45 protein-coding genes and 3 pseudogenes are annotated in these 53822 nt (G+C 65.0%); 24 read left to right on the top strand and 24 right to left on the bottom strand.

Annotated features, from left to right (window positions below):
• The 3 genes from ACCC94_RS05335 to ACCC94_RS05325 form a co-directional block, all read left to right on the top strand.
• The coding region (locus tag ACCC94_RS05335; protein WP_413348349.1) for an isopenicillin N synthase family dioxygenase at positions 1-652 on the top strand (652 nt) is incomplete at its 5' end.
• 33 nt (positions 653-685) lie between these two features.
• A complete protein-coding gene (locus ACCC94_RS05330) occupies positions 686-1495 on the top strand; it encodes an ABC transporter substrate-binding protein (RefSeq protein ID WP_413348348.1) in 810 nt (269 codons plus the stop codon).
• A gap of 65 nt (positions 1496-1560) precedes the next feature.
• A complete protein-coding gene (locus ACCC94_RS05325) occupies positions 1561-3117 on the top strand; it encodes an amino acid ABC transporter permease/ATP-binding protein (RefSeq protein WP_413348347.1) in 1557 nt (518 codons plus the stop codon).
• Between the two features lie 69 nt (positions 3118-3186).
• Here ACCC94_RS05325 and ACCC94_RS05320 read toward each other — a convergent pair whose 3' ends face one another.
• Complete coding sequence (locus ACCC94_RS05320) at positions 3187-4155, bottom strand: GlxA family transcriptional regulator (protein WP_413348346.1); 969 nt, start codon at positions 4153-4155, stop codon at positions 3187-3189.
• Between the two features lie 106 nt (positions 4156-4261).
• Here ACCC94_RS05320 and ACCC94_RS05315 point away from each other — a divergent pair, with 106 nt between their 5' ends.
• The 5 genes from ACCC94_RS05315 to ACCC94_RS05295 all read left to right on the top strand — a co-directional run bounded on the left by ACCC94_RS05315 (position 4262) and on the right by ACCC94_RS05295 (position 8835).
• The gene (locus ACCC94_RS05315) at positions 4262-5056 is read left to right on the top strand and encodes an SDR family NAD(P)-dependent oxidoreductase (protein ID WP_413348345.1); all 795 of its coding nucleotides are present in this window, start codon (positions 4262-4264) and stop codon (positions 5054-5056) included.
• A gap of 178 nt (positions 5057-5234) precedes the next feature.
• Entirely contained in the window at positions 5235-5696 is a 462-nt protein-coding gene (alaE, locus tag ACCC94_RS05310; RefSeq protein WP_413348344.1) for an L-alanine exporter AlaE, read from the top strand.
• Between the two features lie 173 nt (positions 5697-5869).
• On the top strand, positions 5870-6874 hold the full coding sequence (locus ACCC94_RS05305; protein ID WP_413348343.1) for an acetoacetate decarboxylase (ADC): 1005 nt from the start codon (positions 5870-5872) through the stop codon (positions 6872-6874).
• A 93-nt stretch (positions 6875-6967) separates the two neighbouring features.
• Positions 6968-7657, top strand: a complete 690-nt coding sequence (locus tag ACCC94_RS05300; protein WP_413348351.1) for a type 1 glutamine amidotransferase domain-containing protein — start codon at positions 6968-6970, stop codon at positions 7655-7657.
• A gap of 347 nt (positions 7658-8004) precedes the next feature.
• Positions 8005-8835, top strand: coding sequence for an alpha/beta fold hydrolase (locus ACCC94_RS05295; RefSeq protein ID WP_413348342.1), 831 nt, complete (start codon positions 8005-8007; stop codon positions 8833-8835).
• Between the two features lie 96 nt (positions 8836-8931).
• On the opposite strand, the gene ACCC94_RS05290 is transcribed toward ACCC94_RS05295, so the two are convergent.
• Complete coding sequence (locus tag ACCC94_RS05290) at positions 8932-9177, bottom strand: hypothetical protein (protein ID WP_413348341.1); 246 nt, start codon at positions 9175-9177, stop codon at positions 8932-8934.
• A gap of 504 nt (positions 9178-9681) precedes the next feature.
• Here ACCC94_RS05290 and ACCC94_RS05285 point away from each other — a divergent pair.
• Positions 9682-9810: pseudogene (locus ACCC94_RS05285) on the top strand (ESPR domain-containing protein); the annotation flags it as partial.
• Positions 9811-9888: 78 nt separating this feature from the next.
• Positions 9889-17976, top strand: coding sequence for an autotransporter-associated beta strand repeat-containing protein (locus ACCC94_RS05280; RefSeq protein WP_413348350.1), 8088 nt, complete (start codon positions 9889-9891; stop codon positions 17974-17976).
• Between the two features lie 919 nt (positions 17977-18895).
• On the opposite strand, the gene ACCC94_RS05275 is transcribed toward ACCC94_RS05280, so the two are convergent.
• From ACCC94_RS05275 to ACCC94_RS05255, 5 genes are all read right to left on the bottom strand, one after another.
• A complete protein-coding gene (locus ACCC94_RS05275; RefSeq protein WP_413348340.1) occupies positions 18896-19894 on the bottom strand; it encodes a helix-turn-helix domain-containing protein in 999 nt (332 codons plus the stop codon).
• 97 nt (positions 19895-19991) lie between these two features.
• Positions 19992-20774, bottom strand: a complete 783-nt coding sequence (locus ACCC94_RS05270) for an SDR family NAD(P)-dependent oxidoreductase (protein ID WP_413348339.1) — start codon at positions 20772-20774, stop codon at positions 19992-19994.
• 139 nt (positions 20775-20913) lie between these two features.
• Positions 20914-24003: an efflux RND transporter permease subunit gene (locus ACCC94_RS05265; RefSeq protein ID WP_413348338.1), complete on the bottom strand. Its 3090-nt coding sequence runs from the start codon at positions 24001-24003 to the stop codon at positions 20914-20916.
• On the bottom strand, positions 24000-25121 hold the full coding sequence (locus ACCC94_RS05260) for an efflux RND transporter periplasmic adaptor subunit (protein WP_413348337.1): 1122 nt from the start codon (positions 25119-25121) through the stop codon (positions 24000-24002). The genes ACCC94_RS05265 and ACCC94_RS05260 overlap by 4 nt, the downstream gene beginning before the upstream one ends.
• Positions 25122-25193: 72 nt before the next feature.
• Positions 25194-25811, bottom strand: coding sequence for a TetR/AcrR family transcriptional regulator (locus ACCC94_RS05255; RefSeq protein WP_413348336.1), 618 nt, complete (start codon positions 25809-25811; stop codon positions 25194-25196).
• Positions 25812-26023: 212 nt separating this feature from the next.
• On the opposite strand from ACCC94_RS05255, the pseudogene ACCC94_RS05250 reads away from it, so the two are divergent.
• Positions 26024-26152, top strand: a pseudogene (locus tag ACCC94_RS05250) (NAD(P)/FAD-dependent oxidoreductase); the annotation flags it as partial.
• Positions 26153-26405: 253 nt separating this feature from the next.
• Here the strand turns inward: ACCC94_RS05250 and ACCC94_RS05245 are convergent.
• From ACCC94_RS05245 to ACCC94_RS05235, 3 genes and pseudogenes are all read right to left on the bottom strand, one after another.
• Positions 26406-27017, bottom strand: coding sequence for a TetR/AcrR family transcriptional regulator (locus ACCC94_RS05245; protein WP_413348335.1), 612 nt, complete (start codon positions 27015-27017; stop codon positions 26406-26408).
• A gap of 23 nt (positions 27018-27040) precedes the next feature.
• Positions 27041-27637 carry an NAD(P)H-dependent oxidoreductase gene (locus tag ACCC94_RS05240; protein WP_413348334.1) on the bottom strand — a complete coding sequence of 199 codons (597 nt, stop codon included), beginning with the start codon at positions 27635-27637 and terminating at the stop codon, positions 27041-27043.
• A 145-nt stretch (positions 27638-27782) separates the two neighbouring features.
• Positions 27783-29455: pseudogene (locus ACCC94_RS05235) on the bottom strand (arylsulfatase).
• Positions 29456-29776: 321 nt separating this feature from the next.
• On the opposite strand from ACCC94_RS05235, the gene ACCC94_RS05230 reads away from it, so the two are divergent.
• Complete coding sequence (locus ACCC94_RS05230) at positions 29777-30724, top strand: GNAT family N-acetyltransferase (protein ID WP_413348333.1); 948 nt, start codon at positions 29777-29779, stop codon at positions 30722-30724.
• A gap of 113 nt (positions 30725-30837) precedes the next feature.
• On the opposite strand, the gene ACCC94_RS05225 is transcribed toward ACCC94_RS05230, so the two are convergent.
• On the bottom strand, positions 30838-31203 hold the full coding sequence (locus ACCC94_RS05225) for a response regulator (RefSeq protein ID WP_413348332.1): 366 nt from the start codon (positions 31201-31203) through the stop codon (positions 30838-30840).
• A gap of 122 nt (positions 31204-31325) precedes the next feature.
• The gene (locus ACCC94_RS05220) at positions 31326-32228 is read right to left on the bottom strand and encodes a MerR family transcriptional regulator (RefSeq protein WP_413348331.1); all 903 of its coding nucleotides are present in this window, start codon (positions 32226-32228) and stop codon (positions 31326-31328) included.
• 120 nt (positions 32229-32348) lie between these two features.
• Here ACCC94_RS05220 and ACCC94_RS05215 point away from each other — a divergent pair, with 120 nt between their 5' ends.
• The 7 genes from ACCC94_RS05215 to ACCC94_RS05185 all read left to right on the top strand — a co-directional run bounded on the left by ACCC94_RS05215 (position 32349) and on the right by ACCC94_RS05185 (position 37879).
• Positions 32349-32804 (top strand): PAS domain-containing protein, encoded by a 456-nt coding sequence (locus ACCC94_RS05215; protein ID WP_413348330.1) that lies wholly within the window; start codon positions 32349-32351, stop codon positions 32802-32804.
• Positions 32805-32910: 106 nt separating this feature from the next.
• On the top strand, positions 32911-33333 hold the full coding sequence (locus tag ACCC94_RS05210) for a nuclear transport factor 2 family protein (protein ID WP_413348329.1): 423 nt from the start codon (positions 32911-32913) through the stop codon (positions 33331-33333).
• On the top strand, positions 33330-34085 hold the full coding sequence (locus ACCC94_RS05205; protein WP_413348328.1) for an SDR family NAD(P)-dependent oxidoreductase: 756 nt from the start codon (positions 33330-33332) through the stop codon (positions 34083-34085). The genes ACCC94_RS05210 and ACCC94_RS05205 overlap by 4 nt, the downstream gene beginning before the upstream one ends.
• Positions 34086-34088: 3 nt before the next feature.
• Positions 34089-35336 carry an NAD(P)/FAD-dependent oxidoreductase gene (locus tag ACCC94_RS05200; RefSeq protein WP_413348327.1) on the top strand — a complete coding sequence of 416 codons (1248 nt, stop codon included), beginning with the start codon at positions 34089-34091 and terminating at the stop codon, positions 35334-35336.
• Positions 35333-36148, top strand: a complete 816-nt coding sequence (locus ACCC94_RS05195; protein WP_413348326.1) for a DUF1365 domain-containing protein — start codon at positions 35333-35335, stop codon at positions 36146-36148. The genes ACCC94_RS05200 and ACCC94_RS05195 overlap by 4 nt, the downstream gene beginning before the upstream one ends.
• Complete coding sequence (locus ACCC94_RS05190; protein ID WP_413348325.1) at positions 36120-37388, top strand: class I SAM-dependent methyltransferase; 1269 nt, start codon at positions 36120-36122, stop codon at positions 37386-37388. Before ACCC94_RS05195 ends, ACCC94_RS05190 begins: the two co-directional genes overlap by 29 nt.
• A complete protein-coding gene (locus ACCC94_RS05185) occupies positions 37388-37879 on the top strand; it encodes a DUF2878 domain-containing protein (protein WP_413348324.1) in 492 nt (163 codons plus the stop codon). The genes ACCC94_RS05190 and ACCC94_RS05185 overlap by 1 nt, the downstream gene beginning before the upstream one ends.
• On the opposite strand, the gene ACCC94_RS05180 is transcribed toward ACCC94_RS05185, so the two are convergent.
• From ACCC94_RS05180 to ACCC94_RS05160, 5 genes are read right to left on the bottom strand one after another with little or no spacing between them, the layout of a single operon-like run.
• On the bottom strand, positions 37844-37999 hold the full coding sequence (locus tag ACCC94_RS05180) for a DUF2256 domain-containing protein (protein ID WP_413348323.1): 156 nt from the start codon (positions 37997-37999) through the stop codon (positions 37844-37846). The genes ACCC94_RS05185 and ACCC94_RS05180 overlap by 36 nt on opposite strands.
• Entirely contained in the window at positions 37996-39537 is a 1542-nt protein-coding gene (locus tag ACCC94_RS05175) for a cryptochrome/photolyase family protein (RefSeq protein ID WP_413348322.1), read from the bottom strand. Before ACCC94_RS05175 ends, ACCC94_RS05180 begins: the two co-directional genes overlap by 4 nt.
• Positions 39534-39839, bottom strand: a complete 306-nt coding sequence (locus ACCC94_RS05170; protein WP_413348321.1) for a DUF6482 family protein — start codon at positions 39837-39839, stop codon at positions 39534-39536. Before ACCC94_RS05170 ends, ACCC94_RS05175 begins: the two co-directional genes overlap by 4 nt.
• A gap of 47 nt (positions 39840-39886) precedes the next feature.
• Entirely contained in the window at positions 39887-40441 is a 555-nt protein-coding gene (locus ACCC94_RS05165; protein ID WP_413348320.1) for a DUF3833 domain-containing protein, read from the bottom strand.
• Positions 40438-40980 (bottom strand): chalcone isomerase family protein, encoded by a 543-nt coding sequence (locus ACCC94_RS05160; protein ID WP_413348319.1) that lies wholly within the window; start codon positions 40978-40980, stop codon positions 40438-40440. The genes ACCC94_RS05165 and ACCC94_RS05160 overlap by 4 nt, the downstream gene beginning before the upstream one ends.
• A 300-nt stretch (positions 40981-41280) precedes the next feature.
• Here ACCC94_RS05160 and ACCC94_RS05155 point away from each other — a divergent pair, with 300 nt between their 5' ends.
• Complete coding sequence (locus ACCC94_RS05155) at positions 41281-42345, top strand: catalase family peroxidase (protein ID WP_413348318.1); 1065 nt, start codon at positions 41281-41283, stop codon at positions 42343-42345.
• Positions 42342-42908, top strand: coding sequence for a cytochrome b (locus ACCC94_RS05150; RefSeq protein ID WP_413348317.1), 567 nt, complete (start codon positions 42342-42344; stop codon positions 42906-42908). Before ACCC94_RS05155 ends, ACCC94_RS05150 begins: the two co-directional genes overlap by 4 nt.
• 14 nt (positions 42909-42922) lie before the next feature.
• Here the strand turns inward: ACCC94_RS05150 and ACCC94_RS05145 are convergent, their stop codons facing one another.
• Positions 42923-43138, bottom strand: a complete 216-nt coding sequence (locus ACCC94_RS05145; protein ID WP_413348316.1) for a hypothetical protein — start codon at positions 43136-43138, stop codon at positions 42923-42925.
• A 193-nt stretch (positions 43139-43331) separates the two neighbouring features.
• Entirely contained in the window at positions 43332-44831 is a 1500-nt protein-coding gene (locus tag ACCC94_RS05140) for a diguanylate cyclase (RefSeq protein WP_413348315.1), read from the bottom strand.
• Between ACCC94_RS05140 and ACCC94_RS05135 the strand changes: the two genes are divergently transcribed.
• From ACCC94_RS05135 to ACCC94_RS05125, 3 genes are read left to right on the top strand one after another with little or no spacing between them, the layout of a single operon-like run.
• Complete coding sequence (locus ACCC94_RS05135; RefSeq protein WP_413348314.1) at positions 44788-45303, top strand: hypothetical protein; 516 nt, start codon at positions 44788-44790, stop codon at positions 45301-45303. The two genes, ACCC94_RS05140 and ACCC94_RS05135, sit on opposite strands and share 44 nt — an antisense overlap.
• Positions 45304-45323: 20 nt before the next feature.
• Positions 45324-46625 (top strand): MFS transporter, encoded by a 1302-nt coding sequence (locus ACCC94_RS05130; RefSeq protein WP_413348313.1) that lies wholly within the window; start codon positions 45324-45326, stop codon positions 46623-46625.
• A gap of 15 nt (positions 46626-46640) precedes the next feature.
• The gene (locus ACCC94_RS05125) at positions 46641-47417 is read left to right on the top strand and encodes a substrate-binding domain-containing protein (protein WP_413348312.1); all 777 of its coding nucleotides are present in this window, start codon (positions 46641-46643) and stop codon (positions 47415-47417) included.
• On the opposite strand, the gene ACCC94_RS05120 is transcribed toward ACCC94_RS05125, so the two are convergent.
• The 5 genes from ACCC94_RS05120 to ACCC94_RS05100 all read right to left on the bottom strand — a co-directional run.
• Positions 47403-48311, bottom strand: coding sequence for a LysR family transcriptional regulator (locus ACCC94_RS05120; RefSeq protein WP_413348311.1), 909 nt, complete (start codon positions 48309-48311; stop codon positions 47403-47405). The genes ACCC94_RS05125 and ACCC94_RS05120 overlap by 15 nt on opposite strands.
• 173 nt (positions 48312-48484) lie before the next feature.
• Positions 48485-49333 carry an ABC transporter permease gene (locus ACCC94_RS05115; RefSeq protein ID WP_413348310.1) on the bottom strand — a complete coding sequence of 283 codons (849 nt, stop codon included), beginning with the start codon at positions 49331-49333 and terminating at the stop codon, positions 48485-48487.
• Entirely contained in the window at positions 49330-50343 is a 1014-nt protein-coding gene (locus ACCC94_RS05110; protein WP_413348309.1) for an ABC transporter substrate-binding protein, read from the bottom strand. The genes ACCC94_RS05115 and ACCC94_RS05110 overlap by 4 nt, the downstream gene beginning before the upstream one ends.
• Before the next feature lie 55 nt (positions 50344-50398).
• Positions 50399-53032, bottom strand: coding sequence for a TonB-dependent receptor domain-containing protein (locus ACCC94_RS05105; RefSeq protein ID WP_413348308.1), 2634 nt, complete (start codon positions 53030-53032; stop codon positions 50399-50401).
• Between the two features lie 125 nt (positions 53033-53157).
• A partial coding sequence (locus ACCC94_RS05100) for a FecR domain-containing protein (RefSeq protein WP_413348307.1) occupies positions 53158-53822 on the bottom strand: 665 nt, incomplete at its 5' end.

Genomic DNA, 53822 nt, shown 5'->3' with positions numbered 1-53822 from the left:
CTGCTGGCCGCAGGTGCCCGGCTTCCAGCAGCAGGTGAGCGCCTACTACCAGGCGGTGTTCGCCCTCGGCCGCAAGCTGTTCGACGGCTTCGCCCTGGCGCTGGGCCTGGAGGAGGGCTACTTCGACCCGCTGGTGAGCCGGCCGCCGTCGAAACTGCGGCTGATCCATTACCCCTTCGATGGCGAAGCGCAGGATGCCCCGGGCATCGGCGCCCATACCGACTACGAGTGCTTCACCATCCTGCATGCCACGCAGCCGGGCTTGGAAGTGATGAACGAGGACGGCGAGTGGATCGACGCGCCGCCGGTGCCGGGAGCCTTCGTGGTGAACATCGGCGACATGCTGGAGGTGATGACCAACGGCGCCTTCGTCGCCACTGCGCACCGGGTCCGCACGGTGCGCGAGGAGCGCTACTCGTTCCCGCTGTTCTACGCCTGCGACTACCACACGCAGATCCGTCCGCTGCCGCAGTTCGACAACGGCGCCCAGGACTACGAAACCATCGCCATCGGCGAGCACATGTGGAGCCAGGCGCTGCAGACCTACAGCTACCTGCGCCGCAAGGTCGCCGACGGTGAGCTGGCACTGCCGGAGCGGGCGCGCAAGCCGTCCAGCTTCGGCCACCTGAAAAAACAGACGCAGCCTTCCTGAAGCCGCGCGCAACCCTAGACTGGAGCAATCACGATGCTGAAAACCACCCGCACTCTCCTGGCCGCCGCCGTTGTCGGCGCCGCCCTGCTGGGTACCCTGCAGACCGCCAGCGCCGCCCTGACCGCCACGCCGGGGCAGTTCAAGGTCGGCATGGAAATCACCTATCCGCCCTTCGAGTCCTACGACGGCGACAAGGTGGTAGGTTCCGACCCCGAGCTGGCCGAGCTGCTGGCCAAGCACCTGGACCTCAAGGCGAGCTTCGTCAACACCAAGTTCTCCGGGCTGATCCTGGGCCTGAACGCCGGCCACTTCGACGCAGTGATCTCCGGCATGTACGTCACTCCCGAGCGCACCGCCCAGGCCCTGGCGATCCCCTACGCGCAGACCGGCGCAGCCATCATGGTCCCGGCCGACAGCAGCGAGCGCCCGGCGAAGCCCGAAGACCTCTGCGGCAAGAAGATCGGCCTGGAGAAGGGCACCACCTGGGTGCCGAAGTTCGAGGAGCTGTCCAAGACCTACTGCGTCCCCAACGGCAAGGGCGCCATCAGCGTGAGCGAGTACCCGTCCGCGCCGGAAGTGACCCAGGCGCTGTTGTCGAAGAACGTCCAGGCCCAGGTGGAGATTTCCGGCGCCGCGCACATGATCGCCGAGCGCTCCAAGGGCCGCGTGGTCGTCAGCTCCAGCGAGCTGATCTACAAGCAGACCCTGGGCATGTACGTGAAGAAGGGCAATCAGGAGCTGTACGACGCACTCAAGACCGCCTTCCAGAAGACCAAGGACAGCGGCGAATTCGCTGCCCTGCTGAAGAAGTACGCTCTCGAAGAAGCCCCGGCGACCGAGTGATCCGCTTCAACGCAACATGAAAGACGGGGCCGGCCTCGCGCCTGGCCCCGTTCGCCGAGGTTCCCATGCAGTTCGACTGGTCCTACTTCTTCTCCCTTTTCTCCCTGCCGGATTTCTGGAAGGCCTGCGTCACGGTGATCGAGCTGAGCACCCTGACCTGGCTGATCGGCATGGTCCTGGGCTTCTTCCTCGCCTGCGCCAAGCTCTCCGGCTCGCGCTGGCTGCGTGCGCCGACGGCGCTGTACATCTGGTTCTTCCGCAGCGTGCCGCTGCTGGTGCTGGTGGTCTTCGTCTACAACCTGCCGCAGCTGTTCCCGGCCAGTGGCGTGCTGCTGTCCAATCCGTTCATCTCCGGCCTGCTGGCCCTGGTGCTGACCGAAGCGGCGTACATGGCCGAGATCCATCGCGGCGGCCTGATTTCCGTGGCCAAGGGCCAGAAGGAAGCCGGTCGCGCCCTGGCCATGGGCGGCATCGGCATCCAGCGCCTGATCGTCATTCCGCAGGCGTTCCGTATCTCGCTGCCGACGCTGATCAACGAGTACGTCACCGTGGTCAAGCTGACCTCGCTGGTCTCGGTGATCTCCCTCACCGAGCTGCTGCAGGTCGGCGAGCGCCTCTATGCGCAGAATTTCCTGGTGATGGAAACCCTCTCGGCGGTGGCCATCTACTACGTGCTGATCGTCACCCTGTTCGGCTGGGGCCTGCAGTACCTGGAGCACCGCCTGGACCTCAACGCCCGCAAGCCGGAAGCCCTGGCCGTTGATGCCCTGGAAAGCCTGCGCAAGACCCTCCCGGCAACCCCCGTGGCCAGCCGTGAAGCCGCCCCGGCGGGTGCGCCGCCGGCGCTGCGGCTCAAGGGCATCCGCAAGAGCTACGGCACCCACGAAGTACTCAAGGGCGTCGACCTGAGCGTGGGCAACGGCGAGGTGGTGTCGGTCATCGGCCCGTCCGGCTCCGGCAAGACCTCGCTGATTCGCACCGTCAACGGCCTGGAGGGCATCGACGGCGGCGCCACCGAACTGTTCGGCAAACCCTACATCGAGGCCGGCAAGCCGGACCCGGCGCGCCTGCGCGAGGGCGTGCAGCACATCGGCATGGTGTTCCAGAACTTCAACCTGTTCCCGCACCGCACCATTCTCGACAACGTCACCCTGGCGCCGCGCTTCCACGGTCTGACCGGGCGCGACATCTGCGAGCAGAAGGCCCTCGCGCTGCTGGACAAGGTCGGCCTGCTGGCCCATGCCAACAAGTACCCGCACCAGCTTTCCGGCGGCCAGCAGCAGCGCGTGGCCATTGCCCGCGCGCTGGCCATGGCGCCGGCGATCATGCTCTTCGACGAGCCGACCTCGGCGCTGGACCCGGAGCTGGTGGGCGATGTGCTCAACGTCATCCGCGACCTGGCGAAGGAGGGCATGACCATGGTGATCGTCACCCACGAGATGGACTTCGCCCTGTCGATTTCCGACCGGGTGATCTTCATGGAGCACGGTCAGGTGCAGGTCGACGCCGCACCGGCGAGCATCCGCAATGGCGACTGCGGCGAGCGGGTGATGCGTTTCATCGGTCTGGAGCGCCAAACCGGGCAGGACCAGGCGCAGCAGCGGGCGTTCCTCGCCGGCTGACGCCGAACGCCCTGGCGGAGGGAGCGCCGGAATGCCAGGTCGGGCCAGGGGCTTGCGCGAGGCAGGTGGTCAGCCTGGCTCGCTGTGTCTCGTCGACACCTGGCGGGCATCCCGGCGCACGGCCTGCGGAGGGACGCCGAAGCCTCGCAGGAAGGCTTCGCGCAGGTGGCGGCGATCGCGAAAGCCCGTTTCCCGCGCAACCACATCCAGAGAATGGCGGCTCTGCTCGATCATCAGGCGGGCGGCCTCCAGCCTCAGCCCTTCGATGGCCTTGGCAGGCGACTGCCCGGTTTCGGCGGTGAACACGCGGGTGAATTGCCGGGGACTGAGGTGCGCCACTTCGGCCAGTTGCTCGACGCCCAGGGGTTGCTTCAGGTGCTGGCGCGCGTAGTTCAGCGAACTCTGGATACGGTCGGACTTGGGGGCCAGATCGAGCATTTCGGAGTGCTGCGACTGCCCGCCGGAGCGGTGCTGGTGCATGACCAGCTTGCGCGCCACCGAGCGAGCCACGTCCGCTCCCAGATCCTTCTCCACCATGCCGACGGCGAGGTCCAGGCCAGCCGTCATCCCGGCCGAAGTCCAGAAGGGACCGTCGACGATGTAGATGCGATCTTCCTCGACCGTGACCTCCGGGTGGCGATTCTGCAGAGCCTGGGCGTAGGCCCAGTGGGTTGTGGCGCGGCGCCCGGCGAGCAGTCCGGCTTCGGCGAGGACGAAACCGCCGGTGCAGATGCCGACGGTGCGTCGTGCCTGGTCGCCAGCCTTGCGGACAAACTCGAGCACGGCGGGGGAGGTTGCGCACTCCACCGGGTTGTTCACCCCGACCACTATCCAGGTGTCAGCCAGACCCGGCGCCTGCAGGGGGCGGGTCTCGATCGCCAGCCCCATTGAAGAGCGGACGAGGCCCCCGGAAGGCGAGAAGTAGCCGATGCTGTAGGCGGGCTCGCCGACGACCAGATTGGCGAATTCGAAGACCGTCTGGGTTGCCAGGGAGAGCACCTGGAAGCCGTCGGTCACCAGATAGCCGATGCGATGCATGAGGGTTTCTCGTATGTCCTGAATCACTACCTTATACGTCATTTGAGATATGGCCAAGTCGCTGCATCCTGAACTCCAGTTCCCCCCACCCCCCTGGAGCATCGACATGACTCAATCCCGTCCCGGTACTGCACTGATCACTGGCGCTTCGTCCGGCATCGGTGCCATCTACGCAGAACGCCTGGCCCGGCGCGGCCACGACCTGATCCTGGTGGCCCGCAATCGCGGTCGCCTGAATGCCCTGGCCAAGCGCTTGAGCGATGAGACCGGTCGCTCGGTCGAAGTGCTCGTCGCCGACCTGGCCGACAGGGCCGATCTTGCGAAGGTCGAGGAAGTGCTTCGAGCCGACGCCAGTATTTCCCTGTTGGTGAACAACGCCGGTATCGGCGCGACGCGCCCCTTGCTGGAGTCCAACGTCGACAGGCTCGAAGAGCTGCTGACGCTCAATGTGAATGTGCTGACGCGCCTGACCTACGCGGCCGTGCCTGGCTTCGTCGCTCGTGGCCGCGGCACGCTGATCAACATTGCGTCCATCGTTGCCATCGCCCCGGAGGTGCTGAACGGCGTGTACGGCGGCTCCAAGGCATTCGTTCTCGCCTTCAGCCAATCGCTGCGCCATGAGCTCGCGGACAAGAACGTCAAGGTCCAGGTGGTGTTGCCGGGGGCGACCGCCACCGACTTCTGGGGCATCGCCGGCACCCCGCTGGAGCACCTGCCCGGGGCTATCGTGATGAAGGCGGAGGATATGGTGGATGCGGCCCTGGCGGGGCTCGACCAGGGTGAGTTCGCCACCATTCCGGCGCTGCCGGAGATCGCCGACCTCAACGAATACGAGGCCGCGCGCCAGAGGCTGATGCCCAACCTGTCGCGCAGTGAGCCGGCTGCTCGCTACCAGGGCTGAACGCGGATAGCTCGGCCATGCCGCCGACGGCACGACCAGGGTGCAGCGGCCGTGTCGCCGCGCCGTTGCACCGACGTGTCCACCCGGCAGCGATCATCGACCTGCTGTAAGGTTGCCTAGGACCCTGTCTACCCGACAGGGTCCCAGCTACCCGGCCAAGCAGGACAGGAGATCGGAAGTGCCGCAACGCCAGCCGCGAGACACAGGTCGCACCGCATTTGTTGCCGACACCACGGCGCTGATCCTGTTCTTCACCACGACGGGGATCATCAATGAAAGATTCCTTGCCGGCATGACCTGGGAGCAGGTACTTCACGCGCGGCTCCTGGGGGCCGTGCTGATGGTTCCGGTTGCGCGGCCTTACGGCCTCTGGCGCGATTGGGTGATGAGGCGAGCCACTGACGGTCGGCTGTCCAGAGTGTTATGGGACAGTGTGGCCCTGTTGAGTTTCCAGGTGCCCCTCTATGCGGCGATCATTGCCAGCAGTGGGGCATCGGCAGGCGGCCTGGTGCGCGGCACGCTGGGCGCCGCGGTGATGATGCTCCTGCTGGGCCGGCCCTATGGCGTATTTCTCAACTGGATACGCAGGCTTTTCGGGTTGCCGGCCGGTGGCGAAAAGCCCATGTCGCTGAACAGTTGAGCAGCATTCATCGGGCTTATTCCTGCCCATTGCGCGGTGAATGATCCGTAACGCTCCTTGACCTTAAATCTAACTTCAACCTTAGGGTTCCACGCAGACAACGCCACCCGATCGGGTGTGCGAACGCTGGCTCCGGTTCCGCGAGTCAGCCTCAGACGCGGAGAACCCACGATATGAAATTCGCTTCACTTGTCCTTGCTTGCGGCCTGGCTCTTGGCGCCGCCGCTCTGCCTGCCCTGGCTGCAGAGCCCAACGACTCAGCGGCCGCCAAAGCCTCGACGACGATTGCCGGGCAAGTGATCCCCGTCGTGGCAGGAGGGTTGTACGACCGTTACCACTCCAACCCGCCGCTGTCGGTGATTGCCCGGGAAGCTCCGCAGATCGACCTGAGCTGGTTCAAGAGCTTGACGAAGACCAGGGTCGATATGGGCTTCGAGTCCTACTCCCCGAACTTCTACTACGACAACAGTCGCATCACGGCGGTTTTCACCGCCGACCTGGACAGGCTCCGGGAGCTGATGCCGGCCAAGGTGCTGGAGCAGGTGCAGCCGCTGCAGATCTGGCCGGGGCGCGGTGTGGTTGCCCTGACGGCCTATGCCTATCACTACTGCGATAACGACAGTTACAACGAAATCGCCTTGTCTATCGTTACCAACAAGCCCGGCAGCAGCAACCTGGGGCCCATCAGCCTGGTCAGCCAGTCGATGCGCAAGGACCTGTGGGGCTACGTGTTGAAGCTGCCGGTCAACACGGAGCTGGCCAGAGTGCGCGGGGTAGTCGGCTACAACCTGCCCAAATGGCTGACGCCTATCGACTATCGCGAAACGGACAAGTCGGTGGTCGTGACCATCAGCGACAGCCAGACCGGGAAGGTCGACGTGACCCTGGAAACCGCGAAGCTTGCCGATCTGTCGCAGGAGGTGGAACTGGTGACCAACAGCTTCACCAACCTCGACCACAAGGCAGAGCTCAGCTACGGCTACGCGGTCTCGCGGCAGCAGCGCCACGCCTCCACCACCAGCTCGGATGCCGTCAGGCTGAGCCTGAGCGACGGCAGCCTGTCGACCTACATCAAGTCGCTGAAGCTGGGCTCGATGCTGAAGTACGAATACGTGCCGCAGTTCCAGAGTGCGCTGTATGCGCCGGCACCGCTGCAGACCATTCTGCCGCGCGAATAAGAGCTGGGCCCAGGGTCCCGCTGAGGAAATCGCATGCAAAGCATCCTCGGCGCCACCGGCCAGATTGCGAATCCAATTGAAAGGGAGGCCGCCATGCCCCGTCGCATTCTTCATGTCGTGTCCAACGTGGCGCACTTCGACAACCCGGCCGAGCCAACCGGCTTGTGGCTGTCGGAGCTGTCCCATGTCTTCGACCTCTTCGCGGCGCAAGGCTACGAGCAGCGTCTGGTGAGCCCCCGGGGCGGGATAACGCCGCTGGAGCCACGCTCACTCAAGTGGCCCAATGCCGATGCATCAACCCGGCACTGGCTGGCTGACCCGGCCCGCATGGCCTTGCTCTCGAACACCGCCTCGCCGGAGGTGCTGGATGGCAAGGACTACGATGCCATTTATTTCACCGGTGGACATGCAGTGATGTACGACTACCCGGACGATGCGGGACTGCAACGCCTGACTCGCGAAGTCCATGAGCACGGCGGCATCGTTGCGTCCGTCTGCCATGGTTACTGCGGGCTGCTGAACACCCGGCTGTCGGACGGTTCCTTGCTCGTCGCAGGGCGACGCGTGACGGGCTTCACCTGGACGGAGGAAATCCTCGCGGGAGTGGCCAGGCAGGTGCCGTACAACGCCGAGGAGGAAATGAAGCGCAGGGGCGCTCGCTTCGAAAAGTCGCTGGTGCCCTTCACCCCCAAGGCGGTGGTGGACGGCCGCCTGGTCACGGGGCAGAACCCGCAGTCCGCCAAGGTCACTGCAAGGCGGGTCATCGCCGTGCTGGAGGCCTGAGGGCTTCCGATAGGGAGCAAGCGCTGGCGGTCTGCTGCCGTGCCCCTGACACATTATTGACCTTCAAGTGGAATTCAATCCTAGAGTAACTGAACAGCGATGCGTTGATGTCGACCCGGCCATGGCCGAGGTCGCGCTGACGCTGTGATTCGCCTGAAGGAGGTTTCGCAGGCCGCTGGTCGTCCCTGCAAGGAGGAGCAACCGCGGAACAGTCCGTACGGGAGGGCGCAGTGGTATTGGCCCGGAGTCATCTTCCGGCGCCTTTCGCTCCCGGTCCGGCCTAGGGAAGGAACGGAACTCCCGGCTGTCGCCGGGTATCGATCTACACAAAATTTGGAGATACGAACATGGGATATGTCACTACCAAAGACGGTGTCGAGATCTTCTACAAGGATTGGGGCCCCAGGGACGCCCCGGTCGTCCACTTCCACCACGGCTGGCCGCTCAGCGCCGACGACTGGGACGCCCAGATGCTGTTCTTCCTGGCGAACGGCTTCCGGGTCGTTGCTCACGACCGGCGGGGACATGGCCGATCCACCCAGGTGTGGGACGGGCACGACATGGACCACTACGCGGACGACGTGGCGGCGGTAGTCAATCACCTCGGGACCCAGGGGGCCGTGCATGTCGGCCATTCGACCGGCGGCGGGGAAGTCATCCACTACATCGCCCGCCACGGTGAGGCCCGCGTGTCCAAGGCCGCGATCATCAGCGCGGTTCCGCCGCTGATGGTCAAGACGCAGAACAATCCCGGCGGTCTGCCCAAGGAGGTCTTCGACGACCTGCAGGCCCAGCTCAAGGCCAACCGTGCCCAGTTCTATTACGACGTCCCGGCGGGACCTTTCTACGGGTACAACCGCCCGGGTGCGAAGGCTTCCGAAGGCATCATCTGGAACTGGTGGCGCCAGGGCATGATGGGCTGCGCCCAGGCCCATTACGATGGCATCGTCGCGTTCTCGCAGACGGACTTCACCGAGGACCTCAAGGGCATCTCGATCCCCGTGCTGGTAATGCATGGGGATGACGACCAGATCGTTCCGTATGAGGATTCAGGCCCGCTCTCGGCGAAACTGCTCAAGAACGGCACGCTCAAGACCTACGCGGGCTTCCCCCACGGGATGCCGACCACCGAGGCCGAGACCATCAACGCGGATCTGCTGGCCTTCATCCGCGGGTAGGGAAGGGGGAGCCGGGTAGTCCTGGCTCCCTTCATCAGGTCCCTGGTTGGTGGATAACGACCCATAGCGGACGGAGGGATTAGTCATGGATCGGCGTCACTGAGATCGATCAAGAACCTCGTAAACCAACTCTGCTTCCCGAAACGTGGCTCGCCACTCTAACAAGCCTGCACGCGGCTCGCAGAGCAAGCGGACAGTGCGGCCAGCTTTGGAATCCCAGGTCTCTTCCACGACAGCAGCATCGCCAGACGCTGGCGTCCGTGTGTTCAACCAGTCAGAGAAAACAGCCGAAGATTGGTCAACCTCCATCAGCCTTACGGTATCGCCCTTGGCGAGTGTCATGTCGTCTTCCTTGGAGTCTCTTCTCTGAATGAACTCTACGATGGCTGGAGACCGTCTGCTTCTGGGCGGTAGCCGCCGCCGCCCCACGAACGACTGGCTCCGAATCTGACCTGAACTCCAATCGTCGCGCGCTCGGTATGAGTCGGCTCCCGGGCTGGGGGCTTCACGATCCCGTCGCCAAAAATACGACAGTTGCCGTATGGGTTGGCCGTGTCTGGCTGGGTATCTTGCGACGGCTCGTTCCATGCCATCGCGGACACAAGTGAGATTGAAGCTGTCCTGCATGATTGAGGAGCTACAAGCCTCCTGACAGCCTTCGCTTGCAAATTATTTCAGCACTCGAGCCGCTCTAGGGCGGCAGTTCCGGAATCAGCAGAGGCAGCAATCCCGAGAGAATATGGCCAGATGATATTGGGCAGGCATTGATTTGATATATCTTCTTCGGCGCCAGCCCATTCGGTTTCGGTGGGGAGTCGTCTCTCAAGTCACAAGGAAGTGCTCGCGATGAACCATGTCTTTGCGTTGGTTTGGAATGCCTCGTTGGGTTGCTGGACTGTCACTCACGAATTCAGCAAGCGCTGCCGAAAGGGCTCCCGACGCCTCGGCAAGCGGGCATTGCCAACCCTGCTGCTGGGTGCTGCGTTCGCCCAACCAGCCCAAGCTACCTGTACGCTCAACAGCAGTACTGTCACCTGTAGCGGTGTCCCGACCGTGCCGCTGTTTCTCAATGACTACAGCAGTGCCACCAGCGGTCTGACGCTCAACGTCAACTCGGGCGCGCAGATGAACGCGACGCTGGGGGGGAAGGTCTTCAACCTGACCGGAGCCAATATCAACCTGAACAACGCCGGCACCATCGACCCGGCGTTGCTGGGGTATGTTTCGGTCCTTAGCGGCGGTGCGTTCATTGGCAGTGGTGCCACCAGTACGGTGAGCGTGGCCAACACTGTCAGCGGGATCATTCGCGGCACCGGCATGCGGTTCGGACAGAACCTGACCAGCATCGATGGTCTGGCTATAGCCGTGAACAACTCGCTGGCGGGCACTACGACCCTCACCAACGACGGCACTATTACCTCCACCGCGCTGTCGAGCAGCGGGGCCACCCTGGCCGATACCCCTGTGGTCGGGGTCTATGGTGGATCGCAAGTCAACATGACCAACACCGGCACGATCAATGGCCGGGTGGCGTTCGAGACGTCGGCGGGCGGCAACGTATTCACCAACGCCGGCAGCATCACTGGCAGCGTGTCGATGGGGGCGGGCAGCACCAACACCTTCTACGCAATCACCGGTTCGAGCGTCAGCGTCGGTGACGGCGTCCAGACCACTCAGGGACTTGGCGGCCTGATTGGCGTCAACCTGACCTTCGCCCCGACCGGGACGATCGAAGGCGGCGCAGGCGGTAACAACACACTAATCCTGCAAAACACCATCGGCCCTGACCTCGGTGGCGGCACCGCCGGCATTGGCACGGCATCCAACGCGACGTACGTCAACTTCAACAACCTGACCCTCAACAGCGGCACCTGGACTCTGCTGGGGCCGTTGGTCAGTGGTTCGACCACGCTCAATGGCGGTGTCGCGCAGTTCAATGACAACGCCACGTTCGGCAGCGGTGTGCTGTGGTCCAACGGCGGAGTCCTTGAGGCCAGCAATGCCGGACTTTCGCTGGCCAACCAGATCAACCTGGGCGCGGGCGGCCTGACCCTGCAGGGGGTCAATGGCATGTCCCTGAACGGGGTGATTTCCGGTTCCGGCGGCCTGACCAAGATAGGCAGCGGGCAGATCAACCTCAACGGAAACAACACCTACAGCGGCAATACCGTGCTCAACGGCGGTGTGGTTCAGGTCGGCAACAACCAGGCGTTCGGCATCGGCGGAGTCACGGTTGGCGGCTCTTCGAGCATTTCAGCGACGAGCCCGGTTTCGTTGAACAACACGATGACCCTCAACAGCACCCTGACTGCAACCGGCACCGGTGCGCTGACCCTCGGCGGCGTGATCAGTGGTGGCAGCAACCTGATCAAGACCGGCTCTTCGACCCTGACCCTGACCGGCAATAACACCTACACCGGATCTACATCGCTGAACGCCGGGACACTGGTCGTGGGCTCCAACACCGCCCTCGGCACCGGCGTGCTCAATGCCGGCAACAACACCACGCTGAATGCCAGCACCGCGACCAGCCTGGCCAACAACGTCAACCTCGGTGGCAACCTGACCATCGCCGGCAGCAACGCGCTGACGCTCGCTGGCGTGGTCTCCGGTGTCGGTGGCCTGACCAAGAGCGGCCCGGCCGACCTGATTCTCAACGGTGCCAACACCTACTTCGGCAACACCGCACTCAACGTGGGCAAGCTGATCGTCGGCAGCAATTCCGCGCTCGGCAGCGGTGCATTGAACGCAGCGGCCGGCACCACGCTGGATACCAACAGGGCTGTCAGCCTGGGAAACCAGGTCAACCTGGCTGGGGCGATGAACATCGGTGGCAATGCAGACCTGACCCTCACCGGGACTGTCGCCGGGGCCGGCCGTCTGGTGAAAAACGGCGCGGCCAACCTGTATCTGAACGGCGCCAATGCCTATATCGGAGGCACCACTCTGAACGCAGGCACGCTGACCCTGGGCAACAGTAGCGCACTCGGCTTCGGTGCGCTGACCGTCGGCGGGGCAGCGACCCTGGACAGCAGCTCCGGACTGGTCAGCGTGGGCAATGCGGTCGTTCTCAATGCTGCGTTGAGCGTCGGCGGCACGCAGGATCTGACCTTGGGCGGCGTGCTGACTGGAATCGGCCAACTGGTGAAGAACGGCGCCTCCAAGCTGACCCTCAACGGCGTCAACACCTACAGCGGCGGCACCACGCTCAATGCGGGTACGCTGACAATGGGCAATGCGGGTGCCCTGGGCACCAGCGCCCTGACGGTTGGCGGCGCAGCGACACTGGAAAACACCAGTCCTCTCAGCCTCGCTAACGACATTACGCTCAACGCCGACCTGGCTCTGGCCGGCAGCAACAACCTGACGCTCAACGGTGTGATCAGCGGAGCCGCCAACCTGACCAAGAACGGACTGAGTGATCTGACACTCAGTGGTAACAACACCTTCTCCGGTGCACTGAACATCGCCTCAGGTAGCGTCACCACCCTGAGCAGCGGGGCGTTGGGCAACACTTCCGGCGCCAATATCGGAGCCGGCGCCATTCTCAATCTAGGCAGCAGCGCGAGCCTCAGAGGCCTGAGCGGCAGCGGTGATGTATTGATCGGAGCGGGCAACACCCTGACCCTGGGTGGCCAGAGCACCTCCAGCACTTTCGATGGCGCTCTCGGCGGTATCGGTGGTCTGAACAAAGTCGGCACCGGTACGCTGAGCCTCACCGGCACCAACGGCCTTACCGGCATCACCACTGTCAGCGGCGGCACCCTGAACCTCAGCGGTTCGCTGGCCAGTGCCCAGGTCAACGTCAATTCCGGCGCGAGCCTGACTGGCAGCGGTTCGATTCTCGGTAACCTCAACGTCAACGACGGAGGCCACCTGGCCTTGTCCTGGGGCAACACGCTGTCTGCCGCGTCGCTGACTCTGGGCACCAACAGCAATCTCGATGCGAACCTCGCGACGCCATCGACTACGTCGCTGATGAACATCGGTGGCAACCTGACCCTCGACGGTAACCTCAACGTCACCGATGCCGGCGGCTTCGGCGTCGGTGTCTACCGCATGTTCACCTACACCGGGGCGCTGACCGACAACGGCTTGACTGTCAGCAGCGTGCCCGTTGGTTATGGCCTGGGCGACATCCTCGTGCAGACCCTCGGCAACCAGGTCAACCTGGTGGTGTCGGCACCGAACACCAACCTGCGTTTCTGGGACGGTAGCCAGGCGATCGTCAATGGCAACGTGGATGGCGGCACTGGCACCTGGAATGCCGGCGGTACCAACTGGACCAATTCCAACGGTACGATCAACCAGACCTGGGCCGACGACTTCGCAGTCTTCCAGGGCACGGCCGGCACGGTGTCGGTCAACGGCACGCAACTGTTCACCGGGATGCAGTTCCTCACCGATGGCTACAACGTGGTCAACGGCTCGTCTGGGTTGCTGACCGCCGTCAACGGCACTGGTGGTACCACGGCGATGCGGGTTGATCCGGGCGTGACTGCCACGGTCGGCGTGAACATCAACGGCAGCGGCATCCTCAACAAACTCGACGCCGGCACTCTGGTGCTCAACGGCGCCAACAGCTACACCGGAGGCACGCAACTGGACGGCGGCACCCTGGTTGTCGGCAGCAACACCGCACTGGGCACTGGCGCGTTGATCGCCAATGCCGGCACGCGACTCGACAGCAACACCGCCGTGACCCTGGCCAACGCTGCCACACTGAATGGCAACCTCACCGTGCTCGGCAGGAATGCCCTGACCCTCAACGGTGTCATTTTCGGCACCGGCGGCTTGATCAAGAACGGATCGGCCAGCCTGACCCTCGGCGGCAACAACGCTTTCCTCGGGCCGGTGGCACTGAACGCGGGCGGGCTGGTTCTGGCGTCGAACAGCGCGCTGGGCTCGGCCACCCTGAACGCGGCGAACGGCACCACCCTGGATGCCAGCGGCGCCTTCACGGCGGGTAACGCGATCAACCTGGCGGGCAACCTCGGCATCGTCGGCAGCAATGATCTGACGCTCAGCGGCGCCATCAACGGCGTCGGCAGCCTGACCAAGAATGGCGCGGCCAACCTGATCCTGAGCAGGGCCAACAATTTCCTCGGTGGCATCACTCTTGATGCCGGCACCCTGACCGCCGGCAGCAACGGCGCCCTCGGTCTGGGCAACCTGACCGTGGCCGGAGCCTCGTCGCTGGACAGCAACACTTCGGTGTCGCTCGGCAACAACGTGCTGCTCAACGCCACCCTGACCAATGTTGGCACCCACAACCTGACCCTGGGCGGCGTGCTCGTTGGCAACGGTGCGCTGATCAAGAACAGCGCTGCCAACCTGACCCTCAATGGCAGCAATACCTTCCGCGGCGGTACTACGCTCAAGGCGGGTACGCTGACACTGGGATCGAGCACAGCCTTGGGTAACGGCGCATTGACCGTGGCGGGTGATGCGACCCTCGACACCAGCGCACCGCTGAACCTGGCAAACGACATCAACGCCAACGCCAACCTCGGTGTGGCAGGTAGCAACAACCTGACGCTGAGCGGCGTGCTTTCCGGGGCGGGGACTCTCACCAAGAACGGCACAGCCGACCTTACGCTGACCGGCAACAACACCTTCAGCGGCACCTTCAATGTGCAGTCCGGTAGTCTCACGACCCTGGGCAATACAGCGCTGGGAAGCAACGCCGGCGTCAATCTCGGCAATGCAGCGACACTCAATCTCGGCGGCTCGGGCAGCCTCGCCAGCCTGACTGGCAGCGGCACCGCACTGGTCGGCTTCGGCAAGACCCTGAGCATCGGCAGCAACAACGCCAGCAGCCTTTTCGACGGCGTGCTCACCGGCAGCGGCGAACTGAGCAAACTCGGCACCGGTACGCTGACCCTGACCGGCATCAACAGCCTGACCGGCAACGCCACGGTCAACGCCGGCACCTTGAATGTCAGCGGCTCGCTGGACAGCGCCAGTGTGCTCGTCAACAGTGGCGGCACTCTGGCCGGCAGTGGCTCGCTCGGCGGGGCTGTAACCGTGGCGGATGGCGGGCACCTGGCCGGCGCCACCGGCAGTACCCTGTTGGTGAATTCCCTGGCATTCAACGCCAACTCCAACTTCGATATCGGACTCGGCGCACCGACCTCCGGTAGCGGCAACGCGCTGGTCAGCGTCGGCGGTAACCTGACCCTCGACGGCACCCTCAATGTCAGCGATATCGGCGGCTTCGGCAACGGTGTGTACCGCCTCTTCGACTACGCCGGCAGCCTGATTGACAACGGTATGCTCCTCGGCAGCCTGCCGGGTGGCGCCACTCCCGGCGATCTGGCTCTGCAAACCGCGCTGGCCAATCGGGTCAACCTGCTGGTGTCCATGCCGGGCACCACCGTGCAGTTCTGGGACGGCAGCCAGCTGGCCGCCAACGGTTCGGTGGATGGCGGTAGTGGTACCTGGGGTACCGGCACCAGCAACTGGACCGACGTCAACGGCACCACCAACCAGGCCTGGGCCAACAGCTTTGCGGTGTTCCAGGGCACGGCCGGCACGGTGACGATCAACGGAACACAAACCGCCAACGGCATGCAGTTCGTCACCGACGGCTATCGCCTGCAGGGCGGCACGGCCGGGGCGTTGAGCCTGGTCAACGGCTCGCTGGGCAACGCGGCGATTCGCGTCGATCCCAATGCTACGGCGACCATCGATGTAGAACTTACCGGTACCGCCTCGCTGGGCAAATACGACAGCGGCACCCTGGTTCTCAACGGTGCCAACAGCTACACCGGCGGCACCGCGCTCAATGGCGGTACGCTGGTGCTGGGCAACGCCGGCGCCCTGGGCAGCGGCGGCCTGACCGCCGCCAACGGCACTACCCTGGACACCAGCGCGGCGCTGGCCCTGGGCAACGCGGTCGTCCTGGATGGCGGCCTGGCCCTGGCCGGCAGCCACGACCTGACCCTGAACGGCGATGTCAGCGGCAACGGCTCGCTGACCAAGAACGGCAGCGGCACCCTGGCCCTCAACGGCGCCAACACCTACAGCGGCGGTACCCGGCTCAATGGCGGCACGCTGCTTCTGGGTAACGCCGGCGCCCTGGGCAGCGGTAGCCTGAACGCCGCCGGCGGCACCACGCTGGACAGCAGCGCCGCGCTGACGCTGGGTAATGCCATCACGCTCGCCGGCGAACTGACTCTAGCCGGCAGCAATGAACTGGGCCTGGCCGGTGTCATCAGCGGCACCGGCTCGCTGACCAAGCAGGGCGCCAGCAACCTGACGCTGAGCGGCGACAACAGCTTCAGCGGCGCGCTGAACATCCTCGGCGGCAGCCTGATCCTGAACGGCAACAATGCCCTGGGTAATGCCAGCCTGAACGTCAGCGATATCGCTACCGCCAGCGTGGGGGGCACTACCGTGCTGGGCGCCCTGAGCGGTAACGGCACTATCACGCTGGCCTCGGGCAGCGAGTTGCAGGTCGGCAGCAACAATGCCAACAGTGTCTACGAGGGCAGCCTCAATGGCCCGGGTAGCCTGAGCAAAACCGGCACCGGCAAGCTGGTGCTGAACGGCCGGTCAAGCGTCGCTGGCGGCACCCTGGTCAACGCCGGCAGCCTGATCATCGGCGGCGCGGCTGGCAGCACGGCGAGCCTGGCCAGCGACGTGCAGGTCGCCAACGGCGCACTGCTCGGCGGCCACGGCAATATCATTGGCCGTGTCGACCTCGCCAGCGGAGCAACGCTCAATCCGGGCAACTCCATCGGCACGCTGCACGTGGACGGCAACGTGAACCTGGCCGTCGGATCGAACCTGGAGATCGAAGCCAACCCGGACGGCAGCTCGGACCGGCTCATCTCCACCGGCGCCGTCAATCTGAATGGCGCCAATCTCAAAGTACTCGCCGGTGCCGGCGACTGGGCGCCCAGCACCTCCTACGGCATCATCCAGGCCGCCTCGCTCAACGGCACCTTCACCGGTGTCAGTAGCAATCTGGCATTCCTCACCCCGGAGCTGGCTTACAGCGCCACCGGCGTGGAGCTGACCCTGGAGCGCAACGACGTCAGCTTCATCTCCGCGGGCCGTAGCTACAACCAGCGCTCAGCCGCCGCCGGCGTCGAATCGCTCGCAACAGGCACGCTGTACAACGCCATCAGCGTGCTCACCGTCGAGCAGGCTCAAGCCGCCTACGACAGTCTTTCCGGCGAACTGCATGCCAGCACCCAGGGGGCGCTGTTCGACGACAGCCGCTATGTGCGCGATGCCATTGGCCAACGCCTGCGTGCGGCTCAAGGGCAGGCCTCGACCGACGCCATCCTGCATACCGACGCCGACAGTGGCATGACCTTCTGGCTGCAGGGCTACGGCGGCTGGGGCGACACCAGCGGCAACAGCAACACGGCGCGCCTGGATCACGACAGCCGCGGCACCCTGCTGGGCATCGACCTGCCGGTGGGCGACAACTGGCGCGTCGGCGTCGCGGCTGGCTATGGCACCAGCAAGCTCGACCTCGACGCTCGCAGTTCCTCGGCCGAGATCGACAGCACTTCGCTGACCCTGTTCGCCTCCGGCCAGTGGGATGCCCTGAACCTGCGCGTCGGCGCCTCGCACGCGTGGAACGACATCGACAGCAGTCGCCACGTGCAGGTCGGTAGCCTCGCCGAGCACGACAAGGCCAGCTACGACGCCAACACCACGCAAGTCTTCGGCGAACTGGGTTACGCCATCGCCGCTGGCGACTTCACCCTGGAACCTTTCGCCGGTCTGGCACACGTCAAGGTCGACAGCGACAGCTTCAAGGAACACGGCGGCAGCACCGCGCTGCGTGGCAACAGCGAGGAGGACGATGTGACCTACGGCACCCTCGGCCTGCACGCCTCCACGGCGCTGACCACTGTGGGCTCGGTGCCACTTGCGCTGCAGGGGGCTCTAGGCTGGCAACATGCGTTCGACGACCTCGATCCGAAGCGCCAGTTGTCGTTCGCCGGCGGCGATGCGTTCACCGTCACGGGCACGCCACTGGCGCAGGACACCGCGCTGGCGCAGTTAGGCGTCACCGCGCAGGTTGCCAGTGGCACCACGGTGGACCTGGGTTACTCCGGGCAGTTCGGCGATGGCTATAAGGACAACGGTATTCGCCTGGGGCTGAACGTGAGCTTCTAACCCCCCTTTCTTACAGCAGGCGGTAATGCCTTGGGTTGGGGTTGCCGCAGGCTCTCTTCGTGAGAGGAGAGCCGTCGCGTAGATTAGCTATCCAGCGTTGCAGGGGGGAGCCAACATGACTGATAGCAACCTGCGTTTCGAGTCCGATGTCTGCTATCGACCATAGCGGAATTCCGTAGCATTCAGCGATCATACGTCTTCGTGTGGCAAAGCTACGCAAGCTTGGTTTATGGAAAAACCGAATGGAAAACACGCGTTCAACAAACTCTGAAGTTCGGAATTGCGCTTTGATGTCTGCCTTTCCCGCAGTGCCCTCGTCGCTGACTTGATTCATCCCAGCACTGCCTCCCATCAGGGCTCTCAGGTCCTGTTGCAGGGCGAGTTAATGAATATCCCATACCGAGTTCACCACGAGTATGGCGATGCGTTGGATCTTCGATTTGACGGTGCTTTAGCAACAATACATGCATGCATCATGACTCGGCACCATGATGGCCATTTACGTCAACGCTATGTGAGGCATTTGGTTGCCTCATCCGAGCCTTGGGTTATTCCATTCGTCTTTCATCTCTGTGGCGAGTATGTAGCTGAAATCCTTTGCGAGATTGAGGCGAGCTTACCGTCGATGGATCAGAGCGCTTACGCAGCGTTCTTTCGCGAAAATCCAATGTTTTTCAAACGATCACAGGATCGGATGATCAGTTACTGGGACTGTTACTACCGAGGGGGCAGTCTGCGGAAACTCGATTACGTCGGGTTTCGGGTATTTAATCAATTCCGCCGATGGGGCGCTGTCAGTCTCTGACGCGTTGGGCGCAAATGAGTGAGACATCCATCGTATGTCCGCTTCTGGCCGTTAATTGCCCCTTGCACCAGCCGTCCCCAAGCGAACTGAAGCAGCACACCGGCGCTGTTGCTTTCAATGGCAATGCTGGTTCCGGTATTCCCCGGGGGTCATGCCCGTCCAGGCCTTGAAGGCCCGCAGGAATGAATTGGCATCCTGAAAACCAATGAGGAAGGAGATTTCTCCTGGAGAAATGGTCGAGCGGGAGAGGTAATGACGGGCCAGGCTTGCCCGAGTGTCGTCAAGCACCTCCTGATAGCTCAGGGCCTCGTCCGCCAGGTGGCGTTGCAGTGAGCGTTTGCTCATCGCCAGACGCGCGGAAATATCCTGGATGCTGCTCCGGCCGCTGGGCAGCATGTCCAGCAGTGCACTGCGTACCCGTTCGCGCGTGCTGGCTCCGGTCTCCAGCATCGACAGCCTCGTCTGCAGTTCCGGCTCGAAGAACTGCCACATGGCGACGTTCTCGGTGAGAAACGGGCGGGTCGCATCTTCTGCCGAGAAGCGAATCCGGTTGCGACTGCCTCGCTGCAGACGGCACCCGAGGAATTCTTCGCAAGGCCGGGCCAGGCCCGGTAGCACCACCAGCTCCGCCTCTGTTGGAACGATGTCCTGCCGCGTGGCAAGACGCGCCAGGTGGGTGAGGAATACCAGCTCCATGGCGCAGAGGCTGCGCGGTAACGGGCGGTCATAACCGTAGCATTCGATGAAGACCTCCGTGTGCGTGTCGCGGACGAAGACGTCCAGCGCCAGGGGACCGCAGAGTCGCTTGTATTCGGCAAGCCGAGTGAGGGCGACATTGAGATTCGGGCTGCACAGGCAGGCGAAAAGAGGCGGATCGAAAGCCTCGACCGAAATGGCGCCGCCAAGCCGCAGAGGCAGCTGCGATTCGCCGACCAACTGTTCGAGGCCAACAAAAAGCCGGAAGTATTCAGGCGGGGATAAGGTTGCATCCTTGCGGCTGAACAGGTCGGCGGGTAGCTCGGCCAGGGTCAGCAGATCTCCGGCGGCTATTCCCAGATCGGCGATAATCAGCTTCCATCCGGGATGCACGGCAAAATGCCTGGCTTGCTTCATGGTCGAGATGTCCCTTGGAGTCGGGTTGCTGGCGGGCACTGGGAATCTGGGCGGCAGGTCAGCGGGCCGGCTTGAACGTCCGGCACCCGAGCCTGGCTCAGGATGTCTTCTCCATCGCCTGCCGCGACACCTTGAGCACCGTTCTGCGAGGCAACAGAGGAACGATCCAGTCGAGCATGAGCCGCAACTTGCATTCATTGAAGGCTACCAGCTCACCTCGTTCCATCGCCTTGTATCCGCACTGCGCCACGGATTCCGCCGTCCTGGCATTCTTCCAGACATCGACGCCCTGCAGGTCACCCGCCGCGACGAACCCGGTGGCTACCGCACCCGGACACAATACCGTGGCCGTCACGCCGTACTCCCTTACCTCCTCGGCGATGGCCTGGGTGAAGGAGGTGACGTAGGCCTTGGTTGCGTAGTACACCGCCTGCAGCGGGCCGGGCATGAACGATGCGGTCGACGAGACGTTCAGGATGCGCCCGCGCCTGCGCGCAATCATGCCCTTGAGGTAATGATGGGTCAGCGAAGTAAGGGTCGCCATGTTCACCCGCATCATGGCCTGGTCAGCGCCGAGATCGCGTTCGACGAACTTTCCGTGCCCGCCGAAGCCTGCGTTGTTGATCAGGACATCGATGGCCAATCCCAGGGACTCAGTGGCTCTGAAGATGCGATTCGCTGCGTCCGGATCGGCCAGATCTTCCGCGATTACGTAAGTCTTCACGCCGTGCTGCGCCTGGAGTTCCCGCTTTATGGCCTCCAACTTGTCGCGCGAACGCGCCACCAGCACGACATCGCCACCCTGGCTTGCATGGATGCGCGCCAGTTCCAGTCCGATACCGCTCGAGGCTCCGGTAATCAATGCAGTCCGGGATTCCATGACATCTCCTGTTTTACGATCAAACCAATGGGGTAGGGAGATGCTAAGGGGCGCTTGGCAAAGCAGCACTAGCGCATCGCGCCAGGTCTAATTCCGATCATGCCAATCTGGCGGAACCTCTCACGGTGAGGAATGCCGGCTAAGGCTGTGCGGGTTGTGCGGCTGGCGCATGGCTGATGGGGTATATCCGGAACCAGATGGAATACATGGCTGGCAGGAAGACCAGAGTCAGGACAGTTCCAGCGAAGGCGCCGCCGATCAGCGTGTAAGCGAGTGCTCCCCAGAACACCGAATGGGTGAGCGGGATGAAGGCCAGGACGGCGGCCAGAGCTGTGAGGATCACCGGTCTGGCGCGCTGCACGGTGGCTTCGACGACTGCCTGGAACGGCGCCAGCCCCTCCGCTTCGTTATGACGGATCTGCCCGATCAGGATGAGCGTGTTGCGCATGAGGATGCCGGACAGCGCGATCAGCCCGACCAGGGCATTGATGCCGAAGGGTTGGTTGAAAAGGATCAGAGTGGGCACCACGCCAATCAGCCCCAGGGGGCTGGTCAGAAAGACCATGACCATCGCGGAAATCGACCGTACCTGCACAATGATGATGATCAGCGTGACGGCCAACATGATCGGGAACAACGGCAGCATGGCTTTGCTCGCCTTGCCCGACTCTTCGATGGAGCCGGCCTGTTCGATGCGATAACCGCCTGGCAGCTTTTCGATGATGGGCTGGAGCTGCTGGCTGATGGCGGCCGAGACATCCGGCGGCTGCAGATCCTCGGCAATGTCGCCCCGCACGGTGATCGTCGGTGTGCGGTCGCGCCAGCGCATGATCGGCTCCTCCATGCGCACTTCGACATTGCCCACTTGCGATAACGGGATGCGTTGCCCATTGGCGCCCGCCAATGTGAAGTCCATGACTCTGGTCGGATCGAAGCGGATATCCCCGGCCGCGCGGGCCATGACCTGAACGGTGCGAATGTCCTCGCGCACAGCGGTGATCGGCACTCCGCTGAGCAGGAACTGCAGCTGCTGCGCGACGGCGCTGGAGGTCAAGCCCACCGCCTGCAGGCGGTCCTGCTGCAGGGTGAAGTGCAGCGAAGGCACGCGTGCGCCCCAATCGATATTGACTGTCCGCATCATCGGACTGGCTTCCATGACCTGCTGCACCTGGGCAGCAATTTCACGAAGCTTGTCCGGGCTAGGGCCGGTTACTCGGTAAGCAACCGGGTAGGGAGAGTACGGGCCGAAGACCAGTTGGGAGACCCGAACCCGCGCTTCGTTGGCCAGCCCCTCGGTGACCGCCTGACGCAGCCGATGCTTCAGCGCTTCGCGCTCGTCCTGGTTGTCGGTGCGCACCACAATCTTGGCGAACGAGGGATCCGGCAGTTCCGGCCCCATGGCCATGAAGAAGCGCGGTGCGCCCTGGCCGATGTACGCGGTCACGATCCGGGCCTCCTTCTGCTGAGCCAACCACGCTTCGACCTTCTCGGTGGCGGCGCTGGTCTGGGCAATGGAGGTGCCATAGGGCATCTGCACTTCCACCAGCACTTCGGGGCGGTCTGAGATGGGGAAGAACTGCTTCTTGACTATGCCCATGCCAAGAATGGCCATGACGAAAAGCCCGACGACTGCGCCGGCAACCTTCCACTTGTGCGCAATGACCTGGCTGAGCAGCTGGCGAAAACGGTTGTAGCGCGGGGTATCGTAGATGGCGTCATGTCCGCCTTCGACCTTCTTGAAGTCGGGCAGCAACTTGACTCCGAAATAAGGGGTGAACAGCACCGCAACCAGCCACGAAGCGATCAGTGCGATACCGACGATCCAGAACATGTTGCTGGTGTATTCGCCCGCCGTGGATCGGGCGAAGCCGTTGGGCATGAAGCCTACGGCGGTGACTAATGTGCCGGACAACATTGGCGCTGCGGTATGGCTCCAGGCATAGGCGGAAGCCTGGATGCGGCTGTAGCCTTCCTCCATCTTCACCACCATCATCTCGATGGCGATGATGGCATCGTCCACCAACAGTCCCAGGGCAAGAATCAGCGAGCCCAGGGTGATACGGTCGAAGTTCTTGCCAGTCGCCGCCATGACCACGAAAACCATCGCCAAAGTCAGCGGCACTGCCACGGCGACCACTATCCCCACGCGCCATCCCATGCTGATGAAACTCACCAGCATGACCACCAGCAGCGCGACGAAGAACTTGATCATGAACTCGTCGACCGAGGCGCTGATATTGACCGCCTGATCCGTAACTCCGCTCAGGCTCATGCCCAGTGGCAGCTCTCCATTGATGGCGCTCACCTCGTCGTTCAGGGCCTTCCCAAGGTCGAGACCATTCCAGCCCTCGCGCATGACTACGCCCAGGAGCAGGGCCGGCTCGCCGCCGTTGCGGATCAGGAATGTCGCCGGGTCTTCGTAGCCGCGCCTGACGGTGGCGACATCCGACAACTGCAGCGTGCGACCTTGTGCCATGACGGGCGTATCGCGGATTTTCTGCAACTCATCGAAGGCGCCGTCGAGTCGCAGGAAGACCTGCGGCCCCTTGGTTTCAACTGAGCCTGCTGGCGTCAGGGCATTCTGGCCATTGAGCGCGGCGAACACTTCCTGGGGACCAATACCCAAGGTCGCCAAGCGTTCATGGGATAGCTCGACAAAGATGCGCTCGGCCTGCTCGCCGATAATGTTGACCTTCTTCACGCCAGGCACGTGCAACAAGCGCTGACGTAGCGATTCCGCGTCGCGCACGAGCAGGCGTTGGGGTTCCCCTCTGGCCTTGAGCGCAAACAGCGCAAAGGTGACGTCCGAGTACTCGTCGTTGACCAGCGGGCCGATGACCCCTTCGGGCAGGGTCTTCGCCTCATCGCTGATTTTCTTGCGGGCCTGGTAGAACTCTTCAGGCACCTCCGAGGGTGGGGTACTGTCCAGTAGAGAAAGGGTAGTGAAGGCCAACCCCGGTCTCGTATAGGTCTCGCTGCGGTCGTACCAGCGCAGCTCCTGAAGGCGTTTCTCGATCTTCTCGGCAACCTGATCCTGCATCTCCTGCGCGGTCGCTCCAGGCCACGCAGTCACGATGGTCATCACCTTGACGGTGAACGCAGGATCCTCCGCCCTTCCCAGCTTGAAGAAAGCGATAAGGCCTGCCAGGGAGATCAGGCACACCATGAACAGGGTGATGGAGCGCTCTCGTACCGCAAGCGCCGACAGGTTGAGGCGACCATTACTCATCGCGGGGTTCCCTCGACTGCAGCGACGGCGGCCGAGTCCGGCAACCGTACCTGCTGCCCTTCGCGCAGCAAATGCGCGCCGAGAGCCACGATCTGCTCGTCCTGCTTGAACACGCCAGCGATGCGTACGTGTTCATCATCGAGATTCAGCACCGTAACCGGTCGCCAGGACACTTTCGCAGGGTTGCCTTGGATGACCCACACACCAGGGCCTTTGCCTTCGTCGTACAACGCGCCAATCGGAATCTGCAGGTCGTTCTGTGCCGGCTCCTGCGCTATTCCGGTCGGGATTTGAACAGTGATGGTCGTGCCGAGCGGAGCCTGGGCCAGTTCTCCATTGAGCACGTAACGCGCCTCGAAGGTGCGTGTCAGGCGGTCGGCGACATCCGAGAGCTGACGGAGGCTGGTTTCCACGCTGACGTTGTCTTTGCCGAACAGCGTGGCGCGGGCCGATGAACCAACCGCGGGACGCAAGGTTTCCGGCAGCTGGACAACCGCTTCTCGAGGGCCGGCATGGGCCACCCGAACGACAGGCTGCCCGGCACTCACAACCTGGCCAGGCTCGACCAGCGTCTCCATGACGACGCCGTTGGCGTCCGCCAGCAAGTCGGCGTACCCGGTCGCATTGGCGGCGACCTCGGCTTGGGCTTCGGCCGCGCTGAGTTGTGCTCGCGCCGTGTCCGCCGCGGCTTTGTACTGAGCGTAGGCCGATGCCGATACGGCGCCGGTTCCGCGCAGGGTTCGGTAGCGCGCCTCATCTTCACTTGCTTGTTTCGCTCGCGCCCGGGCAGCGGCCACGGCTTCGCGCTGCGCATGGGCAGCGAGCTTCAGATCGACCGGATCGAGACGGAGCAGGACCTGGCCGCGCTTGACCGATTGGCCGGTATCGACGAGACGCTCCAGCACTTTTCCGGAGACACGGAAGCCCAGGTCGCTCTGAACTCGTGCCGCAACGATACCGGTGAAAGAGCGCGGTGCGGGCGCTGCCGACTGGGGAACGGCAACCCGCACCAGGGGGGCGTCAGTACGGGGATCGGTAGGCGCTTTTTCGCCGCAGGCGGCCAGCGCGAGCGGGATTACACCGATGAGAGTGGACAGAAGAAGGCTGCGCCGACGCATGAGGAGCCCATCGCAAGGAAGTAGGGGACCTCACTTTGTATCTAGTGACTAATTTAGTCAATGGTCACAGCGTTACGGAGACAAACTTCGCAGCACCAGGCTGGATAACAGGGCGGGAGCTTCGTCGGTGGAGTCGAGGCTGTATTGCAGAAGCAGCGGGTTGAAATACGGGCGCATAACCAGGTGGACCGCCTTGGTGGCTTCATCGAGCGGGGTCTTGCGCTCGAAGTCGCCGCTCTGCCGACCTTGCTGCAGGATGTCCTGGATGATCTCCTCAATGAGATTTTCATACTCGAAAGTCACCTGCCAGCGTTCGGAGGCTGCGGACACGACAATTTCGTAGAGCTTGCGGTCGTGAAACAGCAAACGCAGGCATGCCTCCACAAGCGCCTTGAACATGCGGCGCAGCTTCTCTGGCGGACGATCGACCTCGCTGACGGCGGCCCGGACCTCGGCCTCTATCTGCCTGATGCAGTTCGAGCAGATCATTTCGCCAATGGCCTGCTTGGACTCGAAGAACTTGTAGATGTAGGCCTTGGAAAATCCGATCGACTTTGCGAGGTCGGAAACCGTGGTCTTTTCGTAGCCATAGCGGCTGAAATGCTCGGTGGCTGCGGCCACGATCTGATCGCGCACCTCATGATCTGCCGGCCCACGGGTGGTTGTTTTTGCTGCGCGTGTCTTGTTCATGCGCCATAGCCTACATAGCCGTCAGGGGATGGACAACATGTGACCAATATGTATTATGGTCACTGATGTCCGGATGTCTGCCCGTAAGAATGGGCGCCAACGGGGGATCAGTGCCTCTGCATCGGTAATCGTGCAGACGTCTTTCTTCAGCAGCCTGGGCTCATCCAGTTCGTTGGAGTCTTCCAGTGTGCAACGAGCCGATCGCTGCAGCTAAGAGGACCAGCGCGCCCGGCATCTACGCCGCCGGCGACCTCACGACGCCCTTCCTGCCCTCGGTCACCCAGGCATCATCGCAGGGCGCGATGGCGGGTATCTTCGCTCAGCAATCGATGCTGGTTTGAGCGCACCGATTGCCTTTCCGGTTGCGCCGTAGCCTTCGAGAGGGCTGGCTTACATCGCTGCGGCGAAGGAAAGATTGTCGAGTCTGACGGGATGCGCCTTGGCGCCAGGTGCGCCGCCTGATTCCAAGGCGCCCGGCCCGTTTAGCGTTATGTCAATGCGGGCAGAACAGGTGGCGTTCCCGAGGAAGCGTCATTGCCGGAGGAGGGCAGAAGGAGCATTCGCCGGACAGGAACGACCGGGGCGGCTCGCCGTTCAGGGCGACGCGTGCCTGCTGCGTCTGACCATCCCGAGGATGGTGTGTCGCAGCTCTTCTTTTGCTTGCTCGGCGGTGATCTCACCCACCACGGCTGCATCCGACAAGGCGTCGGCGGCGCCAAGCATCGCCCAGAGGCTGGCGCTCGATATCCCTGCAGCTTCGCTGAAAGGCGCGAATATCCCAGCGCACTTTTCGATGAACGCCTTCTGGTACTGGCGCTTGACGGCCGCCAGTTCCGGCGAGCCGCTCAATGCAGCCAGGACCCCCTGGATCTCCCGGCCCTGTGTCAGCACGCAGTCCACATACGCGGCGGCGAAGGTGCGCGCCTTGTCCGCCAGGGTCGGTTTGGCGCCTTCGATGGCGGCATCGAAAAGGGCTGTCTGGCGAATGTCGTAGTCTTCGTACAACGCAGCGAGCAAGCCATTGCGCGTGCCGAAGTGATCGTAAGCGACGGGCTTGGTGATGCCGGCGACCTCGGCCAGGCGACCCAGCGTGAGGGCGTCCGTGCCCTCGTCGCTGATCAGTGCCCAGGAGGCATCCAGCAATTGGCGAGTGCGGGCCTCTCGGGTCAGGCGTCGGCGCGAAGGCTCAGGAGTGGGTGAAGTCATGCAGAGGATTGTCCCACTCCGCCTCAGCGCTGGGAAGCCGCCACCCTGGTGCCTATTGCGAACGCAGTCTCCAGGTGAGCGGCCGGATAGCCGTCATCCGAGGCCAGCAGAAACGTGGAGCTGTGTACGCTGGCTCCGCAGTAATCGAAGATTCCGTGGTCGATCTGGGTCTTCATGGCAGGCGCGTAGCCGTGGCGAGTGAAGGTGCCTTCGTCTGCTCCTCCCACAGCGACCAGATGGACATTCAGACGCTGCAGCTTCTTCACGACCTTGCCATTGCCGTTGTCCTCGTAGGCCCAGCCTATGGAGAACACACGATCGATCCAGCCTTTGAGCAAGGCAGGAAACGACCACCAGTAGATCGGATAGACGATCACCAGGGCATCGGCGCGATCCAGGCGTTGCTGCTCGATAGCCACATCGGCAGGCACGGTTCCCTGTCCGATGAACAGCGCTTGGTCCTCCTGGTTGAAGCGCGGGTCGAACCCTTCGGCCGCCAGATCGGCGAATTCGGTGGTGTGCTGCGAGTTCGAAGCGGTTATGCCCAGGGCGACCTGTCGGGCAATGGCGTGAGTCAAGGATTCGGGATTGGGGTGAGCGACGACGATCAGGCTGTGCATGGTGGAGGCTCCAGTTACTTGGCAGGCGGCCGGGAAGGCCTCAGGTGAGAGCTGTTTGCTACTTACCGAAAGTAACCTACTGTTGGTAACTTGTCGAGCGCCACCTGGGAGAGGCATGACCCGCAGCGTCGTCGCTCAGCCGAAGTCAGAGTGTTCGCGGCTGTCGAGTGAAGAAGCGCCACAGCCCTCGGCCCAGTTCGCGGCCCAGCCGGCCGGCGAAACTGAAATCGCGCACACCGGTTTCATCGACATAGTCCTGCCAGTGCTTCTTCAGGGTTTGCAGCCGCTCCGGTTCTGCCTGGGCCAGATCGTGGATTTCACCGGGATCGCGCGCCAGGTCATAGAGCTGCCAGCGGCCGGGGCCGTCCGGCTTGGGGATGTACAGCGCCTTCCAGTTGCCCTGGCGCAAGGCACGGGCGCGGAACAGCTCCCAGCCGGTGGTTTCGTCTGCGGTGTGCGGCGGCTCCGGACTGCCTTGCAGGTAGCCCAGCAACGAGCGGCCTCGGACCGGCAGGACTTCTCGGCCAGCATAGTGGCTGCCTGGATGAGTGGTTTCGGCCAGCTCCAGCAGCGTCGGGACGATGTCCATCACCGTGGCGAAGTCGTGGCTGATGCCGCCTTGCCGGCGGAAGCCCGGCCAGGTGATGAACGCGGGCACGCGAATCCCGCCCTGGCTGGTGAAGAGCTTGTACTGGCGCGACGGAGCGGTGGCCGCCTGCGCCCAGCGCGGCCCGTACCAGACATAGGAGTTGGCGCGGCCGATATTCTCGACACGGTTGTCGTAATGCTTGCCGATGAAACGCTGGGCACGCTTGCCGACGATGGGCAGCGCTTCGAGCGCGGCGCCCTCGGCGCCGTTGTCCGAGAGAAAGATGACCACAGTGTTTTCCAGCTCGCCCGTGGCGCGCAGATGGCTGACGACGCGGCCGACGTTCCAGTCCAGCCGCTCGACCATCGCCGCGTAGACTTCCATGGCTTTCGCCGATTGGCGCCTGCCCTGGTCATCCAGCTCCTGCCAGTTCGGGGTGTCGGCGATGACGGGATGGGCCTCGACGTCCTCGCCGACCAGGCCCAGTTCCTTGAGGCGAGCCAGGCGCTGCTCGCGCAGAGCATCCGGGCCGCCGTCATAGCGACCCTGGTATTTTTCGATCAGCTCATCCGGCGCCTGCAGCGGAAAATGCGGGGCGGAGAAGGGCAGGTAGGCGAAGAATGGCCGCTGCTCTTCCGGCTGGCGCGCGCCCAGGTAGTCGAGCAGTCGATCGGTGAGGCGTCGGAAGAGTAGAAGTCTTCCGGTAGCTCGGTCACGGGCTCAAGTCCCTCGCGGTAGGTCCCATCCACGGCGTGCAGCAGGCGTGGCATCTTGTGTGCGGGGACCTTCGGCGACCAGCCATAGTGGTTGTGCGCAGCGCCCTCCAGGATGAACGAGTCTTCGAAGCCGCGCGCCGCCGCCGAAGTTTTTGCGCTACGCCCCAGGTGCCATTTGCCGGAGACCAGCGTGTGGTAGCCGGCATCGCGCAGCAGTTCGGCGAGGGTGACCACCCGCTGGTTCAGGTGGCCTTCGTAGCCGGGGTGTTGGCGGATGGTTTCGTCGCTGAACTCCGCCATCGCTCCGATGCCGGCGAGGTGGTGATCGGTGCCGGTGAGCAGCATCGCGCGGGTCGGCGAGCAGGCGGAGGCGGCGTGGAAGTCGGTCAGGCGCAGGCCTGCCAAAGCCAGCTCGTCCAGATGGGGAGTGTGGATCTCGCCGCCGAAGGAGCCGAGGTCGGAGAACCCCAGGTCATCGGCAACGATCAGCAGAAAATTCGGGCGTTTGCTCATGGCGGCTCGCGAAGGAATGGGGATGGCAAGTGGCTGGGGCAGCGGACATTAAGACCATTGCCGTACCTGCATGCCATTGCCTTCGGCGAATACTTTTCATGCCTTTGCGGCATCGCCCGTGTGGGCAATCCCGCGTGCTCGGGGCGCCTTTCCTCAATGCGCGCAAAGCCCATTGCCGGGGTGACACCATTGCGGCAACGGCCCCTGCTGAGCAGCATGGAGCCCGATTGACCGGCATCGGCGGCGTCTGGTCGTACAGCGGTGGACGGTCACTCATCGATATGGTTGCATCGTACAACCATTCGCGACGAGGTTCCGCCCATGTCGATCGATCCGTCAGTCGTGGAGCAGATCCGCTCCGCGTCCCGCACCATGGTTCGCGAGCTGGGGTTCATGCGCACGACCCTGGCGGGCACCGATTACTCGCCTTCCGCCGTGCACGCCCTGCTGGAGCTGGGCTCTTGCGGTGCGCTGACGGCCGTTCAGCTCGTGCAGTTCCTCGGGCTGGAAAAATCCAGCGTCAGCCGGATGCTGGCCAGGCTCGTTCAGGCCGGCGAGGTGGGGCAGGGTTCCGGCGATGACGACGCGCGGACCAAACAGCTGTACCTGACGGAGCAGGGCAAGCGCACGGTCGAGGCGATCCATGCCTACGGTCAGCGGCAAGTGACGACAGCATTGAGTCCTTTGAACAGGCGGCAACAACAGGCCATCGCACGGGGGCTGGAGGTCTACGCAAAGGCCCTGACGGCCTGTCGTCCTGGCGCGGCAGGGCCGGTCGGCTCCCTCATCCATGTCTCGCCGGGATACCGTCCGGGGCTGATCGGGCGTGTCGCTGAAATGCACGCAGGCTTTTACTCGCGACACTCCGGTTTCGGACAGTTCTTTGAAAGCCAGGTGGCAACCGGTGTCGCAGAGTTCACCGGGCGCTTGGGCAATTCACGCAATGGCGTGTGGGTTGCCGAGCAGGGCAGCCGGATAGTCGGGTCGGTCGCCATCGACGCAGAGGACCTGGGCGGGAACGAGGCGCACCTGCGCTGGTTCATCCTCGAGGAGGGGTGTCGGGGCAGCGGCGTGGGCCGCCGTCTGCTCAACGAGGCAATGGCCTTCTGCACTGAACAAGGCTTCTCCGCCGTCCAGCTCTGGACGTTCAAGGGCCTGGATGCCGCGCGTCGCCTCTATGAATCCTTCGGCTTCGAACTGACCCATGAGGAACAGGGAAGCCAATGGGGCAGCGCCGTCATGGAGCAGCAGTTCACGCTCAGGCTCTGAGCGGATGCATCTGCAAAGCCCACTTCCCGGCGGGCCGGCTTGCCGGCGCAGCGATGCTCTTCACCAGGGCGATTTCGCAGGTCGGTGAAGCAGGCAGCCCGCCGGAAGGGCGGTCATGCCTTGATCAGCCCGCGGACCATTCGGTCAAAGGCCTCGACCGTGAATGGCTTGGTCAGGAAGGCTGCGCTGGGAGGAATGCCGCTGCGGTGCCAATGGATAGCGGAAGTCACCACTACCGGTATGGGCGGCGACGATTCGGAAGCGAACTTCGCGACCTCGAGGCCGGAAGTGTTCCCGGCGAGGTTGACATCGGTGATGAGCAGATCGATCTCGGGATGCTGACGCAGGAAGGCGATGGCGTCTTCGCCCCTGTCGAAGGAGTGGACGGCACCATTGGTCAACTCCTGCAGGAGGTCGACCAGCAGCATCTGCATGATCGCGTCATCTTCGACGAGAACGACATGGCGGGGTAGGGCCATTCTCGGATCCGTGTAACGGGTTGGACTCTGGAGGGCGCAGCGCGCAGTACGCGGCGCATGATCCCTATTCTGTACGAATCTCTGGAAATGTACAGGTTCGCCGGTCGGAGAGTGGCATCCAATCAGAGCTGCAGCGCACCCCGCAGCAACAGGCGCAGGCGCTGCGCGCTGTTCGCCGGGCTGCTGCCCAGCGCAACGACAGGGACACCCGGCACGGCGGGCGCGATCTGCTCCGCCGCTTCGCCAACCAGGGCCAGCGGGCATTCGATTGCCATCTGCAGGCGCTCCAGGCGCTTGAGGGTTTCGCCGGGTAACGCCACGTGAGTCAGCAGCACCAGCACGGCCGGCTGGTTCGCCGCGCAGATCAGCGGCAGCTCTTCCAGCGGCGCTCCCGGGCCAATGGCCTGGACACGCAGATCCTCGCCGCCCAGCAGCAGGCCGGCCGCGAGCAATTCAAGCTCCTGGGTGCTGCCGGTGGCATCAGCGAGCACGACGCTGACGCATTCCGCGCGGCTCATCTGCAGGCGCAGGAGCACGCGGGCGCGCAGGAAAGCGTCGAGAACCATCCACTGGCTGCGGGCACCGTAGGCGCTGAGCGTCAGCAGGGAGCGCCACAGCGGCAGGAGGATATCCTCCAGCAGCGTGGCGTTCGGGAAGATGCTGTAGGCCTGGCCGTAGAGCCTGTCGAGTTCGGCCTGGTCGAAGTCCGCCGTGGCGCGGGCAAACGCCTCGCGCCAGCGCTCGCGCTCGTCGTCGGGCCTGGCCGGTTCCTGGCGCTGACGCTGGGCAAGCAGTTCGCCGATCTTGCCGACCGCCATGCCGCGGCTGGACCACAGCAGGATGTCCTGGATGGTCTGCAGGTCCCTGGGGGTGTACAGGCGGTGCCCGCCATCGGTGCGCAGCGGGCTGACCAGCCCGTAGCGGCGCTCCCAGGCACGCAGGGTCACCGGATTGACGCCGGTGAGGCGCACGACCTCGCGCATGGGCAGGAGGTCGCTGGGGTCGATATCCGAGAGATCGTTCATGGCACAGCCTGGCGGCAAGGAAGCGTGGATTGTAAACCAGCGGCAGGGGTATGGCCGAGCTAGGCAGCACCCGGTCGCCCGACTACCCTAGGCGGATCGCAGCAAACCGGACGGAAAACCATGATCAACGCCAAGCTCCTGCAATTGATGGTCGAAGCCTCCAACGACGGCATCGTGGTGGCCGAGCAGGAGGGAGAGGACAGCATCCTGATCTACGCCAACGCCGCCTTCGAGCGCCTGACCGGGTACGCCGCGGACGACATTCTCTACCAGGATTGCCGCTTCCTCCAGGGCGCCGACCGGCAGCAGGCGGGGCTTGCGGCGGTGCGCGAAGCGATCCGCGCGGGGCAGCCCTGTCGCCAGGTGCTGCGCAACTTCCGCAAGGACGGCACGCCGTTCTGGAACGAGCTGTCGATCACCCCGGTGCGCAACGAAGCGGACCAGCTCACCTATTTCATCGGCATCCAGCGCGACGTCAGCCGGGAAGTCGAGGCGCAGGAGCGCGTTCGGCAGCTGCAGGCCGAAGTGGAAGCGCTCAGGGCGCAACTCGCTGCGCTGAATCCGGGCGGCGACTGATCGTTAAAAATTGTACAAGTCGACTTGATTTGTACAATTAATGCCGTAGGCTTCGCTTATACCTGTACAGAAAATAAAAGTTGTACAGGATTCGCCGGAGCCCGCCATGCCCTCGTTTCTGCAATCCTTCGCCGAGCGTTTCGCCGCCCTCGACGCCGCCAGCCTCCATCGTCTGGACGAGTTGTACAGCCAGGACGTGAGCTTCCAGGACCCGCTGCACCGGGTGGACGGGCTTGGCGAGCTGCGCCGCTATTTCGAGTCGCTCTATGCCAACGTGCAGGAGCTGCGCTACGACTTCCACGGATTCGATGAGGTCGCCCCGGGCCGCGGTTACCTGCGCTGGACCCTGCATTACCGCCATCCGCGCCTGGGCGGCGGCAAGCCGATCGCCGTGGACGGCTGCAGCCTCCTGCGCTGGGGCGAGCGCGTGGAGGTGCACCGGGACTATTTCGATGCCGGCGCGCTGCTCTATGAGCACCTGCCGGTCATGGGCGGCGTCATCGGCTGGCTCAAGCGGAGGCTGGCATGAGCCGCATCTGGCTGACCGGCGCCAGCAGCGGCATTGGCGCAGCCCTGGCCGAGCGACTGCTCGCCGACGGCCATAGCCTGGCGGTGACGGCGCGCCAGGCGGCGCCGTTGCAGTCCCTGGCGGAGCGTTACGGCGAACGCGTGCTGCTGGTTCCCGGCGACATCTCTGACGCCAGCCAGGTCGATCACATCGCGCGGCGCATCCAGCAGGCCTGGGGCGCGCTGGATCGGGTGGTGCTCTGCGCCGGAACCTGCGAATACCTGGAGCCCGGGCAGTTCGATGCGGCCATGGTGCAGCGGGTGGTGAAGACCAACCTGTTCGGCGCTGCGCTGTGCATCCAGGCCTGCCTGCCGCTGCTTCGCCAGGGCCTGCGCCCGCACCTGGTGGTCGTCGGCAGCGCCGTGACCTGGCTGGCGTTGCCCCGTGCCGGAGCCTATGGCGCGTCCAAGGCGGCGCTGCGCTATCTGCTGGAGTCGCTGCGTATCGATCTGGCCGCCGAGGCCATCGACACGACCCTGGTAAGCCCAGGCTTCGTCGACACCCCGCTGACCCGGCGCAACGATTTTCCCATGCCGATGCTTTGGCCGGTGGAGCGCGCCGCCGAGCATATCGTCCAGCATCTGGAGGCGCGCCCGCTGGAACTGGCCTTCCCGCGCCGCTTCGTCCTGGTGCTGCGGCTGCTGGGACTGTTGCCCGCGCGCTGGCGCCTCGGCCTCGGGCGCCGCCTTGCGCGCCGTCCGGCGGAGGCCTGAGCCATGCGCATCGCGATCATCGGCAGCGGCATTTCCGGCCTCACCTGTGCTCACCTGCTGGCCCGCCAGCACGAGGTGACCGTCTTCGAGGCCAGTGACTGGATCGGCGGCCACACCCACACGGTCGACGTCGACTGGCAAGGCCAGCGCTACGCCGTGGACACCGGCTTCATCGTCTTCAACGACTGGACCTACCCCCGCTTCATCCAATTGCTGGAGCGCCTGGGCGTCGCCTCCCGGCCGACCCAGATGAGCTTCTCGGTGCACGATCCGGCCAGTGGCCTGGAGTACAACGGCCACGACCTCAATACCCTGTTCGCCCAGCGGCGCAACCTGCTTTCACCCGGCTTCTGGGGCATGCTGCGGGATATCCTGCGCTTCAATCGCGAAGCCTTCGATGACCACGCCGAGCAACGCATTCCGGCGACTCTGACGCTGGGGGACTACCTGCGTGCCGGTGGCTACGGCGAACGCTTCATCGAGCATTACATCGTGCCCATGGGCTCGGCCATCTGGTCGATGTCGCGGGCGCGCATGCTGGATTTCCCGCTGCAGTTCTTCATCCGCTTCTTTGCCAACCATGGCCTGCTCTCGGTCAACGAAAGGCCGCAATGGCGAGTGGTGGAGGGCGGTTCGCGCAGCTACGTGGCGCCATTGACGGCGGCGTATCGCGAGCGAATCCGCCTGAACTGCCCGGTGCGCCGCGTCAGGCGCGACAGGCAGGGCGTGGAGGTTTTCAGCGCCGCCGGCAGCGAGCGCTTCGACAAGGTGGTCTTCGCCTGCCACAGCGACCAGGCACTGGCGCTGCTGGATGCGCCCAGTGCGGACGAGCATGCGGTGCTCGGCGCGCTGCGCTATGCCAGCAACGAAGTCGTCCTGCACACCGATACGTGCCTGTTGCCGCGACGCCGGATCGCCTGGGCGAGCTGGAACTATCGCCTCGGCGGCCCGCAACAGGCACCTGCCGCGCTCACCTACGACATGAACCTGCTCCAGGGCATCGAGGCGCCGGTGACCTTCTGCGTCAGCCTCAACCAGACCGAGCAGATCGATCCGGCCAAGGTCCTGGCGCGCTTCGATTACGCCCATCCGCAATTCAGCCTGGCGGGCATCGCCGCGCAGGCCCGGCGAGGCCAGTTGCAGGGGCGGCAGCACAGCTACTTCTGCGGTGCGTACTGGGGTAACGGTTTTCATGAGGACGGCGTGGTCAGCGCCCTGGAAGTCGCCGGCTATTTCGGGGAGCGACTGTGAACAGCAGCCTGTGCCGCGGCTGGGTGATGCATCGGCGCCTGCTGCCGCGCGTGCACGCCTTCCGCTATCCGGTGGGCATGGTCCTGCTGGACCTCGCCGAGCGGCGTGCCCTGATGCGGCTCTCGCCACTGCTGCGCCCCTGGCGCTTCGCGCCGCTGAGCTGGCGCGAGGGCGACTACCTGCCGGCCTGGACGGGGCAGGGCATGCCCTTGGACGAAGCGGTGCGCTGCCTGCTGCGCGAAGCGCTGGGCGAGGCGCCCGCCGGCCCGATTCTGCTGCTTACCCAGCTGCGCAGCTGGGGCCTGTGGTTCAACCCGGTCAGCTTCTACTTCTGCCATGACCCTGACGGCCGGCTGGCCGCGATTCTTTGCGAGGTGCGCAACACGCCCTGGCGGGAGCGCTTCCACTACGTGCTGCCGGTCACTCCCGGCGCGCCGCAGGAGTTCGCGGTCGCCAAGGCTTTCCATGTCTCGCCGTTCCTGCCCAGGGAAATGGAATACCGCATGCGCTTCCTCATCGACCCGTCCCGCGTGCATGTGCACATGGAGAACTGGCGTGACGACCGCCTGGTGTTCCTGGCCAATCTCGATCTGCGTCGCGAGGCGCTGCAAGCCGCGTCACTGCGCCGGCACCTGCTGGCGTTTCCCTGGATGAGCCTGCGCACCGTTGTGGCCATCTACTGGCAGGCGCTGCGCCTGCTGTTCAAACGCATTCCCCTGCACGACCACCAGGCCAGCGAGCATCACCTGGCGGTCGGTCATTGCGCCGTCGAGGAGCCCGAGCATGTCAGAACCCACCCTGAGCGCCGATAAGGCCGGCACTGCCGCGCCGCTGGCCGGCAACCTGTTCCGTCACGCGGTGATTGCCCGGCTGCGCCAGCTGCGGCACGGCTGGCTGCAGGTGCGCCGCGGCGAAATCCTGCTGGACTTCGGCGACCCGCTCAGCCCCCTGCGCGCCGTGATCGACGTCCACGACGACGCGGTGTGGGGCATGGTGGCCTGCAATGGCTCGATAGGCGCCGGGGAGGCCTACATCCAGGGTTACTGGAGCAGCCCGGAGCTGGCGGCGGTCACCCGCCTGTTCGTCGCCAACCTGGAGGTGCTCGATGCGATGGAAGGCGGGCTGGCACTGCTCGCACGGCCTGCGCTGCGCCTGCTGCACTGGCTCAACCGCAACAGCCGCAGCGGCTCGCAGCGCAACATCCGCGCCCATTACGACCTGGGCAACGACCTGTTCGAGCGGCTGCTCGACCCGACGCTGATGTATTCCTCGGCCATGTTCGAACACCCCTCGCAAAGCCTGGAACAGGCGCAGATGAACAAGCTGGAGGTCATCTGCCGCAAGCTGGACCTGCAGCCACAGGATCACCTGCTGGAGATCGGCACCGGCTGGGGCAGCCTCGCGCTGTATGCCGCCACCCACTACGGTTGCCGCGTGACCACCACCACCCTGTCGAAGGAGCAGTATGCCTGCGCCCAGTACCGCATCCGCGAGCAGGGCCTGCAGGACCGCGTGACCCTGCTGCTGGAGGACTACCGCGAATTGAGTGGGCGCTACGACAAGCTGGTGTCCATCGAGATGATCGAAGCGGTCGGCCACCGTTACCTGCCCGACTACTTCCGCCGTTGCGCCGCACTTCTCAAGGAAGACGGATTGATGCTGCTGCAGGCGATCACCATCCGCGACCAGCGCTATGAGCAGGCGCGACGTTCGGTGGACTTCATCCAGCGCTATATCTTCCCCGGCGGCGCGCTGCCCTCGATCACCACGCTGCTGCAGACCGCTACCGCACACACCGCGCTCAACCTCGTGCATCTGGAGGATTTTGCCCAGGACTACGCCCGTACCCTGCGGCATTGGCGAGAAAACCTGCGGCACTCCCGCGCCGAGTTGCTGGAGCTGGGCTACGACGAGAGCTTCCAGCGCCTGTGGGAGTTCTACCTGTGCTATTGCCAGGGCGGCTTCGAGGAGCGGGCCATCGGCGTGGCGCACCTGCTGTGGGCCGGGCCGGCGGCGCGCAGGGCGAGCCTGGTGGAGCAGCTGGAAGCCTGATGGACCGGCGCCTGCGGCTGCTGGTCAATGCGATCTGGCTGCAGGTGGGCTGGTGGGGTTGTGTCCTGGGGGCACGACTCCCGGCGTTGCTGGGGTTGGTGGCGGTCGGGTTGATGCTGCACCTGGGGCTTTGTCAGCACCGAAAGGAGGAGGGGCTCGCGATCCTGCGGGTCGGCCTGGCCGGTTGTCTGCTCGACACTGTCCTCGGCTGGCTTGGCCTGTTCGATTTCCGCGGCGCACTGTTGCCGGGCTGGCTGGCCTTGCTGTGGCTGGTCTTTGCCAGCGGGCTTCGCCATAGCCTTGCCTGGGCCGCACGGCCCGCGTGGCGCGGAGTATTCATGGGGGCCCTGGCCGGCCCGCTGGCCTATTGCGCCGGTGCGCCGCTGGCGGGAGTCGGGCTGCCGTTGGGCGTGGGCACCTCGGCGCTGTTATTGGCCTTGATATGGGCGGTCTGGTTACCGCTGATGCTGCGTCTTGCGCTCGGCCGGTGAGCGCCGACAGCGCTCCGAGCAGTAGCGCACCTCCTCCCAGCAGCGTGCCCAGCGCCGACGCCAGCTGAAGGGGAGGCCGCAGACCGCGCAGATTTTTTCCGGCAACTGCGCTTTTTTCATAGCGCCTGCCCGGCATCCAGGCGCGCCAGCAATGCCTCGCCGCGCTCCCACAGCGCGAGGCTGCGCGCCTCGTCCATGCGTTGCAGGTTGCGATAGGCCATGGCCAGCCGCGGATTGGCGCCGAGGCGCTCGCGGTGGCGCATGAGGAAATGCCAGTACAGCGCATTGAACGGGCAGGCATTGTCCCCGGTCGCCTTGTCCACCCGGTAGCGGCACGAACCGCAGTGGTCGGACATGCGCTGGATGTAGCGCCCGCTCGCGCAGTAGGGTTTGGATCCCAGGTAGCCGCCGTCGGCATGCATCACCATGCCCAGCGTGTTGGGCAGCTCTACCCAGTCGAAGGCATCCAGGTAAACGGCCAGGTACCAGTCGCAGATGGCCGGCGGCGCGATCCCGGCGAGCAGGGCGAAGTTGCCCGTGACCATCAGCCGCTGGATGTGGTGCGCGTAGCCGAGTTCCAGCGTCTGGCCGATGGCCTGGGCCATGCAGCGCATGTCGGTGCGGCCGGTCCAGTAGAACTCCGGCAGCGGCCGATGGTTGCCCAGCACGTTGAGCCGCGCGTACTCGGGCATGCGCAGCCAGTAGATGCCACGCACGTATTCGCGCCAGCCGATCAGCTGGCGGATGAAACCTTCGGCGGCGTTCAGCGGGGCGCGCCCCTGGCGATAGGCCTGCTCGACGTCGCCGGCGAGTTGGCGCACGTCCAGCAGGCCGATGTTCAGCGCGGCGCTGATGCGGGCATGGAAGAGGAAGGGCTCGCCCTCGGCCATGGCGTCCTGGTAATCGCCGAATGCGGGCAGGGCGAACTCCAGGAAGTGTTGCCAGAGTTCCTGAGCCTGGGCGTGGGTCACCGGGTAGTCGAATCCCTCCAGCCGCCCGTAGTGGTCGTTGAAGCGCGCGCCGACCAGTTGCATGACGTCGCCGGTGATCCGGTCCTGTCCGAAGCGCGCCGGGAAGGGCCCTCGCAGTCCACGGGGCAACGGCTTGCGGTTATCGGCATCGAGGTTCCAGGCACCGCCGACGGGGTGGCCGTCGGGCTCCATCAGCAGCCCGGTACGCCGGCGCATCTCGCGGTAGAAGTGCTCCATGCGCAGCTGTCGGCGCGCTCCCGCCCAGCGCGCGAACTCGTCGCGGCTGCAGAGGAAGCGGCGGTCGTCGTGCCAGATCATCGGCACCCAGCAATTTCGCAGCGCCTGCTCCAGGCGCCATTCGCCGCATTCGGTGAAGTGCACCTGCGGCTCACCCAGGGCCGCATACCAGCGCTCGACTTCGCCGCGGATGCTGCCGCTGTTGTCGGGGTCGTCCAGCGTCACGTAGATGACCCGCCAGCCCCGTTCGCGCAGCGCCTGGGCGAAGTGGCGCATGGCACTGAAGATCAGCACGATCTTCTGCGGGTGATGCGGCACGTAGCGGGCTTCCTGGTCCACCTCGGCCATCAGGACCGCGTCCCGGGCCGGGTCCAGCGCATCGAACAGGGACAGGTCGAAGCTCAGCTGGTCCCCCAACAGCAGTCCCAGCCGGCGCGGTGGTGGTGTCATTCGCGAGGCTCCAGCGAAAGCGGCACGCGCAGCGGCTGGACTGCCGTCGGGTGCGCGGCGCAGATCTCGTCGTGGGCGCAGTGCTGCACCAGTTCGCAGGGGAGCGATGCCCAATCGCGCAGCACCTCGCGTACCTGGGTAGTGGAACGCAGGTGCAGCACCTGTCCGCCTTCATTGCGAACGGGGCGCAAACCCTCGGCCAGGCGCACCTGGAGGACATAGAAACCGCCCTCCAGCGAAATCGCCTCGAAACCCTGGACGCGCCCGGCCGCTACGGCCTGCGCCAGTTCCTGCATGGTCATGGTTGGCTCCTGGCCGGCGCGGCCGGCAAAAGAGGCGGGCGGCTTCCTCATCCCTTGCCGGAATCGGTGGCGCCCGCGCGGCGGAAGAACAGGGTCACCTGCCCCAGCTCGACGCCGAATTTGCTCATGCTCGAGCGGTTGATCAGGGTGTCCTCGTCCATCAGGTACATCCAGTCGTCGAAGCTCACCTTCCAGGTGCTGTCATCCACGACCAGGTTCAGCTCGTAGCGCCAGCGCAGCGCATTGCCGGCAATCTCGCCGACGGCCTCGCCAACCACATCGGCGGCGCGCCCGCGCCAGCGGCCGGCACCGTCCGGGGTCAGGGTCCAGATGCGCTGCTGGCGGGTGCCGTCGCTGTAGCGAAAGCGCTCGTCGAGGATCAGCCGGTCGCCTTCGCGCCGGCTGCTGATGTCCACCTCGAAGCGCTTGACCACCTCGCCGGACGGTTTCTGGAAGATGCCCCAGGCTTTTACCGGCCCGGCGAAGAATGCCGGCAGGTCCAGCGTGGGGCGCTCGTTGGCGTAATGCTCGACGCCGACGTTGCCGCAGCTGCCCAGCAGCAGGCAAAGGGCGAGTTGGAACAGGCGCAGGGTCGACTTCATGGCTCGTCTCCGCTCAAGCCCAGCAGGTCGCGACGCAGCTCGGGGTTGCGCGTGCGCGGGTCCAGCCAGATGGAAAAGAACGCCCGGGCGAAGCGGGCATCTGCCACCGCGTGGCGCAGCCTGTCATCGACGTAGAAACGGCAGCCTTCGCCGGGCAGATAGACGCCGGTGATCCGTTGCCCGGCCTGGACATCGACGAAGGCCTGGCGCATCTCGCCGGCCCAGCTCGCCAACTGCGTATCGTCGTCGGCGCCGAGGCGGCGCATCTCGTCGAGGCTGGCCTGCACCAGGGTGTCGCGGGTCAGCTCGCGCCGATAGACCAGCTCCAGGGCGAAGGCTTGGGTCCAGTCCGGCGCGGCCCCGGCACTCCACAGATGCGCCTCGTAGACCACGAAGCCGAACCAGCTGAACTGGCCCTGGCCAATCTGCCGGGCGCCGGGTACTTCGCTCCGCCAGTCCGCGCAGGCGGCCTGCACCCACAGGCCGCAGAGCAGCGTGAGGCTGAGAAGGAAGCGGCGGCGGGTGGTCGACAGGTGCATGAGTCCAACTCCAGGATCTTGCCCTAATAGTTGTACAACAAATAAATAATGTACAGATAATGGACGAATGGTGATGAGAAGATTTGGGTCGGCGCACGGGGTTGCCTGAAGCTTTGAGTTCAGGGGTTGGTGACCGGGAAATGGCCTGATCCGATGGGCCTGCGCCGAGCCGGAGTCGGCAGATGCATACAGTCGCGCCGCTAAATTGTGTGCACGAACTTATATTTGTATAGATAATGGCGTGACCGAACACTCCACCGAAGACGGAAGTGATCCCCTCAGCCTGCCGATAACGAGATCATGCCGAACGACCCTTGCCTGACTCGAAACCAACGCCTGCTGCGCAGTGCTGCGATTGCCGGTGCCCTCTGCGCTGCCGCCGGCCTGTTCGCCTGGAGCGCCGGCTGGCTGGGCGCTCGTTCGCTCACCAGCGCCCAGCTGATCGAGCGGATGGAAGCCAACGCCGGTGTTCATCCGGGGTATCGCCGCGCCCATCCACGGGGCATCTGCTTCAGCGGCTACCTGGAGGTGAACGGCGCCCTGGCGCCGCTTTCCCGCGCGGCACTGCTGGGAGCCGGCCGGGTGCCGGTGCTGGGGCGCTTGTCGGTGGGCGCGGGTAATCCCCATGCCGGCGATACCAGCGTGCCGGTGCGCAGCATGGCGCTGCTGCTGCGCCAGCCCGACGGGCAGCAGTGGCGCATGGCGATGAACAACCCGCCGGTGCTCGCGGTGCGCACGCCGGAGGATTTCTACGAGCAACTGGGGGCGATGCGGCCGGACCCGGCGACCGGCAAGAGCGACCCCGCACGGGTCAAGGCATTCTTCGACGCGCATCCGGAAAGCGCCGAGTTTCGCGCCTGGGCGGCGTCCTACCGGCCGAGCGACAGTTTCGCCAGTACGGCTTACAACAGCATCAATGCCTTTGTCCTGGTCGACGGCAGGGGCCAGCGCCAGGCGGTTCGCTGGTCGATGGTGCCGCAACTGGCCGCCACGCCCCTGGCCGCTGCGGGAGTGGCCGACGACGCGCTGCAGCAGGGCCTCCTGCAGCGCCTGCAATCGGCGCCGCTGCGCTGGACATGGCGCTTCGTGCTGGCGGGGGCCAGCGATGCGGTGGATGACCCGACCCACGCCTGGCCTGCCGAGCGCCGGCAGGTGGAGGCCGGCACCCTGGTGCTGGAACAGGCGCGCGCGCAGCTGGACGGGGACTGCTACGGCTTCAACTTCGACCCGCTGATCCTGCCTGCCGGCGTCGAGCCCAGCGGCGATGCCATCCTGCGCGCCCGCTCATCGGCCTATGCGCAGTCCTACCGTCGGCGCACCTTCGAAGGGCAGCCGTCCGGCCAGCAGCCGGGAGCACAACCGTGAACGCGCCTGTCGATTCCTTCCATCCGTTGCTCCGCCTGCTGCACGGCCTGATGGCCGTGCTGGTGATCGCCATGCTGTTCCTCGGCGTCACCATGGTCGCCAGCGTCGACGGCAGCCAGCCGCAACTGGTGGGCTGGCACAAGCAGCTGGGGTTGGCGCTGCTGGTTCTTCTGTCGGCCCGCCTGCTCGTCCGCGCTTTCACCGCGCGCCCTGCGTTGCCGGCCTCGGTAACGCCCTGGCAACGGCGCGCGGCGGGGGCAGTGCATCTCGCGCTGTATGGCCTGCTGCTGGGGCAGATACTGGTGGGCTGGGCCATGCAGGGCGCGGCGGACTATCCGCTGCGCTTCGCGCTCTGGCGCATCCCGGCGCTGGTCGGCGCCGATCCTGACCTGTACGGCATCTTGCGCTGCGCTCACGGCTGGATTGCCTATGGGCTTTTCGCGCTGATTCTCGTCCATGCCGCCGCGGCGCTGGTCCATGGGCTGCTCCGTCGCGATGGCGTCTGGACGAGCATGTGGCGGCTGCGCCAGGGCGGAAAACGGCCGGGAAATACGAGGCGCTGAAGGGCGGCGCGGGCTCAGCTTCCCGCTTGCCGCGCAATCCACTCTGCCAGTGCTTCGCTGATCGGCTGGGCGTTCGCCTCCAGCACCGTCAGGTGGCGGCGGACGGATTGCGCGGTCTCCGGCGAGCCGCTTGCCTCCGCCCAGGCGGCGAGCTCGCGGATGGCGGCGTTGGTGGCGTTGATGTTCTGGTTGATGCGGCAGACCAGCGAGGGGAGGGGATGGGTGTTCATGATGACCTCCGGCAACAGAGACGTCAGAGCACTCAAAAGCAAGAAAGGCCGTATCGATCGACACGGCCTCGGGCCGTGCGGCTGCTGCTCTCCAAGCCACACGGCAGGAAAAATTTACCAAAAACGGTTCCAGATTCAAGCCCTGCCTGGCGCTTGCGCGCAGCGTGCGTGACGTCCGGGGTCGCGCCGGGCTTCAGCCCTCCTGGAGCCGGTTGCGCCCCAGCCGCTTGGCGGAATAAAGCGCGGCATCGGCGCTGTCGAGCAAGGCCTGCCAACCGTCCAGCTCTGCTCCCGACGCACAGGCGATGCCGATGCTCAGGGTCACCCGCCCGAACGGGCTGGAGCGGTGGGGAATGGCTTTCTCCTCCAGTCGATCGAGCATCATCTGCGCGACCACTGTCGCTCCTGCCCGGTCGGTGAGGGGAAGCACCACGGCCATCTCCTCGCCGCCATAGCGCGCTACCAGGTCGGTGGGGCGGCGCACACAGGCCGCGAGAAGCTTGCCGACCTCCTGCAGGCAGGCGTCACCGGCAGGGTGGCCATAGGTGTCGTTGAACAGCTTGAAGTGGTCGATATCGACCATCAGCAGCGCGAGCGAGGTTTTTTCCCGTTGCGCCCTGCGCACCTCTACATCCAGCGTCTCGTTGAAGCAGCGGCGGTTGGCCAGCCCCGTCAGCGGGTCGTTCAACGCCAGGTGCGCGAGCTTCTGGTTGCTGTCGAGCAACTGCTGCTGGGCAACGCGCAACTCGCTTTCCACGGCGACGCGGCGACGGATGTCGCGGATCAGCATCCAGCCGACGAAGCCGGTGAGCATCAGCAGGCCGGATACCACCAGCAGCGACAGCAGCGCCTCGAAACGCCAGGCGGCCAACGCTTCGTTCCTGCCCAGCGCGACCGTCGTCACCAGCGGCAGCTTGTCGCTCTTGCGGAACGCATAGAGACGCTCCACGCCGTCCAGGCTGGAGGTGAACGAGGCAGTCCCGACCGAGCGATCCACCAGGTACTGGGCGTAGATCGGCGACTTCGAGAAGTTGCGCCCCATGTCCTGCTCGCGGAAGGGGTAGCGCACCAGCAGCGAACCGTCGGTGTAGGACAGGCCGATGGCGCCGTCCCGGCCGATGTCGAGCTGGCCGAAGAGGCGCAGGAAGTTCTCGATGCCCAGGGTCACGGCGACGACGCCGGCGAACTCGCCGCCGGGGCCATCGAAACGGCGGCTGATGGTGATCACCCATTCCTGGGTCGAGCGGCTGCGAATCGGCAGGCCGATGAACGGCTCGCGGGATGGGTCGTCGCGGTGGTGAATGAAATAGGCCCGGTCACTGCTGTTGGCGCCGGCGGGTATGGGGCGGTTCGACGACATCAGCCAGCGGCCGTCGCGGTCGTAGACCGTCACGCCGCTCATCTGCGGCATCAGCGACTGCTGGCGGCTGACCAGTTGTCGCAGCCTTTCGATCTGCGCCGGCCCGCTGCCTTCGGTTTCCAGGCGCTCGACCAGGCCGAGCAGGAGCAGCGAACTCTGCCGGACTATGCCTTCGGAGTAGGTCGAGAGCGCCTGGGTCAGGTTGAGGCTGTGGACGTTGATGTCATCGAGCGCCTCCTGCCGCGAGGCCATCACCTTCCAGAAGGTCAACGATGCCAACGAACAGCCGATGATCAACAGCAACAGAAAGACAAGGTGGATGTCGCGCTTCACGGCAGAGACCCGGGAGGTCCCGCTTTTCCATAGGGAAGGCAGTGGCAAGATATTTCCTTATCAGCAGCGGTCCGGTGAGGTGGCTGTCTCGGGCAATGCTCTGGAGGTGGCGCCGGGCTGTCTGCAACGAGCCGTGCCCTTGATGTCATTCAAGCAGCGTTTCGGCCTTGTGCGCCATCAAGCGAATGCCTCGAGCCTGTCGATCGAGGGGCGAGCGGAGCGGCAATTATCCCGCAAAAGACACCGGAGCATCGCGTGCGGTCAGGGTTTTTCACGTAGCGCCGGCGCTGGGGGCGATGGTGACCTGCCGTGCGCCCGGCGCCGCTCGCCGGCGCGGCGTCTAAAGGTCCGGCAGGGCGACCCGATGGGTATTGATAAAAAACCTGCATCAATGCATGCAAACATAGCACTTATCGTTTCAAAGTGTGTCCAGCAGAATCCGGCCGTCGCAAGCGTCAACAAGCCCAAATAAGATCGCTGGAGAAAAGACCTATGCATGCCTTCCCCCAATCGGGTTCGCCCTCCGCACGCTCAAAGGCGGGCGCAGTGTTTCGAGTGACCTCGGGCAACTTCCTCGAACAGTTCGATTTCTTCCTCTTCGGCTTCTACGCCACCCAGATAGCGGCCGTTTTCTTCCCGTCCTCCAGTGAATTCGCCTCCCTCATGATGACCTTCGCGGTGTTCGGCGCAGGTTTCCTCATGCGCCCGCTCGGGGCGGTGATCCTGGGCGCGTACATCGACGACGTGGGCCGCAAGAAAGGCCTGATCGTCACGCTTTCGATCATGGCCAGCGGCACCCTGCTGATCGTCCTGGTGCCCGGCTACGCCAGCATCGGCCTCTGGGCGCCGTTGCTGGTGCTGGTCGGGCGACTGCTCCAGGGCTTTTCCGCCGGTGCCGAACTGGGCGGCGTTTCCGTCTACCTGGCGGAGATGGCGACTCCCGGGCGCAAGGGCTTCTACACCAGTTGGCAATCGGCGAGCCAGCAGGCGGCAATCGTGGTGGCCGCGGCATTGGGGTATGCGCTGAACCAGTTCATGGCGCCGGCCGCGGTGGCCGACTGGGGGTGGCGGATTCCCTTTGCGGTGGGTTGCGTGATCGTTCCCTTCATCTTCGTGCTTCGCCGTAGCCTCGAGGAAACCGAGGAATTCGCCCGACGCGCCGAGCGTCCGACGATGAAGCAGGTGTTCGCCACCCTGGGACGGAACTGGAGCGTGGTCATGGCGGGCATGCTGATGGTGGCCATGACCACCACCGCGTTCTACCTGATCACCGTGTACGCGCCGACCTTCGGCAAGACGGTCCTCAACCTGAGCGCCACCGATGCCCTGCTCGTGACCTTGCTCGTCGGCGTCTCGAACTTCGTCTGGCTGCCCATCGGCGGACATCTCAGCGATCGCTTCGGGCGCAAGCCCATGCTCGTCGCCATGACCCTCCTGGCCGTGTTCACGGCCTATCCCGCGTTGTCCTTCCTGGCGGCTTCGCCCAGTTTCGGACACATGCTGCAGGTTCTGCTCTGGCTGTCCTTCCTCTACGGCCTCTACAACGGAGCGATGATCCCGGCCCTCACCGAAATCATGCCGGTGGAGGTGCGGGTCGCGGGTTTCTCGCTGGCCTACAGCCTGGCGACAGCGGTGTTCGGCGGCTTCACGCCGGCCATCTGCACCTGGCTCATCCACCTGAGCGGCGACAAGGGCGCACCGGGGTACTGGATGACCTTCGCCGCGCTTTGTGCGCTTTGCTCGACCCTGCTGTTGTACCGCGACAGTTCCGCGCGCGTGGCGCAGCCAGCCTGACTGAGAGACTTTCTGATGAAGAGTTTGACGAAACACCTGGCCGCCCTGGCGATCGGCTTCTGCGCGCTGAACAGCGTGGCGTCGGCCGAAGAGCTGGATGTGATGACCTCCGGTGGCTTCACCGCCGCTTTCAAACGATTGAGCCCGACTTTCGCCGAGCGTAGCGGCGATACGATCCAGACCGTGCTGGGGCCTTCCATGGGCCAGGCCCGCGAAGCCATCCCCAATCGGCTCGAGCGGGGGGAGAACGCGGATCTGGTGATCATGGTCGGGTATGCGCTGGATGAGCTGATCCGCCAGGGCAAGGTCGACCCGGCCTCCAGGGTCGAACTGGCCGACTCGCGGATCGGCATGGTGGTGAAGCAGGGAGCTGCCAGGCCGGACATCGGTACCGAGGGCGCGCTCAGGAAGACGCTGCTCGATGCCGGGTCCATCGCCTATTCCGACAGCGCCAGCGGCATGTACATCCAGAAGGAACTGTTCCGCAAGCTGGGCGTGGAGCCATCGGTGGCCTCCAAGGCCAGGATGATCGAGCGGATACCGGTGGCTTCGGTCGTCGCCTCGGGCCAGTACGAGGTCGGCTTCCAGCAGGTGGCCGAGTTGCTGCCGGTGCCGGGGGTGACCTTCGTTGGCCGGATTCCGGAAAGCCTGCAATCCATCACGCGTTATTCCGCCGGCATCCCGCGCAACGCCAGGCATCCGGAGAAGGCCAGGGCATTGCTGGCCTACCTGTCCTCGCCGGCTGCGCAGCCGGTCATCCAGTCGACCGGGCTGGATTCAATCCCCCGCTGACTGCACCGGCATGTCCCTGACCAGCCGCTCCAGTTCGAGCGCAGCGGGTGTCAGGGCGCGTCCGCGGCACTTGACCAAGCCGACGTTGCGCACCACCTGCGGCTCTTCCAGCGGCACGGCGGTGAGCAGCGGATGACGGGTCCGCGGCATGGCGATGGAGGGCACCGCGGCAACGCCCAGCCCCGCTTCCACCAGGCCGATGGCCGTGGTCACGTGCCGCGTTTCGCAGATGCTCTGGCGGGGAGGGTGCAGGCGTTTCAGGGCCTGGCTCAGGATCAGGCGATTGCCCGAGGTCTTGTCCAGCGAGATATAGTCGTGCTCATACATCTGGCTCCAGGTCACCGAGGGCAGGCCGGCCAGCGGGTGATCGCGCCGGCAGGCCATCACATAGCGCTCCTCGAGCAACAGCTCGAAGGTCAGCCCCGGGTCCAGGTGCGCGCTGAAACTGACGCCGAAGTCGGCTTCCCCGCTCGCTACCGCCGCGTTGACGTCATTGGCGCTGGAGTCCACCAGCATGATCTTGATCCGCGGGTAGAGGCGATGGAATTCGCTCACCACCTGCGGCATGAAGTAATAGGCCGCCGAGGGCACGCAGGCGATGGTGACGCGCTCCGTCCTGCTGGAGGCGACCTCGGCGATGTTCATCAGGGCAGTGTCCAGATGATCGAGCACCCGCTCGACCTCCGGCAGGAAGGCCCGTCCGACCGGAGTGAGGCTCACCTTGCGGGTCGTGCGCTCGAACAGCCTCACGTTCAACGCCGATTCGAGCTTTTCGATGCGCCGGCTGAGCGCCGGCTGGGTGATCTTCACGGCCTCGGCGGCCTTGCGAAAGCTGCCTTTCTCGACGACGGCACGGAAGGCTTGAAGGTCGTCCAGGTCGAAGTTGATGCTCATCGGGATGCCGCGCTATTGATAAGTGACGGGCATCAATACCATGTCGGCCGGGGGCGGAAAAGCCAACCATCGTGCGTGCCAGGCTCCACGTCCGCGGCGTTGGCGACGGATGCCGGCTGCCAAGGGTGAAACGCAATCGGCTGCCCTTTCGATGGTCAGCCGGTGCATGCTCCTCAGCGAGCCGGCCGCCCATACCCCTGCGTGACCCGGTCTATCACCACCGCCAGTGCCACGATTGCCAGCCCTGCTTCGACACCGCGTCCGACATCGAGGGTCTGGATGCCGACCAGCACGTCTTCACCCAGGCCGCGTGCGCCGATCATGGAGGCGACCACCACCATGGACAGCGCCATCATCACCGTCTGGTTCAGCCCGGCCATGAGGCTCGGCAGCGCCAGCGGCAGCTCGACGTGGCGCAGCCGCTGCCAGCGGTTGGCGCCCAGGCAGCGCGCGGCTTCGCGCACCGATGGGTCGACCTGGCGCAGGCCCAGGTCGGTCAGGCGAACCAGCGGCGGCAGCGCGTAGATCAGCGTGGCGAAGATCGCCGGTACCTTGCCCAGACCGAAGAGCATGAGCACCGGGATAAGGTAGACGAAGCTGGGCAGCGTCTGCATGACGTCCAGTAACGGCATCAGCATGCGGCGGGCCAGTGGACGGTACGCCAGCAGCACGCCCAGCGGCACGCCGATCAGCACGCAGAGACCAGTGGCGACCAGCACCAGGGCGCAGGTCTGCAGCAGCTTGTCCCACAGGCCGACCACGCCGATCAGGAACATCAGGGCCGTCAGCAGCAACGCACGCTTCCAGCTGCGTCCCGCGTGCCAGGCGAGCAGCCCCACCAGCATCAGCAGCAACCACCAGGGCGGCAGGCGCAGCAGGTTCTCCAGCAGAGTGACCAGCTGCAGCAGGCTGTCGGACAGCCGCCGCAACTGGTCGCCGTAGTTCAGCACCAGGCTGTCCACCAGTTGGTTCACCGGCGCGGCGATTGAATGGTGCAGGCCCTGCGGGAAGCTCGAACTCACAGCGCGGCCTCGACCTTGCTGCGCACGTCGTCGCTGACCCAGGGGTGCCAGACCTGCGGGTTGGCCCTGAGGAACTCACGGGCAGCTTCTCGCGGCGGCTGGCGCGTCTCGCTCATTTTCGCCAGGGACGCGTTGAGCAGGCCGATGGGGAAGTCGACTTTCTCGAACACCGACACCAGCTCCGGGTAGTCCCGGTGGAAGGCGGCCGAGACGCCCACCGATAGCCGCGCCGGCATCGAACGGGTGCCGCGCGGATTGGGATTCTTCGCGTCGCTCAGGGTCTTCCAGGCCTCGGCGTCGAACGCCGGCTCTTCCAGGCGCACCAGCTTGTAGCGGCCCATCAACGGGGTGGGCGACCAGTAGTAGAACAGCACCGGCTTGCCGCGGCGGATCGACGAGGCGATCTCGGCGTCCAGCGCCGCGCCGGAGCCGGTGCGGAAGTTCGTGAAGCTGTCCGTCAGGCCATAGGCCTTGAGCTTCTGCGAGTTGACGATCTCCGAGGTCCAGCCGGTGGGGCTGTTGAGGAAGCGGCCCTTATCGGGTGATTCGGGATCGCGGAACACCTCGCGGTAGCGCGGCAGGTCGGCCACCGAGCGCAGGTCCGGCGCCAGCGGCGCGATGCCGCGCGACGCGTCGCCCTTGATCACGTATTCGGGCACCCACCAGCCTTCGTCGGCATGCTTCACCGTGTCGCCCAGGCCGAACACCTTGCCCTCAGCCTGTGCCTTGACCCAGGCGGGGCTGCGCCCAGCCCATTCCTCGCCTATGACCTGTACGTCGTTGCGTGCCAGTGCCGCTTCCAGGCTGACGGTGCTGCCGGGCAGGGTATCGGTGGCGTAGCCGTAGCCCTGTTCCACCAGCAGGCGCAGCACTTCGGTGATCAGGCTGCCGCTTTCCCAGGTGAGTTCGCCGAAATGAATCGGGGCCTTTTCGTCGGCTGCCTGGGCACCGGAGGCCAGCAGGCCGAGGGCGAGTGCCGCGCTGCCGAACCAGCGTTTGAACGATTGCATGCAAGGTTTCCTCGTTGCAGGTGAAGGCGGGCGTGCCACGGCACGCCCGCTCCGGTCAGAAGTCGTAGGTGAGCTTGGTGTAGTAGAAGGTCCCCTCCGGCGCGGCCGGCGAGAGGTAGCTGTATTGCTGTGCCTGGGTCTGGCGCAGCTGGTCGTTGTACTTGTCCGGGCGGCTGTCGAAGAGGTTGTTGGCGCCCACCGAGACCTTCAGGCTGCGGTTGAACGCGTAATTCAGGTCGAGGTCGGTGACCCACTGCGCGGAGAAGGTCTGGTCGTACTGCGAGGCGCTCGCGTCGGCGGCGTACTTGCGGTAGCGGCCGAAACGGGTCTCGTAGAGGCTGAAGGTCCAGGGGCCGAAGCTGTGCACGGCGCCGAGCACCAGCTTGTCCTCCGGGTAGCCATGTTCCAGGTAGCCCTCGGATTCGCGGGTGACGGTGACGAAGCCGTTGGGGTTCTCGTGGATCTTCTGCACCCGCGTGCGGGTCTTGGTGTAGCCGGCGGAGAGCGCCAGGTTGCCGTAGGCGCCCAGCTCCAGGTTGTACTTGCCCACCACGTCGACGCCGCGGGTGCGGGTGTCGGCGGCGTTGGTCATGAACTGCGCCCAGCTGTACTGGCCGTAGCCGGCCTCGGTGAGGATGCGCTCGGCCTCGGGGCCGAAGATGCCGCCGCTGTAGAGGATGCGGTCGCGGATATCGATCTGGTAGGCGTCCACGGTCAGCGACGCCTGCTCGCTGGGCCGCCATACCACGCCCAGGGAGTAGTTGTCGGATTTCTCCGGCTTGAGTGGCTGTGCGCCCAGGGCGCGCGCCGCCGGGTTGTCCACCGGCAGCATGCGGGTCAGCACCGGGTTGCCGTCGGCGCCGACGTTGGTGGTGGTGGTCCAGGAGGTGCCGATCTGCCCGAGGGTCGGTGCGCGGTAGGCGTTGTTGATGGTCGCGCGCAGGCCCAGTTGCGGGGTCAGCTCATAGCGCGCGGAGAGCTTGCCGGTGGTGGTGTCGCCGAAGTCCGAGTAGTGCTCGGTACGGGCGGCAAGGCCGAACTGGAAGCGCTCGGTCAGCTGGTTCTCCAGGCCCAGGTAGAGGCCGCGGACCTGCCGGGTATAGGTAGCGGCGTCGTCCGGGGTCAGCCCCGAGGCCTGTACCGCGCCGACCTGCACGCCGTCGATGCCACCAAAGGAGTAGGAGGCGAAGTCGCCGTCTTCCAGGCGATAGCGCTCGTCGCGCCACGCCAGGCCAGCGGACAGCGTCAGCGGCTTGAACGCCCAGTCCACGGGGACGTCGCGGCTGTAGTCGAAGTTGAGGTTGGTCTGCTCGTTGGTCAGGGTGGCGACGTCGAAGCTGGTCGGGCTGGCCACGCCGTAGCTCGGGTTGACGGTGTCCGAGGCGCGCTCGGTGTGCTTGTCGCGGCCATAGGTGGCGGACAGGTCGAAGCGCCCGAGGGATTCGTCCTCGTAGCGCGAGCCCAATGTCAGCGAGGCGTCCTCGTAGTGGTAGCGGTACTGCGGGATAGTGCCGTTGGGATAGATTTCCGGCACGTTGTTGGGGCTGCTGGCGAGCAGCGGCGGGGTGTTGTTGTACGAGGTGTCGCGGCCGAAGGTGCCGAAGCTGTAGAGGCGCCAGGCATCGCTCAGGCCGATCTCGCCGTTGGCCGCGAGGTTGAACTTCTCCCGGCTCGCGCCGCCCCAGCGCGGGTCCTGCAGTTCGCCGTCGGCGTAGTATTTCTCGCCGATGTCGTCGGGCTTGTTGTTCAGCCCGTTGAAACTCAGGGTGAGGAAGCCGTCGCCGGGCAGTGCCAGGCCGTACCAGCCATCGGCGGACTTGCCGAAGCCGTCACCCTGGCTGTACTTGCCCAGCTGCGCGCTGGCCTGGCCGCCGCTGTCGCGTTCCTTGAGGACGATGTTGATCACCCCGGCGATGGCGTCGGAGCCGTACTGGGCCGACGCACCGTCGCGCAGCACCTCGACGTGGTCGATGGCGCTGATCGGGATCATGTCCAGGTCCACCGACTGCGCGCCGATGAAGGGCACGCCGCCGGAGATGTTCACTACTGCCGAGGCGTGTCGGCGCTTGCCGTTGACCAGCACCAGGGTCTGGTCCGGCGACAGCCCGCGCAGCGACGCGCCCTTGGGGTCCTGGCCACGGGTGGCGCTCTGGTTCTGCGGGAAGTTGAACGACGGCAGCAACTGGAACAGCGCCTGGTTCAGGCTGGTGGCGCCGGTCTGCACCAGCTCGCTGGCATCGATCACGTCCACCGGCGCGCTGCTGGTCAGCGCGGTGGCGTCCTGGCGCCGGGTGCCGATGGCGACGACGCGGTCCAGCGTCGGCACGGCGGAATCCGCCGCCGCTCCGCTGGCCCGTTGCGCGCCATTGCCGGCCTTGCGGACGACGATGGCGCCGTCCTCGCTGACCTGCAGTTGCAGGCCGGTGCCGCGCAGCGCGGCGTCCACCGCCTGTTGCGCGGAGTAAGTGCCGTCGACGGCCGACGAGGAATAGCGCCCCACTTCGGGCGTGAAGGAAATCACCTGGCCGCTCTGTCGGCTGATCGACAGCAGCACTTCGTCCAGCGGACCCGAGGCGATGTGGTAGGCCTGCGACGGCCCGGCGGCCAGCGCCGAGCCGAGGAACAGGGCGGCGAGCGAACCCAGGACGAAAGCCCCGGCCTTGCGGTTGAAAACGGAATGACGCGGCATGACTCCCCCAGAGGATGCGCCGCAAAAGGGCGGCGCTTACGTCATCTGTGTGCAACGGCCCGCGGGAACCTTGCAGATCGATTGGTTATGTCCTTAGAACCGCCCTGGCCGGGCGGTGTGAATTCTCACGCCGGCCCCACGCTCACCCACAGGTCGGTGCGCCGCGCGATGCGGATCGGCAGGGTGCGGGCGAGGGTGTCCAGGGCCTGGTCGCTGTCGTCCAGGCGGAACAGCCCGCTGACACGCAGCCCGGCCACGGCCGGATCGACGCGCAGCACGCCGCTGCGGTAAGGACGCAGGGCGTCGAGTACTTCCGCGAGGCGCTGGTTGCGTACTTCCAGCAGGCCGTCCACCCAGGCGCCTTCCCCGCCCAGCAGGGGCGCCGGCGGGGAGAAGGCGTAGCGGTCGAAGCTCACCTGTTGGCGGCGCGGCAGCTGCAGGCGCTCGCCGGCCAGGGTGGCCAGTTCCAGCGAGCCTTCCAGTGCGATGGCCGCGCAGCGTTCCTCGCCCAGGCGCATTTGTAGCCGGCCACCCTGGCTGAGCACCTGGCCGAAGGGGCTGGCGATCAGCAGCGGGCGCGCATCGCCTGCCACGCGCAGCTGGATTTCACCGCGGCGCAGACGCAGCAGGCGGCGTTGCGGGGTGAAGTCGATGTCCACGGCGCTGCGCGCGTTCAGGACCAGTTCGCTGCCGTCGTCGAGGGTGACGCGCTGGCGCCTGCCGGTGGCGGTGTGCAGGTCCGCAGTCAGTTCTTCCAGGGGCAGCTGGCGGTCCGCGAGCAGCCCGGCAC

Origin of the sequence: Pseudomonas sp. Pseusp97, assembly GCF_047304025.1 — a bacterium.
Classification (GTDB): Bacteria; Pseudomonadota; Gammaproteobacteria; order Pseudomonadales; family Pseudomonadaceae; genus Pseudomonas.
The sequence above is the reverse complement of the archived record's forward strand: the minus strand, read 5'-3'. Positions and strand labels throughout refer to the sequence as shown.

Excerpts from the sequence above, each read along its gene's own strand:
- ACCC94_RS05330 (WP_413348348.1), top strand. The coding sequence starts at position 686 with ATGCTGAAAACCACCCGCACTCTCCTGGCCGCCGCCGTTGTCGGCGCC.
- ACCC94_RS05325 (WP_413348347.1), top strand. The coding sequence starts at position 1,561 with ATGCAGTTCGACTGGTCCTACTTCTTCTCCCTTTTCTCCCTGCCGGAT.
- ACCC94_RS05320 (WP_413348346.1), bottom strand. The coding sequence starts at position 4,155 with ATGCATCGCATCGGCTATCTGGTGACCGACGGCTTCCAGGTGCTCTCC.
- ACCC94_RS05315 (WP_413348345.1), top strand. The coding sequence starts at position 4,262 with ATGACTCAATCCCGTCCCGGTACTGCACTGATCACTGGCGCTTCGTCC.
- ACCC94_RS05305 (WP_413348343.1), top strand. The coding sequence starts at position 5,870 with ATGAAATTCGCTTCACTTGTCCTTGCTTGCGGCCTGGCTCTTGGCGCC.
- ACCC94_RS05300 (WP_413348351.1), top strand. The coding sequence starts at position 6,968 with ATGCCCCGTCGCATTCTTCATGTCGTGTCCAACGTGGCGCACTTCGAC.
- ACCC94_RS05295 (WP_413348342.1), top strand. The coding sequence starts at position 8,005 with ATGGGATATGTCACTACCAAAGACGGTGTCGAGATCTTCTACAAGGAT.
- ACCC94_RS05290 (WP_413348341.1), bottom strand. The coding sequence starts at position 9,177 with ATGACACTCGCCAAGGGCGATACCGTAAGGCTGATGGAGGTTGACCAA.
- ACCC94_RS05275 (WP_413348340.1), bottom strand. The coding sequence starts at position 19,894 with ATGAAGCAAGCCAGGCATTTTGCCGTGCATCCCGGATGGAAGCTGATT.
- ACCC94_RS05270 (WP_413348339.1), bottom strand. The coding sequence starts at position 20,774 with ATGGAATCCCGGACTGCATTGATTACCGGAGCCTCGAGCGGTATCGGA.
- ACCC94_RS05265 (WP_413348338.1), bottom strand. The coding sequence starts at position 24,003 with ATGAGTAATGGTCGCCTCAACCTGTCGGCGCTTGCGGTACGAGAGCGC.
- ACCC94_RS05260 (WP_413348337.1), bottom strand. The coding sequence starts at position 25,121 with ATGCGTCGGCGCAGCCTTCTTCTGTCCACTCTCATCGGTGTAATCCCG.
- ACCC94_RS05255 (WP_413348336.1), bottom strand. The coding sequence starts at position 25,811 with ATGAACAAGACACGCGCAGCAAAAACAACCACCCGTGGGCCGGCAGAT.
- ACCC94_RS05245 (WP_413348335.1), bottom strand. The coding sequence starts at position 27,017 with ATGACTTCACCCACTCCTGAGCCTTCGCGCCGACGCCTGACCCGAGAG.
- ACCC94_RS05240 (WP_413348334.1), bottom strand. The coding sequence starts at position 27,637 with ATGCACAGCCTGATCGTCGTCGCTCACCCCAATCCCGAATCCTTGACT.
- ACCC94_RS05230 (WP_413348333.1), top strand. The coding sequence starts at position 29,777 with ATGTCGATCGATCCGTCAGTCGTGGAGCAGATCCGCTCCGCGTCCCGC.
- ACCC94_RS05225 (WP_413348332.1), bottom strand. The coding sequence starts at position 31,203 with ATGGCCCTACCCCGCCATGTCGTTCTCGTCGAAGATGACGCGATCATG.
- ACCC94_RS05220 (WP_413348331.1), bottom strand. The coding sequence starts at position 32,228 with ATGAACGATCTCTCGGATATCGACCCCAGCGACCTCCTGCCCATGCGC.
- ACCC94_RS05215 (WP_413348330.1), top strand. The coding sequence starts at position 32,349 with ATGATCAACGCCAAGCTCCTGCAATTGATGGTCGAAGCCTCCAACGAC.
- ACCC94_RS05210 (WP_413348329.1), top strand. The coding sequence starts at position 32,911 with ATGCCCTCGTTTCTGCAATCCTTCGCCGAGCGTTTCGCCGCCCTCGAC.
- ACCC94_RS05205 (WP_413348328.1), top strand. The coding sequence starts at position 33,330 with ATGAGCCGCATCTGGCTGACCGGCGCCAGCAGCGGCATTGGCGCAGCC.
- ACCC94_RS05200 (WP_413348327.1), top strand. The coding sequence starts at position 34,089 with ATGCGCATCGCGATCATCGGCAGCGGCATTTCCGGCCTCACCTGTGCT.
- ACCC94_RS05190 (WP_413348325.1), top strand. The coding sequence starts at position 36,120 with ATGTCAGAACCCACCCTGAGCGCCGATAAGGCCGGCACTGCCGCGCCG.
- ACCC94_RS05185 (WP_413348324.1), top strand. The coding sequence starts at position 37,388 with ATGGACCGGCGCCTGCGGCTGCTGGTCAATGCGATCTGGCTGCAGGTG.
- ACCC94_RS05180 (WP_413348323.1), bottom strand. The coding sequence starts at position 37,999 with ATGAAAAAAGCGCAGTTGCCGGAAAAAATCTGCGCGGTCTGCGGCCTC.
- ACCC94_RS05175 (WP_413348322.1), bottom strand. The coding sequence starts at position 39,537 with ATGACACCACCACCGCGCCGGCTGGGACTGCTGTTGGGGGACCAGCTG.
- ACCC94_RS05170 (WP_413348321.1), bottom strand. The coding sequence starts at position 39,839 with ATGACCATGCAGGAACTGGCGCAGGCCGTAGCGGCCGGGCGCGTCCAG.
- ACCC94_RS05165 (WP_413348320.1), bottom strand. The coding sequence starts at position 40,441 with ATGAAGTCGACCCTGCGCCTGTTCCAACTCGCCCTTTGCCTGCTGCTG.
- ACCC94_RS05160 (WP_413348319.1), bottom strand. The coding sequence starts at position 40,980 with ATGCACCTGTCGACCACCCGCCGCCGCTTCCTTCTCAGCCTCACGCTG.
- ACCC94_RS05155 (WP_413348318.1), top strand. The coding sequence starts at position 41,281 with ATGCCGAACGACCCTTGCCTGACTCGAAACCAACGCCTGCTGCGCAGT.
- ACCC94_RS05145 (WP_413348316.1), bottom strand. The coding sequence starts at position 43,138 with ATGAACACCCATCCCCTCCCCTCGCTGGTCTGCCGCATCAACCAGAAC.
- ACCC94_RS05135 (WP_413348314.1), top strand. The coding sequence starts at position 44,788 with ATGATCAACAGCAACAGAAAGACAAGGTGGATGTCGCGCTTCACGGCA.
- ACCC94_RS05130 (WP_413348313.1), top strand. The coding sequence starts at position 45,324 with ATGCATGCCTTCCCCCAATCGGGTTCGCCCTCCGCACGCTCAAAGGCG.
- ACCC94_RS05125 (WP_413348312.1), top strand. The coding sequence starts at position 46,641 with ATGAAGAGTTTGACGAAACACCTGGCCGCCCTGGCGATCGGCTTCTGC.
- ACCC94_RS05120 (WP_413348311.1), bottom strand. The coding sequence starts at position 48,311 with ATGAGCATCAACTTCGACCTGGACGACCTTCAAGCCTTCCGTGCCGTC.
- ACCC94_RS05110 (WP_413348309.1), bottom strand. The coding sequence starts at position 50,343 with ATGCAATCGTTCAAACGCTGGTTCGGCAGCGCGGCACTCGCCCTCGGC.
- ACCC94_RS05105 (WP_413348308.1), bottom strand. The coding sequence starts at position 53,032 with ATGCCGCGTCATTCCGTTTTCAACCGCAAGGCCGGGGCTTTCGTCCTG.